The sequence below is a fragment of the Pseudomonas sp. BF-R-26 genome (assembly GCF_019947395.1).
Lineage (GTDB): Bacteria > Pseudomonadota > Gammaproteobacteria > Pseudomonadales > Pseudomonadaceae > Aquipseudomonas > Aquipseudomonas farris.
This window is the reverse complement of record NZ_JAGYGK010000021.1, coordinates 1-55,618: the sequence shown is the minus strand read 5'-3', so window position 1 is coordinate 55,618 and position 55,618 is coordinate 1. Positions and strand designations below refer to the sequence as shown.

58 protein-coding genes and 2 pseudogenes (1 of these 60 cut by a window edge) are annotated in these 55,618 nt (G+C 57.2%); 25 read left to right on the top strand and 35 right to left on the bottom strand.

The window, feature by feature from the left end:
- A protein-coding gene (locus KGB18_RS26700) for a sigma-54 interaction domain-containing protein (protein ID WP_223570767.1) crosses the window boundary here: on the bottom strand, positions 1-1,944 show its 5' portion. Its footprint begins 78 nt before the window's first position; 1,944 of the gene's 2,022 nt are visible here — the first part of the coding sequence; the start codon lies at positions 1,942-1,944; the stop codon falls past the left edge of the window.
- Positions 1,945-2,144: 200 nt separating this feature from the next.
- Between KGB18_RS26700 and KGB18_RS26695 the strand changes: the two genes are divergently transcribed.
- The 3 genes from KGB18_RS26695 (at position 2,145) to KGB18_RS26685 (ending at position 5,208) form a co-directional block, all read left to right on the top strand.
- Positions 2,145-3,167 (top strand): Gfo/Idh/MocA family oxidoreductase, encoded by a 1,023-nt coding sequence (locus KGB18_RS26695; protein WP_223570747.1) that lies wholly within the window; start codon positions 2,145-2,147, stop codon positions 3,165-3,167.
- Complete coding sequence (locus KGB18_RS26690) at positions 3,164-3,952, top strand: TIM barrel protein (protein WP_123719129.1); 789 nt, start codon at positions 3,164-3,166, stop codon at positions 3,950-3,952. The genes KGB18_RS26695 and KGB18_RS26690 overlap by 4 nt, the downstream gene beginning before the upstream one ends.
- A 329-nt stretch (positions 3,953-4,281) precedes the next feature.
- On the top strand, positions 4,282-5,208 hold the full coding sequence (locus KGB18_RS26685; RefSeq protein WP_052962983.1) for a sugar ABC transporter substrate-binding protein: 927 nt from the start codon (positions 4,282-4,284) through the stop codon (positions 5,206-5,208).
- A 155-nt stretch (positions 5,209-5,363) separates the two neighbouring features.
- Here the strand turns inward: KGB18_RS26685 and KGB18_RS26680 are convergent, their stop codons facing one another.
- On the bottom strand, positions 5,364-5,756 hold the full coding sequence (locus tag KGB18_RS26680; protein ID WP_223570746.1) for a GFA family protein: 393 nt from the start codon (positions 5,754-5,756) through the stop codon (positions 5,364-5,366).
- Positions 5,757-6,307: 551 nt separating this feature from the next.
- On the opposite strand from KGB18_RS26680, the gene KGB18_RS26675 reads away from it, so the two are divergent.
- The 3 genes from KGB18_RS26675 (at position 6,308) to KGB18_RS26665 (ending at position 8,929) form a co-directional block, all read left to right on the top strand.
- The gene (locus KGB18_RS26675; protein WP_123719127.1) at positions 6,308-6,868 is read left to right on the top strand and encodes a YSC84-related protein; all 561 of its coding nucleotides are present in this window, start codon (positions 6,308-6,310) and stop codon (positions 6,866-6,868) included.
- A gap of 234 nt (positions 6,869-7,102) precedes the next feature.
- Positions 7,103-7,621 (top strand): isochorismatase family protein, encoded by a 519-nt coding sequence (locus tag KGB18_RS26670; protein WP_223570745.1) that lies wholly within the window; start codon positions 7,103-7,105, stop codon positions 7,619-7,621.
- Positions 7,622-7,864: 243 nt separating this feature from the next.
- Positions 7,865-8,929, top strand: a complete 1,065-nt coding sequence (locus tag KGB18_RS26665) for an alpha/beta fold hydrolase (RefSeq protein ID WP_223570744.1) — start codon at positions 7,865-7,867, stop codon at positions 8,927-8,929.
- 77 nt (positions 8,930-9,006) lie between these two features.
- On the opposite strand, the gene KGB18_RS26660 is transcribed toward KGB18_RS26665, so the two are convergent.
- Together KGB18_RS26660 and KGB18_RS26655 are read right to left on the bottom strand one after the other, a co-directional pair.
- A complete protein-coding gene (locus KGB18_RS26660; RefSeq protein ID WP_223570743.1) occupies positions 9,007-9,306 on the bottom strand; it encodes a hypothetical protein in 300 nt (99 codons plus the stop codon).
- Between the two features lie 381 nt (positions 9,307-9,687).
- Positions 9,688-10,170: a cupin domain-containing protein gene (locus KGB18_RS26655; protein WP_410003830.1), complete on the bottom strand. Its 483-nt coding sequence runs from the start codon at positions 10,168-10,170 to the stop codon at positions 9,688-9,690.
- A gap of 235 nt (positions 10,171-10,405) precedes the next feature.
- Here KGB18_RS26655 and KGB18_RS26650 point away from each other — a divergent pair, with 235 nt between their 5' ends.
- Positions 10,406-10,885: a VOC family protein gene (locus KGB18_RS26650; protein WP_123719123.1), complete on the top strand. Its 480-nt coding sequence runs from the start codon at positions 10,406-10,408 to the stop codon at positions 10,883-10,885.
- Positions 10,886-11,006: 121 nt separating this feature from the next.
- On the opposite strand, the gene KGB18_RS26645 is transcribed toward KGB18_RS26650, so the two are convergent.
- Positions 11,007-11,723 carry a class I SAM-dependent methyltransferase gene (locus tag KGB18_RS26645; protein ID WP_201060185.1) on the bottom strand — a complete coding sequence of 239 codons (717 nt, stop codon included), beginning with the start codon at positions 11,721-11,723 and terminating at the stop codon, positions 11,007-11,009.
- A gap of 221 nt (positions 11,724-11,944) precedes the next feature.
- Between KGB18_RS26645 and KGB18_RS26640 the strand changes: the two genes are divergently transcribed.
- Positions 11,945-12,814, top strand: coding sequence for a GyrI-like domain-containing protein (locus KGB18_RS26640; RefSeq protein WP_223570742.1), 870 nt, complete (start codon positions 11,945-11,947; stop codon positions 12,812-12,814).
- A 377-nt stretch (positions 12,815-13,191) separates the two neighbouring features.
- Positions 13,192-14,553 carry a hypothetical protein gene (locus KGB18_RS26635; protein ID WP_123719120.1) on the top strand — a complete coding sequence of 454 codons (1,362 nt, stop codon included), beginning with the start codon at positions 13,192-13,194 and terminating at the stop codon, positions 14,551-14,553.
- Between the two features lie 94 nt (positions 14,554-14,647).
- On the opposite strand, the gene KGB18_RS26630 is transcribed toward KGB18_RS26635, so the two are convergent.
- The 4 genes from KGB18_RS26630 to KGB18_RS26615 all read right to left on the bottom strand — a co-directional run bounded on the left by KGB18_RS26630 (position 14,648) and on the right by KGB18_RS26615 (position 18,618).
- Positions 14,648-15,106 carry a metallophosphoesterase family protein gene (locus KGB18_RS26630; RefSeq protein ID WP_123719119.1) on the bottom strand — a complete coding sequence of 153 codons (459 nt, stop codon included), beginning with the start codon at positions 15,104-15,106 and terminating at the stop codon, positions 14,648-14,650.
- Positions 15,107-15,208: 102 nt separating this feature from the next.
- On the bottom strand, positions 15,209-15,697 hold the full coding sequence (locus KGB18_RS26625) for a GNAT family N-acetyltransferase (protein ID WP_123719118.1): 489 nt from the start codon (positions 15,695-15,697) through the stop codon (positions 15,209-15,211).
- A gap of 74 nt (positions 15,698-15,771) precedes the next feature.
- Positions 15,772-17,487, bottom strand: coding sequence for an amidase (locus tag KGB18_RS26620; RefSeq protein WP_223570741.1), 1,716 nt, complete (start codon positions 17,485-17,487; stop codon positions 15,772-15,774).
- A 249-nt stretch (positions 17,488-17,736) separates the two neighbouring features.
- Positions 17,737-18,618, bottom strand: coding sequence for a LysR family transcriptional regulator (locus KGB18_RS26615; protein WP_123719223.1), 882 nt, complete (start codon positions 18,616-18,618; stop codon positions 17,737-17,739).
- A 102-nt stretch (positions 18,619-18,720) separates the two neighbouring features.
- Here KGB18_RS26615 and KGB18_RS26610 point away from each other — a divergent pair, with 102 nt between their 5' ends.
- A complete protein-coding gene (locus KGB18_RS26610) occupies positions 18,721-19,791 on the top strand; it encodes an alkene reductase (RefSeq protein WP_123719116.1) in 1,071 nt (356 codons plus the stop codon).
- A gap of 172 nt (positions 19,792-19,963) precedes the next feature.
- On the opposite strand, the gene KGB18_RS26605 is transcribed toward KGB18_RS26610, so the two are convergent.
- Together KGB18_RS26605 and KGB18_RS26600 are read right to left on the bottom strand one after the other, a co-directional pair.
- A complete protein-coding gene (locus tag KGB18_RS26605; RefSeq protein ID WP_123720026.1) occupies positions 19,964-21,865 on the bottom strand; it encodes a potassium transporter Kup in 1,902 nt (633 codons plus the stop codon).
- Between the two features lie 217 nt (positions 21,866-22,082).
- Positions 22,083-22,703 carry a cell wall hydrolase gene (locus KGB18_RS26600; protein ID WP_123720025.1) on the bottom strand — a complete coding sequence of 207 codons (621 nt, stop codon included), beginning with the start codon at positions 22,701-22,703 and terminating at the stop codon, positions 22,083-22,085.
- 458 nt (positions 22,704-23,161) lie between these two features.
- On the opposite strand from KGB18_RS26600, the gene KGB18_RS26595 reads away from it, so the two are divergent.
- The gene (locus tag KGB18_RS26595) at positions 23,162-24,013 is read left to right on the top strand and encodes a CAP domain-containing protein (RefSeq protein WP_123720024.1); all 852 of its coding nucleotides are present in this window, start codon (positions 23,162-23,164) and stop codon (positions 24,011-24,013) included.
- A 35-nt stretch (positions 24,014-24,048) separates the two neighbouring features.
- Complete coding sequence (gene chrA, locus KGB18_RS26590) at positions 24,049-25,407, top strand: chromate efflux transporter (protein ID WP_123720023.1); 1,359 nt, start codon at positions 24,049-24,051, stop codon at positions 25,405-25,407.
- A 15-nt stretch (positions 25,408-25,422) separates the two neighbouring features.
- Here chrA and KGB18_RS26585 read toward each other — a convergent pair whose 3' ends face one another.
- The 5 genes from KGB18_RS26585 to KGB18_RS26565 all read right to left on the bottom strand — a co-directional run bounded on the left by KGB18_RS26585 (position 25,423) and on the right by KGB18_RS26565 (position 28,449).
- A complete protein-coding gene (locus KGB18_RS26585) occupies positions 25,423-25,821 on the bottom strand; it encodes a DUF5329 domain-containing protein (protein ID WP_123720022.1) in 399 nt (132 codons plus the stop codon).
- 71 nt (positions 25,822-25,892) lie between these two features.
- Positions 25,893-26,129 (bottom strand): hypothetical protein, encoded by a 237-nt coding sequence (locus KGB18_RS26580; protein ID WP_080772176.1) that lies wholly within the window; start codon positions 26,127-26,129, stop codon positions 25,893-25,895.
- A 124-nt stretch (positions 26,130-26,253) separates the two neighbouring features.
- On the bottom strand, positions 26,254-26,490 hold the full coding sequence (locus KGB18_RS26575; protein WP_007904583.1) for a hypothetical protein: 237 nt from the start codon (positions 26,488-26,490) through the stop codon (positions 26,254-26,256).
- A gap of 61 nt (positions 26,491-26,551) precedes the next feature.
- Complete coding sequence (locus KGB18_RS26570) at positions 26,552-27,340, bottom strand: DeoR/GlpR family DNA-binding transcription regulator (RefSeq protein WP_123720021.1); 789 nt, start codon at positions 27,338-27,340, stop codon at positions 26,552-26,554.
- Between the two features lie 215 nt (positions 27,341-27,555).
- Entirely contained in the window at positions 27,556-28,449 is an 894-nt protein-coding gene (locus KGB18_RS26565) for a LysR family transcriptional regulator (RefSeq protein WP_123720031.1), read from the bottom strand.
- Between the two features lie 85 nt (positions 28,450-28,534).
- On the opposite strand from KGB18_RS26565, the gene KGB18_RS26560 reads away from it, so the two are divergent.
- Complete coding sequence (locus KGB18_RS26560; protein WP_123720020.1) at positions 28,535-29,371, top strand: NAD(P)H-dependent oxidoreductase; 837 nt, start codon at positions 28,535-28,537, stop codon at positions 29,369-29,371.
- A gap of 831 nt (positions 29,372-30,202) precedes the next feature.
- On the opposite strand, the gene KGB18_RS26555 is transcribed toward KGB18_RS26560, so the two are convergent.
- Positions 30,203-30,406, bottom strand: coding sequence for a hypothetical protein (locus KGB18_RS26555; protein ID WP_123720019.1), 204 nt, complete (start codon positions 30,404-30,406; stop codon positions 30,203-30,205).
- 143 nt (positions 30,407-30,549) lie between these two features.
- Complete coding sequence (locus KGB18_RS26550) at positions 30,550-31,224, bottom strand: methyltransferase family protein (RefSeq protein ID WP_123720018.1); 675 nt, start codon at positions 31,222-31,224, stop codon at positions 30,550-30,552.
- Between the two features lie 117 nt (positions 31,225-31,341).
- On the opposite strand from KGB18_RS26550, the gene KGB18_RS26545 reads away from it, so the two are divergent.
- Positions 31,342-31,782: a hypothetical protein gene (locus tag KGB18_RS26545; protein WP_123720017.1), complete on the top strand. Its 441-nt coding sequence runs from the start codon at positions 31,342-31,344 to the stop codon at positions 31,780-31,782.
- Between the two features lie 32 nt (positions 31,783-31,814).
- On the opposite strand, the gene KGB18_RS26540 is transcribed toward KGB18_RS26545, so the two are convergent.
- Positions 31,815-32,237, bottom strand: a complete 423-nt coding sequence (locus tag KGB18_RS26540) for an HD domain-containing protein (protein WP_123720016.1) — start codon at positions 32,235-32,237, stop codon at positions 31,815-31,817.
- A gap of 568 nt (positions 32,238-32,805) precedes the next feature.
- On the opposite strand from KGB18_RS26540, the gene KGB18_RS26535 reads away from it, so the two are divergent.
- On the top strand, positions 32,806-33,090 hold the full coding sequence (locus tag KGB18_RS26535; protein ID WP_201060168.1) for a hypothetical protein: 285 nt from the start codon (positions 32,806-32,808) through the stop codon (positions 33,088-33,090).
- A 61-nt stretch (positions 33,091-33,151) separates the two neighbouring features.
- Here the strand turns inward: KGB18_RS26535 and KGB18_RS26530 are convergent, their stop codons facing one another.
- The 5 genes from KGB18_RS26530 to KGB18_RS26510 all read right to left on the bottom strand — a co-directional run bounded on the left by KGB18_RS26530 (position 33,152) and on the right by KGB18_RS26510 (position 37,416).
- On the bottom strand, positions 33,152-33,460 hold the full coding sequence (locus KGB18_RS26530) for an addiction module antidote protein (protein ID WP_095053372.1): 309 nt from the start codon (positions 33,458-33,460) through the stop codon (positions 33,152-33,154).
- A 2-nt stretch (positions 33,461-33,462) separates the two neighbouring features.
- Positions 33,463-33,756: a type II toxin-antitoxin system RelE/ParE family toxin gene (locus KGB18_RS26525; RefSeq protein WP_123720014.1), complete on the bottom strand. Its 294-nt coding sequence runs from the start codon at positions 33,754-33,756 to the stop codon at positions 33,463-33,465.
- 160 nt (positions 33,757-33,916) lie between these two features.
- Positions 33,917-35,677, bottom strand: coding sequence for an isocyanide synthase family protein (locus tag KGB18_RS26520; protein ID WP_223570740.1), 1,761 nt, complete (start codon positions 35,675-35,677; stop codon positions 33,917-33,919).
- A gap of 27 nt (positions 35,678-35,704) precedes the next feature.
- Entirely contained in the window at positions 35,705-36,421 is a 717-nt protein-coding gene (locus KGB18_RS26515) for an HAD family hydrolase (RefSeq protein WP_123720012.1), read from the bottom strand.
- Positions 36,421-37,416, bottom strand: coding sequence for an isocyanide synthase family protein (locus KGB18_RS26510; RefSeq protein WP_123720011.1), 996 nt, complete (start codon positions 37,414-37,416; stop codon positions 36,421-36,423). Before KGB18_RS26510 ends, KGB18_RS26515 begins: the two co-directional genes overlap by 1 nt.
- Positions 37,417-37,773: 357 nt before the next feature.
- Here KGB18_RS26510 and KGB18_RS26505 point away from each other — a divergent pair, with 357 nt between their 5' ends.
- Positions 37,774-38,274, top strand: a complete 501-nt coding sequence (locus KGB18_RS26505) for an Hcp family type VI secretion system effector (protein ID WP_223570738.1) — start codon at positions 37,774-37,776, stop codon at positions 38,272-38,274.
- On the top strand, positions 38,267-38,971 hold the full coding sequence (locus KGB18_RS26500) for a DUF4225 domain-containing protein (protein ID WP_223570737.1): 705 nt from the start codon (positions 38,267-38,269) through the stop codon (positions 38,969-38,971). Before KGB18_RS26505 ends, KGB18_RS26500 begins: the two co-directional genes overlap by 8 nt.
- 15 nt (positions 38,972-38,986) lie before the next feature.
- On the opposite strand, the gene KGB18_RS26495 is transcribed toward KGB18_RS26500, so the two are convergent.
- Together KGB18_RS26495 and KGB18_RS26490 are read right to left on the bottom strand one after the other, a co-directional pair.
- Complete coding sequence (locus tag KGB18_RS26495) at positions 38,987-39,466, bottom strand: hypothetical protein (RefSeq protein ID WP_223570736.1); 480 nt, start codon at positions 39,464-39,466, stop codon at positions 38,987-38,989.
- A gap of 147 nt (positions 39,467-39,613) precedes the next feature.
- Positions 39,614-40,174, bottom strand: a complete 561-nt coding sequence (locus KGB18_RS26490) for a TetR/AcrR family transcriptional regulator (RefSeq protein ID WP_223570735.1) — start codon at positions 40,172-40,174, stop codon at positions 39,614-39,616.
- Positions 40,175-40,300: 126 nt separating this feature from the next.
- Between KGB18_RS26490 and KGB18_RS26485 the strand changes: the two genes are divergently transcribed.
- Positions 40,301-40,978, top strand: a complete 678-nt coding sequence (locus tag KGB18_RS26485) for a DJ-1/PfpI family protein (RefSeq protein WP_223570734.1) — start codon at positions 40,301-40,303, stop codon at positions 40,976-40,978.
- 24 nt (positions 40,979-41,002) lie between these two features.
- A complete protein-coding gene (locus tag KGB18_RS26480; RefSeq protein ID WP_317850985.1) occupies positions 41,003-41,533 on the top strand; it encodes a DUF2867 domain-containing protein in 531 nt (176 codons plus the stop codon).
- Between the two features lie 95 nt (positions 41,534-41,628).
- Here the strand turns inward: KGB18_RS26480 and KGB18_RS26475 are convergent.
- From KGB18_RS26475 to KGB18_RS26450, 6 genes and pseudogenes are all read right to left on the bottom strand, one after another.
- A pseudogene (locus KGB18_RS26475) lies at positions 41,629-41,730 on the bottom strand (cupin domain-containing protein); the annotation flags it as partial.
- Positions 41,729-42,196, bottom strand: a complete 468-nt coding sequence (locus KGB18_RS26470; RefSeq protein ID WP_223570733.1) for a GNAT family N-acetyltransferase — start codon at positions 42,194-42,196, stop codon at positions 41,729-41,731. The pseudogene KGB18_RS26475 and the gene KGB18_RS26470, both read right to left, overlap by 2 nt.
- 300 nt (positions 42,197-42,496) lie before the next feature.
- Positions 42,497-43,045 (bottom strand): cupin domain-containing protein, encoded by a 549-nt coding sequence (locus KGB18_RS26465; RefSeq protein WP_008011722.1) that lies wholly within the window; start codon positions 43,043-43,045, stop codon positions 42,497-42,499.
- A 543-nt stretch (positions 43,046-43,588) separates the two neighbouring features.
- Positions 43,589-44,872 carry an NAD(P)/FAD-dependent oxidoreductase gene (locus KGB18_RS26460; protein ID WP_201060163.1) on the bottom strand — a complete coding sequence of 428 codons (1,284 nt, stop codon included), beginning with the start codon at positions 44,870-44,872 and terminating at the stop codon, positions 43,589-43,591.
- Positions 44,873-44,924: 52 nt separating this feature from the next.
- Positions 44,925-46,415, bottom strand: coding sequence for an aldehyde dehydrogenase (locus tag KGB18_RS26455; protein ID WP_201060162.1), 1,491 nt, complete (start codon positions 46,413-46,415; stop codon positions 44,925-44,927).
- Between the two features lie 233 nt (positions 46,416-46,648).
- Complete coding sequence (locus KGB18_RS26450) at positions 46,649-48,025, bottom strand: glutamine synthetase family protein (protein ID WP_050681361.1); 1,377 nt, start codon at positions 48,023-48,025, stop codon at positions 46,649-46,651.
- Positions 48,026-48,305: 280 nt separating this feature from the next.
- On the opposite strand from KGB18_RS26450, the gene KGB18_RS26445 reads away from it, so the two are divergent.
- The 5 genes from KGB18_RS26445 to KGB18_RS26425 all read left to right on the top strand — a co-directional run bounded on the left by KGB18_RS26445 (position 48,306) and on the right by KGB18_RS26425 (position 53,630).
- Positions 48,306-49,067, top strand: coding sequence for a gamma-glutamyl-gamma-aminobutyrate hydrolase family protein (locus KGB18_RS26445; RefSeq protein ID WP_123721232.1), 762 nt, complete (start codon positions 48,306-48,308; stop codon positions 49,065-49,067).
- Between the two features lie 367 nt (positions 49,068-49,434).
- Positions 49,435-50,577 (top strand): polyamine ABC transporter ATP-binding protein, encoded by a 1,143-nt coding sequence (potA, locus tag KGB18_RS26440; protein ID WP_050681360.1) that lies wholly within the window; start codon positions 49,435-49,437, stop codon positions 50,575-50,577.
- A 29-nt stretch (positions 50,578-50,606) separates the two neighbouring features.
- The gene (locus KGB18_RS26435) at positions 50,607-51,488 is read left to right on the top strand and encodes an ABC transporter permease subunit (protein WP_187326436.1); all 882 of its coding nucleotides are present in this window, start codon (positions 50,607-50,609) and stop codon (positions 51,486-51,488) included.
- A complete protein-coding gene (locus KGB18_RS26430; protein ID WP_123721229.1) occupies positions 51,485-52,369 on the top strand; it encodes an ABC transporter permease subunit in 885 nt (294 codons plus the stop codon). Before KGB18_RS26435 ends, KGB18_RS26430 begins: the two co-directional genes overlap by 4 nt.
- A gap of 163 nt (positions 52,370-52,532) precedes the next feature.
- Positions 52,533-53,630 carry a polyamine ABC transporter substrate-binding protein gene (locus KGB18_RS26425; RefSeq protein WP_223570732.1) on the top strand — a complete coding sequence of 366 codons (1,098 nt, stop codon included), beginning with the start codon at positions 52,533-52,535 and terminating at the stop codon, positions 53,628-53,630.
- 355 nt (positions 53,631-53,985) lie between these two features.
- Here KGB18_RS26425 and thpR read toward each other — a convergent pair whose 3' ends face one another.
- Positions 53,986-54,561: an RNA 2',3'-cyclic phosphodiesterase gene (thpR, locus tag KGB18_RS26420; RefSeq protein ID WP_123721228.1), complete on the bottom strand. Its 576-nt coding sequence runs from the start codon at positions 54,559-54,561 to the stop codon at positions 53,986-53,988.
- A 126-nt stretch (positions 54,562-54,687) separates the two neighbouring features.
- On the opposite strand from thpR, the gene KGB18_RS26415 reads away from it, so the two are divergent.
- Positions 54,688-54,882, top strand: coding sequence for a hypothetical protein (locus KGB18_RS26415; protein WP_030128949.1), 195 nt, complete (start codon positions 54,688-54,690; stop codon positions 54,880-54,882).
- A gap of 14 nt (positions 54,883-54,896) precedes the next feature.
- Here the strand turns inward: KGB18_RS26415 and KGB18_RS26410 are convergent, their stop codons facing one another.
- A complete protein-coding gene (locus KGB18_RS26410; RefSeq protein ID WP_052963031.1) occupies positions 54,897-55,250 on the bottom strand; it encodes a DUF1428 domain-containing protein in 354 nt (117 codons plus the stop codon).
- Between the two features lie 16 nt (positions 55,251-55,266).
- Positions 55,267-55,618, bottom strand: a pseudogene (locus KGB18_RS26405) (hypothetical protein); the annotation flags it as partial.

Genomic DNA, 55,618 nt, shown 5'->3' with positions numbered 1-55,618 from the left:
AACATTCAGTTGCCTTGCGGCCAAGCGGATGTTGCCGCGGGTATCCCTGAGGGCCGCGATGATCGCATTCATTTCATGGGTGCCAAGGTCCAGGGCAGCCAGGGGTTCGGGCACACTTCCCGGCACCGGCGGACGCAGCTTTTGCTTGATTTCAAGCGGTAGATCAGCTGGCTGGATCAGTTCGGTCACCGCCAGATTGGTCGCGCGCTCGATGGTGTTTTCCAACTCGCGAACATTACCCGGCCAGCTGTAGGCCGAAAGAATATCCAATGCCTCTGGCGAGATGCCCTGCACCGATTTGCGCAGCGAGCGGGTGCAACGATAGAGAAAATGTCGCGCCAGCAATGGAACATCTTCCCGGCGCATCCGCAGCGGCGGAACCGTCAGGTTCAGCACATTGAGCCGGTAGTAAAGATCCTCACGGAAGGCGCCATCGGCAACCGCCTGGCTCAGGTTGCGGTGGGTGGCGGCGATGATGCGTACATCCACTTGCTGCGATTTCTTCGCGCCCACGCGAGTCACCTCACTTTCTTGCAAAACGCGCAGCAGGCTGACCTGGGCATCGAAAGACATGTCACCGATTTCGTCGAGAAAAATCGTTCCGCCATCGGCCAATTCGAACTTCCCGGCAGAGCCTCCACGGGCCGATCCGGTGAAGGCGCCCTCAACATGACCAAACAGTTCGCTCTGCACCAGATCTCGCGGAATGGCCCCGCAATTGACGGCCACAAAAGGACCGCTGCAACGGTCGCTGGCGTTATGGATCGCCTGGGCGAACAGCTCCTTGCCGGTACCGCTCTCACCGAGGATCAGCGTGGTCGAATCACTGCGACTGGCAATCCGCCCCAAATGCAACGCGTCCTGTATGGCTCGCGAACTGCCTTGAATGGTCTCGAAGGTGTAGCTGGCTTGAGTGCCGATAATCCGCCGGGTAATTTCCCGGATGCGCCTGTTCTCGCGCAACGAAACAATGCGCCCACCCTGCTCCAGTGGGCACACCGACACCAGACACGCCAAGAGGCTGCGATCATGCAACTCAAACGTGCAATCCAGATCTCTTATCCCTTCATACTGCTGCCCTTCCCCGCCGCGCAGCAGAATCTCATCGGTCAGTTCGCTCTGGCCCAGACGCTGGAACGGGCTGCCCAACAGGTCCCGGCCGACGCGGAACAATTGGCGGGCATAGCGGTTGAGCGCCTTGATGCAGCCCCGCTCATCCAGCACCACAAGGCCCTCGTTGAGCACTTCGAGAACGGTTTGCTGTTCTTCCAGCAGAGCTTGCAGCGCCATCTGCCGCGAGACCGCTTCGGCCGCTGCCTGGACGGTGCCCAGCGTATGGAAATGAAACCACCCCGGCTCGGCGGTCAAGGTCAGCATGGCCAGCGTCCTGCCCTGCGCATCCCTGATCGGCGCGGCAGCACAATGCATGCGCCGCCGACGCAGGCCAATCCCGAAGTTTTCCTCGGCCAGCACATACACCAAGCGATCTTCGGCAATCGCCAGCCCGGTGCAGTTGGTGCCCTGCACCGACTCCAGCAGCCGACTGCCCACAGGCGTGAGGTCCAGGCCACAGAAATACAGGGTCGTGCCTGCGGCATCGGTCAGATTGATATGGCCCCTGGGGTTGTAAGCCAGCAATCCCTTCATGACCTCCGCCGCCGCGGCGATCAAGGCACGATTGGCCGCCAGCGTTGCAGCCAGAACGGTCGGGGCGACAAACCGGTATTCGCCATCCTCAGGATCGAGGCCGGCACTGACGCTGCGCAGCCAGGAGTCCCAGATAACCTGCCTGACCCCGGCAGGTTGATCGATGCGCCCTTTCAGGCAAGCCAGCCAAGCCTGATCCAGCTCGGCGATCGGTCCTTCGTTCAACGATGCAGGCCCGAGCGCAGTGATGTAATCGAGGTCTTGCGCGCTGAAGGCTGTTAGCTGTGGGTTCACCATCATCGATCCGCTTCTATGTTCACGTTTTAGACATGTCAGTGTAGACATGTCATGCGAATGAACACATCTTTCAATCAATATTAACTAATTCCTTAAATATCAGGTACTTATACATTGGCACAACCCTTGCTCTCTTGATTGACGCCAGCGAGGACATTCCTGCTGCGAGTCATTGAACAACAATAAAAGGGAGTCATTTCATGAGTACGTCCAAGATCATCCGCCTGGGTCTCATCGGTGCTGGCCGCATGGGCAGCTTTCACGGCCTGACTGCCGCCAGACACATTCCCGGCGCCTGCCTGGCCGCCATCGCCGACCCTACACCCGGTCAAGCCGCCCGCCTGGCCGCAGAGTTGGGTGTGCAACGGGTCTATACCGATCCACAGCAACTGCTCGATGACCCGGAAATTGATGCTGTCTTGATTGCCGCCCCCGCCCGCAGCCATGCCGAACTGGTGATCAGTGCGGCCCGCGCCGGCAAAGGCGTGTTTTGTGAAAAACCGATGGCCATCACCCTCGACGAGGCGGACCGCGCCATCGCCGCGGCCGCCGACGCACGTGTTCCGCTGCAGGTCGGCTTCAACCGCCGCTTTGCCAAAAGCTTCCGGGCTGCCCACCTGGACGTGGTCGCCGGCCGCATCGGTACGCCGCAACTGCTGCGCTCGCTGACCCGCGACCCGGCGCTGAACAACCCGGCCGCCTCGCCGCAGTGGGTGATTTTCCTCGAAACCCTGATCCATGATTTCGATACCCTGCGCTACCTCAATCCCGGTGCCGAAGCGGTTGAGGTTTTTGTCATGGCCGATGCCCTGATTGCACCGGACTACAAGGCCAAGGGCTTCCTCGACACCGCAGTGGTTACGATCCGTTTCGACAACGGCGCCATCGCGACGGCCGAGGCCAATTTCCAGGCCGTGTATGGCTACGATGTTCGAGGGGAAGTCTTCGGCAGCGCTGGCATGCTGACCATGGGCGGCCTCAATGATTCTGACCTTGTGCGCTATCTGGCCAATGGCATCCAGGCCGACACCCAACGCATGGACACCGACCTGCTGCGTGATGCCTACGTGGTCGAGCTCAATCACTTTGTCGATTGCCTGCGCACCGGCGAAAAACCACTCGCCAGCGGTGAAGATGCCCGGGCTGCACTGGCCATTGCCCGCGCGTGTATCGAGTCCTTCCAGCAGGGCAAACCTGTGCGCGTGCAAGGAGCCCATTCATGAGTTTCACACCGTTCAAACTGGCGATCAGTGCCGAGATGGTCTTCCTCGATCTGCCATTCACAGAGCGCGTCAAACGCATTCACGCGCTGGGTTTCAGCGCTGAACTCTGGGACTGGACGAAGAAAGATATTCCGGCCCTTGTCGCCACGGGCGCTGACTTCACCTCCATGACCGGCTACATCTCGGGCAACCTGACCGACCCCGAAAGCATCCAGCACCTGCTCGACAGCGCACGAGAATCGCTGGCCGTCGCCGCACAACTGAATTGCCCGAGTCTCAACCTGCATGGCACCGGTTTGGGCGACAAAGGCTTGCCGGTCAAACCCGTGGCCCACACCACCGGACGCATGTGGCTGAGCGCCTGCAAGACCCTGGAAAAAATCGCTCGCCTGGGCGAAGACGCAGGCCGGGTATTCTTGCTGGAAAACCTCAATACCGAGGTGGATCACCCCGGCACGCCCTTCGCTCGCGCCGACGATACCCTGGCGCTGATCGAGGCCGTGGGCAGCCCTCATTTGAAGATGAACCTGGACCTTTACCATGCCCAGATCGGCGAAGGAAACCTGATCGAACTGATCCAGCGCGCCGGCAGCGCCATCGGGGAAATTCAGGTCGCCGATGTCCCCGGCCGCATGGAACCCGGCACCGGCGAAATCCATTATCCGGCCATTGCCAAAGCCTTGTTCCGCATGGGATACACCGGTGTCGTCGGGCTTGAGGGCTGGGCCAGCGGCGACAGCGAAGCGGCACTTGAACGCTTTCGGCAAGCCTTCACGCTGGATTGAGGACGCTGGCGCTCTCGGCGGGTTTGATTCAGAGAGCGCCAGTCATTAATGCCGGTCAGTTAAGCAATTTCAGCTGCAACGCACTCTTTGTAGCAGCTGTCGAGCTTGCGAGGCTGCGTTCGGCTGCGAAGCAGTCGTGAATCCGGTTGATACGGTCTACCTGACGCACCGCAGCTTCTGGTTTGACGACTGCTTCGCAGCCGAACGCAGCCTCGCAAGCTCGACAGCTGCTACAGATCGCATTACGGCTTAACTGACTGGCATCGGCCAGCCCCTACGTTTTTGATCTTGATAAATTTCGACTCATAACAACAAAAGGAAAAACCATCATGCGTCGCTGCACACTTCTTTTTGCCACGCTGTTATTCCTCTTCAGCCAATGGGCTGCCGCCAGCTATCGCATCGGCGTCAGCATTGCCAGGGTTGACGACAACTTCATGACCTATGTGCGCAGCGGCCTGGAAGATGCCGCCAGGAAGGAGAACGTCCAGATCCAGTTCGAGGATGCCCAAGGCGATGTGGTTCGCCAGCTCAATCAGATTCAGGGCTTTCTCGGCCAGAAAGTGGATGCCGTCATCGTCCTGCCCGTGGACACCGCAGCCACCGCCAACATGACTCGCGCCGCCGTCGAAGCGAAAATACCGCTGGTCTACGTCAACCGCCATCCGGACGAACGCGTCCTGCCCAAAGGCGTGGTCACGGTGGCGTCCAATGACGTTGAGGCCGGGCAACTGCAAATGCGCTACCTGGCTGACAAGATGGCGGGCAAAGGCAACATCGCGATCATCATGGGCGACCTCGCGCAGAACTCCACGCACGACCGCACTGAAGGCGTCAAACAGGTGCTCAAGGACTATCCCGGGATCAAGATCGTCGAACAACAAAGTGCCGAGTGGCAGCGCAACAAAGGGATGGACCTGACCAGCAACTGGCTCCTGGCCGGCACCGGTTTTGATGCCATCGTGGCCAACAACGACGAGATGGCCATCGGCGCCGCCATGGCACTGCAGCAAGCCGGCAAAGCCAAGGGCGAGATTGCAATTGTCGGCATCGACGGCCTGCCTGACGGCCTCGCGGCCATCAAGCGCGGAATGCTCGTAGCCTCCGTCTTTCAAGACCCCAAAGCGCAAGCGACCAGCGCGCTGCAAGCGGCCATCAAGATGATCAAAGGTGAGCCGGTCGAGACGGATGTCTGGGTGCCCTTTCAGCTGATCACGCCGGAGCAGGTGGCGGTGTTTGAGCAGCATTATAAATAGGGTCAAACCGGTAGCGTGGTTGGTCAATTTTGTTCATTGAGTTATGTCGCGACACAGACATTCAAGCAGTTTGATTGCTGCCCTTGGTGACGGGCAGCAATCAGCCATCACCCGATCACGGTCTTGGTCGAGCGCCTTCGTACCGTGCGTGCGACCTACTCCTCTAAGCGACCCGTGGCGTCACGATCACGCTCGTATCGTCGCGTGAGCGGAAACGGCGGCAACCAGGATTCGCGACGGATGATCCAGCTTTCGTAGGTTGGCTTCAGTTGGTCAGGGGCATCCAGGGATCCCAGGTTCACTTCGATTTCATCGCCGGTGCGGGCGAAAACGGACGAGCCGCAGCGGGGACAGAAAAACCGCCCGGCGTAGTCGCGTGTTTCTCCCTCGATCATTACCGCATCCTGAGGGAACACTGCCGAGGCGTGAAAAAGCGCCCCATGATGCTTGCGGCAGTCGATACAATGACAAAGGCCGACCCAGTATGGGAGTCCCGACGCCTCAATTCGAACGTTGCCGCACAGGCAACCGCCGGTGAATCGGTCCATGCTGCATCTCCTCTAAAATCAAGCGGCACGACGGCGCCATTGCGTGACGCTTTAGCATTTCAACATCGAGTTGCTGCCTTTCACCCCGGAATTACGGAAGTTGTGCGCCCTATCCAGCGTATCAAAACAATCAGGCATCATTGCCCTCTCCAGCAGTCGGTCGACGCTTGCCAGCGCAGGCGGCGGAGTAAATAAAAGTGGGCGCCTTGTCAGGTGTCCGTTTTGTTTACGGTTGTCTACTGCGGCTTTTGGTAACTTGACCGAGTTCCTCAGTAAAACAGTGTTCTTTCCCATTGCCTGCGACATTCCACAGAACTAACAGTATCTACTTTCGCCATCGCAGTTTCTGACGACGAACCCGGCTGATACACAGAGGTCAAAGCAAGTGATGACGTCGCCAATGTTCAAAGGCCTCTGGCCTGCTTCATTCAAGGGCGAAGCCAGTAGCTCACACACTTAAGGGTGCGCCGGATTTCAGCAGGCTCGGATTTCTGCCGAAGGCAGGTGCTGACTGCTGCTCACATCCAATGCTCCCGTATCGGAGTACTAAAATGACTCAGTCAATGCGGTTCTTCCTCTCGATCGTCCTTGCGACAGCCTCACTGGCATCAGCCAGCTTCTTAAACACTGCAGGTGCGGCAACTGCCGAGGATCTGAATGTCGACTCTCGGCAAGCGTTACAAACTCTCTACAAGTCCACGCCATCTGCCGAAAGCATTTCGCACAACGCCAAAGCGATTCTTGTCTTCCCGAAAATCATCAAGGCGGGCCTTGTGTTTGGCGGCAGCTATGGTGAAGGCGTGTTGTTTAAGGGCAAGACAGTAGAGAATTATTACAACTCCGTAACCGGGTCCTGGGGGCTGCAAGCAGGCGCCCAGTCGTATGGCTATGCGGTTTTCCTGATGACCGACAAAGCCGTGGACTATGTGCGTAAAACCAAGGGCTGGGAAATTGGCGTAGGACCCACCGTTGTAATGGTTGATGAAGGGGTGGCGAAGAATCTGTCCAGCACGACTGTGAAGGACGATGCCTACGCGTTCATTTTCGACCAACAGGGGTTAATGGCCGGGATCAGCATCGAAGGAACCAAGATTTCCCTGATCAAGCGCTAAGACTAGTCGTTTGGCGCATGGATGCGCCCTCTTGCCAACCAGGTGCCGGGCAGATACTGTCAGCTCTATGAATCAGCCACGCATTGCCTCGACCACCACTACCACGACCGCCCGAGGCGGGTCGTGAGAGGTGTCGTGAGCCAATAACGCACGAACTTCAAAAGGCCCGCCAGCGATGGATAGGGCCTTTTCTTTTGCCCTTGTGTCGCTGGTCCAAACGCAAGGAAAAGCACTATGTATGCACTGTTGATTCTCGATATGCAGGTTGGATTGTTTCATGGCCCGGATAAACCATGGGCGGGCGAAGCGCTGCTGAACACTTTGAATAGCCTGCTGAGCAAAGCCCGGAAAGCAGGCGCGCCAGTTTTTCTTGCTCGCCACGTAGGTCCGCCTGGTTCGCCTATCGAACCTGGAAGCCCGTTGACGCAACTGGTGCAGGAACTCCTGCTACAAGGCGACGAAGTGGTCTTCGAAAAAAGCCGACCCAACGTTTTCGCCATGACTGACCTGGCCGATCGGCTAAAAGCTTGTGGATCTGAAGGCGTGGTTATTGCCGGAATGAAGACCCAGTATTGTGTCGACAGCACCTGCCGCGCTGCACGAGATCTTGGGTTCGATGCAGTGCTGATCGCCGATGGTCATACCTGCACCGACACGCCTGCGTTGAAGGCCGAAAATATCGTCGCTCATCACAATGCAACCCTGGCGGGCCCATTCTGTCGTGTCGTTCGCGCTGAGCACTGGCACTTCTAACCGGCATTGATAGATCGGCTCAAGACTGGGTCGATCTGTCTTCTGTCGGCGTCGTTTCCGGGTGTGCCGCGTGTCAGGCCCGACCGTGTATCACGGTGTGTCTGGATGAACCCCCGGTACATAAGGTTTCACCTGGCCTGCGATTCGACACAAACCAGATACGTCGCCGCGTTCAAATGCAAGCCAGGTTTGAAGGGGAGCACCCGGAACCCCTGGCCAACGGCTTGCAACGGAGACATCACCATGAAGATGGCACTGCAGAACAAAACCGGCAAAACTCGCCGCCGTCTGGTCGGCTCATCGATCCTCGCGCTCACCCTGTTCAGCGCTCTCGGTGCGGCCCACGCACAAACGACCGCAGCTGTGCCGCCAGACGCAATCAGCGCCGGCGCCACTCATGTGGCACCCTCCCCGTTCGGCCCGCTGAAGCATGTCAGCGCCGGACTGTTGAACGTGGCGTACGCCGAAACAGGCCCGGCCGATGGGCCGGTAGTCATTCTTTTGCACGGCTGGCCGTACGACATTCACAGCTATGACAAGGTCGCGCCATTGCTTGCAGCAAAGGGCTATCGAGTGCTGATGCCATATGCGCGTGGCTACGGTGATACGCATTTTCTGTCCGATAAAACCGTTCGCAATGGTCAACCGGCCGCGCTGGCAAGTGACGTCATCGACTTTATGGATGCGCTGAAGATCAAACAGGCCGTGCTTGGTGGCTATGACTGGGGTGCGCGATCGGCCGACATCGTCTCGGCGCTGTGGCCAGAACGGGTCAAGGCGCTGGTGTCGGTCAGCGGCTATCTGATCGGTAACCAGGCGGCCGGCAAGAACCCGTTGCCACCCAAGGCCGAGTTGCAATGGTGGTATCAGTTTTACTTCGCCACCGACCGCGGTCGGTCCGGGTACGAGAAAAACACCCACGACTTCGCCAAGTTGATATGGCAACTGGCGTCGCCGAAATGGGTGTTCGATGATGCCACTTTCGACCGCAGCGCCAAGGCTCTGGAGAACCCCGACCATGTCGACATCACCGTATTCAACTACCGCTGGCGCCTGGGGCTGGTTCAAGGCGAAAGCCAATATGAAGCGCTAGAGCAGAAACTGGCTACGGCGCCCTCCATTAGCGTGCCGACCATCGCCCTCGAAGGCGATGCCAACGGCGCGCCGCACCCTGCCCCCGAGGATTACGCCAAGCGCTTCACCGGTAAATACGAGTTCCGGCTGATCAGCGGCGGCATCGGCCACAACCTGCCGCAGGAAGATCCGCAGGCGTTCGCCAAGGCTGTGATTGATGCGGATCACCTTTGAATCCGGTCTGACATCCGTGCACTTCCTCCGATAAGCACCGTCACAAAAACGGCTCGTTCCATCCAACGAGCCGTTTTCTAATTTTTGCACTCCGCCAATACCACGTGGCAGGTATCCGGCGTGCCACCGGATCGGCCGGCATAACGTATGCAATTAGCCAGGGATTTTTCGCGAGCCATGTTCAAGGTGGAACCCCAAGCCAGGCCACCCTCGCCGGCGGTGGGTAGCGCTTTTGCATAGCAGCTTGAGCCTATGTTTGAGGCCGAATAGCGAGCCGTGGCAGCTTTGCCGGAACATCCCGCCGTCAGCACCAGGTTGATGGCTAGCAGGGAGAGTAGGACCCATGACGAGCATTGGCACGCTGTTGTTCCGGTCATCCCGTTTCCCCTGCAGCAAGAGGCGTGAGACATGTTTGTGCTCGCGTACTACTCAGATTAGACGGTGTTGCGCCTGCCCTTGGCTCCGTTTGGCGGACTGATTTGCGCTGGCCCTGACAATGGCGATTGTTCTCGATGCCCGGCAATTTTCGGCCATCATCGGGCACCCGGGAACGTCTCCTCACCGCCCCAAGCTCCAGGAGCGACAGTCAGTCTGGGTTGAAGAGCTCCGGTCGCTTCGGGTTGCAACCGAACTCAAGAGAACCAGCATCGATTTCATTCAATGCGTGCAGTCAGGGAATAAATCAGATTGGTCGCAGGGGCTGGCGCGTGTGCTCCCCCATGCGCCTGCGTGATGGTCGGAATATCAGATAGATAAGGTCACTTCTTCCTGGGGTCATCCGCGGGATTGAGAAAATTGATACCCCACGGGCCGGTCCCATGGATCTGCACGACAGTTTCTTCTTGGGTGAATACATACATCGGCATACCAACAGGCATGATCGTGATACCGCCCGGCGTGTAGGCCCTGGTTTTGGCGGGGTCAAATTTGTCGCCGACTCCCAGGTGAAAAGTGCCGGAAATTACGGTGACACGTTCCACTACCGGGTGAGTATGGACACCTATTTTAGAGTTGGCCGGTAGCTTGAGCCGAAAGGTAAACGGATCTGCAGTTTTCAGGTCGCCTTCAATGACTACGATTTGGGCGCCAGGCGCGACCGATGGCGCATCAGACCATTTGAGATCGGAGGGTAGAACTGATATGTGGCCCGCCATCGGTTGCTCAGCGCTCGACACGGGTAACGTCATGAATGCGGCGAGTGTGAACGCGCTTGACACCACAAAGACTCTTAATTTGTACATTTCTGCTCCTTTCGAACGGAACAAATGTTGCTCAGGGAGATCACCATTTATTAAAGCTACCTTGGGGCCATAAGCAAGGTGGCCTGTTGTTAAAGCCGCAGCCGTGAGGGACGTCGACGTACGTATCCAGCCATCTACGGCGTGCGCGCCCTCCCAAGGTACGCAAGTTGCCAAAATTGTCCGGCTGCCTACGCTACTAGAATGCACGCATCAGTCCCAATTTTGGAGAACCAAGATGATCAGCAAAAATACGATTTGTCTCTGGTACGACGGCACCGCGTTGGACGCTGCGAAGTTCTACGCCGAGACGTTCCCGGACAGCGCTGTGGGTGCTGTCCTTCGCGCGCCTGGCGACTATCCGGCGGGTAAACAGGGAGATGTCTTGACGGTCGAGTTCACGGTGATGGGCATCCCTTGTCTCGGGCTGAACGGAGGTTCGGCGTTCAAGCACAACGAGGCTTTCTCATTCCAGGTTGCAACCGACGACCAAGCCGAAACGGACCGCTTGTGGAACGCGATTGTCGGAAACGGCGGCCAGGAAAGTGCATGCGGCTGGTGCAAGGACAAGTGGGGACTGTCATGGCAGATCACACCACGCGTTCTGACAGCCGCGATAGCCAATCCTGATCGAGCGGCGGCCAAGCGCGCGTTCGACGCCATGATGGGGATGAGTAAGATCGACATCGCGGCGATCGAAGCGGCTCTGAAGCGTTAACCAGCGGTGCGTCGGGTTGGGCGCTTAGACATGTTGGATGTGGCTGGTGCTAAAGCCAAGCGCTGGACTAGAAAACTGTAACCAGCAGATATCGGCCAGAAGTAGCTTTTCGCTTCCATGTTCAGGCCGCTTTGCACGTCAACCAGGCCCCCCAGAAAAGGCTGCTGAAGAAACGTGTAGCGTCCCCAAATCCGGCGTCATGCAAAAGTTTTTGAACCGCCGCCTCGGAGGGTGGAGGATCAGCGCCTTGAAGGATTTTCCCAAGCTTGACCTTCACTTCATCCGGGCTGGCTCCATGCTGCCGCCACCGTTGCCCCCAGGCAGCAAGCAGTAACGGCTGGCTGGCATAAGCATATTGATTCCCCGCGACAATCAGCGGTGCACCCGGCTTTAGATGAGTCCCAATGGATCGTAAAATTTGTCGCTTGGCATCATCCCCATCGAGATGATGGAGTACACCGATCAAGGTGGCTGCGTCGTATGACTCGTCTGCTGCCAGGTCTTCAACATGCCCAAGATGCATGGCCGTTCTTTCAAGCAAGTTGTTTGCCCCTAACTGCTGCTTTGCTGCCTCCAGCATCGGCTCGGATGGATCAACGGCAGTGAAGCGCCAACCCGGCTCAAGCTTGGCCATAGCAATAATCTCCTGCGCCGTGCCGCCAGCGCCAACCACCAGTATTTTTGCCGAGCTTGTATTGCCAAGGCTTGCCGCCAGCATGCACGCAGCCAAGTCTTGGCAGGCGTCATATCCTGCTAGTGCAATACGGCTCTGTCGTCCGTACTCATTGGCTCGTGAGGTATCAAATTTTTCAGCAGCGTTGAGAGAGGATGATTTCAAGGCGGTTCTCCATGTCCTTAAATCAAGCTACGCCACACCCAGCAATAATAAAAATTCATTAATTTTATGTATTGCATTCCTGCAAGGAATATATAGCCCAAACAATTTGGAAGCGATCGCATTGGCCAACCCAAAACGTGCCTTGAGCAAACGCGGCTAGGCGCGTTCACGCCGCTATAGTCGACTCTATTGCCGACCGTACTTCCAGGAGCCTTTTCCCAGTGTCTGACATGCCGACCAACTTCGCTTACACAAAACGCTTCAACGCCGTACTCGCCTACATTGATGCCCATCTCGAAGGTGACCTGTCGGTGAAGACGTTGAGCCATGTGGCGAACTTTTCGGCGTTTCACTTCCATCGACAATTCACCGCGTTCGTAGGAGTGCCTGTCTCACGTTATGTGCAACTGATGCGGCTACGACGCGCGGCACATCGCCTGGCCGCCCTCGCTGATCACTCGGTACTGGACGCCGCACTTGGTGCCGGCTTTGAAAGTCCCGAGGCATTTTGCAGGGCGTTCAGGCGGGCGTTCGGTATGACGCCGAGTGCATTCAGGAAGGAACCGAACTGGCAGGTCTGGAATGCGGTATTCGCAATCCCTCACTTTTCCAGGACTATCATCATGCAAGTACGAATCGTGGAATTCCCTGAAGTCAGGGTAGCAACGCTTGAGCACTGCGGGCCAGCCGGGCTCGTCAATGAGAGCGTGCGCAAGTTCATCGAGTGGCGTATGCAGAGCGGACAGTCGCCGGTGGCATCGAGTCGCACCTTTGGCATTCCCTATGGCAACCCCGATACGACACCTCCACAAGCATTCCGCTTCGCCATTTGCGGCGAGATTCACGAGGCCGTGGCGCCGAATGAGTTCGGCGTGCACGAGATCGTCATTCCTGGCGGTCGCTGCGTCGTGGTGCGACACGCGGGGTCACCGGATCACATCAGCGAAACGATCTATCCGATTTACCGCGATTGGCTTCCCGCCAGTGGAGAGGAACTTCGTGACCAGCCGCTGTTCTTTCATTACCTGAGCGTCTATCCCGAGACACCGCAGGATCAATGGCAAGCTGATGTGTATGTTCCGCTGCAATAGCGGAGCAAGCAGCTTTTGACCCTGAGTTGATATTGACGAGTGTCCGCTCAGGGTTGTGGATTTCGGCCAGTCATGACAGGCAGGAATCGGCCTCCCAAAGCCAAAGCCTACATTCAGTCTCCTCGACCCCCTATTGATCGTGGTCTGTCATCGGCTAGTTATATTGGCGCCAAAAAAAAGAAGTCGCGCGATTACAGCTGAGGGGTTGGGCGTGAAATTTAGGCCTATGATTTATATGGACTTTTAAAAAAAGCCGGAATTGGTAACGCAGAGTTATCTAGAGACCTCTATTATTTCGTTATCGCCGAATTCGGTTTAATCACTGTTATGCGTCAGCGACAAAGCAAGCCCTAAATCAACAATTATAGGAGAGTAACATGTCGATAAAAAAAAGAACGGCCTTACTCGTGCTGGCTTTTAGCTTTTTCGGAGTTACGAGTTGTGCTGACATAAGAAATTATTCAGAAATCTCAAGCGAAAGAGACAAGAGCATTGTTCCTGACATTGACTATTATGACCTTGCATACAATGTAGATATTATTGTGCTTCCTGCAGAAATAAAAACCAAAAAAAATGTAGATATAGACAATGATTTCTCAAACGAATTACAAATTTCAAACTGGGGGAATGCTATCAAGAATGCGACCCAGAAAGAAATTCATAACAGTAATCGCTTTATCGAATTTGGAATTTACAGTGGCCGCATTGAAATAAGTGCAGAAGTATCTTCAGTGTCTATAAGCAACGCTTGGGGTGGAATTCGATCGAAATGCAATGTTGTTTACACATATAAAGATTTAGTGGCCGGAAAAATACTCTCCAAGCATGAGAGTGCCATTGAAATAATGGCACCATCCCCTGCCATACCAAAATCCAGTAATAGTTTTTCTTACAGCTTTGACCAACTTACATATGCTATTGCTCGAGAGGCGATTATTGGTCTCACTCGGCTGCCGCCTATTGCTGATATTCAGCTAACACAAAGGCAAGTGAAGTTTTATAATTCAAATATCAAAAGAAAACCCAACCAAATTATTAGCTATGTTCCGATTGATAATCTTACTCACAAAAATAAAAAAGAACTAAACTCTGCTTTTTCAAAGACTAAGAAAATACAAAAAAATAGTAATAAACTGGGGAAGAAAAATAAATCAAAGGTTAGAGTAGACACCGTCTCTGCTCCCGCTACCCCTCCCCTGAAATCTAACACTGCTAGTGATACCCCCACCGCAAACACCGTTAAATCGAGTGAAAACTCTGTCAGTCAGAACTCAAGCCAGGCTGCGACTGAAACTAAAAGGGACGATAGAAGTTTAAGAGATATTGCTAGTTCATCGGAGCGCTTGAAGGATGGTACCGTTAAAAACGACGAACCTAGTTATGACGGCAGTGGATATATAGCCACCCCAAGACTATATCAACCTCAAAGCAAGGTATCAGCAGCGCAAGAAAGAGCAATGGATGAATGGTTAAAAGAAGAAAAAGCAAAGTTACAGGGAGCGACTGGCAATGCCGATTCACGTACCGAGCATACAGCCGCGCAGGGGCTCTATCAACCTCAAATCAACGTATCAGCAGAGCAAGAAAGAGCAATGGATAAATGGTTAAAAGAGGAAAATGCAAAGTTACAGGGAGCGACTGGCAATGCCGCTTCACGTACCGGATATACAGGCGCGCCGGGACTCTATCAACCTAAAAACAAGGTAGAGGCAGCGCAAGAAAGGGTAATGGATGAATGAAGGTCTCCGATATCCATAGAAGAACTAAAAACGCTTTCGCTGCAAAGATATATGAGATGAAACTGCATGCCTTGCCAAGACCATCCAAGGAATGTCATTCCAATAGCGAGACCAGGCGCGGCTCAATCGAGCACGTAAGCACCTCGAGTAGAGCCAGCGTCACCGGTAGTTTGAAGCGCCGCCGGCCAGCGCTGCCTGGGTTGAGGTATAGCCGTTCGCCGCGCCATTCTATGCGTGGCTTATGCGAATGGCCGGTGATCACTAGCCTTATGCCTGCATCAAGCACGGCGGGGACATCGGCAATGTCATGAACCAGTAAGGTCTGCCATCCATTCAGGTCGAAACATAGGCGGTCGGCGAGATGTTCTGCCCAAGGGGCGTCCAGATCATTGTTCCCGCGTACTACGTGCAGCGGGGCAATGGATGCCAGTTGATCAAGGATTTCGAGCTTGCCAATGTCGCCGGCGTGAATTATCCGTTCACAACCCTCCAGGGCAGCAAGGGCTTCGGCGCGCAGTAAGCCATGGGTATCGGAAATCACGCCAACTTTCATGCAAAGCTCCAGACCGGACTCAGGTATGGGAACTCACCAGAACCAAAGCAGCCGACTGAATACCTGTAAGCAGCTGCATTAACCGGGCTTTCAAGGTGAGTATTATGGTCGGCCCGCTCTGCTGCGGGTCATATGGATGAGTGCTGATCTACGACTATCCGGAGAAGATCGCTCTTCGACAGCAAAAGGCAAGAAGCCCAGTTTTGGATAAAGCAGCAAGCCTGCTGTGTTTTCATTGAAACATGAGATCTGGACCTCTGTGGCGTCATAGCGATTGAACGCCAGAGCTGTCATCGTCTCCACGATGAAGGTCGCCACACCTTTACCTCGTGCCTCTTGGGCAACGACGACATTGCCGATACAGCAAACCCCACCCGTTTCAGCCCGATAAAAGTTAGCAAAGCCGACGACGCTATTCCCGGTCTCGACAACCGTCGAGTCGAATCGTTGAGTAATAGCGTTAGACAGCTGAGCTTCAGTGAGAGGGTATTGAGCTTTCGGAAACATATAAAACAGTTCCCGAGCGTCAAGGGGAAAGCTACAGATAGTTTTGATGTCATCAGCCTTCACTGGCCTGTGTTGCATTATCATCGCGCGTCCTTGAGGTCTATGTTTACCAGTTACCAAGCGGGATTGGAGCGTGTTCTGCCCCAATCCCGCCCTTCTTATTTCTGGCCACCCGACAACGGCGGGGTTCGAGGCGGGATCAGTCGCTTCGTCCCCGTCGACTCAAACGCCGAAGCCAAGCGAAGCAGCGTCGAATCGTCATAGGCACGACCAGCGAAGGTCAACCCGACGGGCATGCCGATGTCCGGCATGACGCCCATCGGCACCGTGACCGTGGGAACACCCAAGTGGCGGATGGCGAGGTTGCCGTTGGCGACCCAGACACCGTTACTCCACGCAATGTCCGCAGACTTCGGATCGACATCGGCATTCGCCGGCCCCACGTCGGCCACCGTCGGGAAGATCACTGCGTCGAGCCCCAACCGATCCATCCAGTCCTCAAGATCGATTCGACGGGTCTGCTCAAGGCCGCGTAGTCCGTCAGGCACCGTGGTGATCTGGTCCCAAGGGGTGATGCCGCGCTCGGCCATCCGCACATATTCGTCCATGCCAGCGGCAAGGTCGCCCTCACGGTTGGGCAGCGTTCCTGGGTCGTGCGGGAAAATCAGCGGCCCGTTCACATCGACCAGGCGATTGAGTTTTGGATCGCCGTTGGCCCGCAGAAAATCGTCGAACGCCCAGGCCGTCAGATCCCACAACTCATGGTGAAGGAATTCTTTGGAAACCAGGCCGCGGTTGAACACTGTCGGTGCACCAGGACGATCGCCCTCGCAATTGGAGACCAGCGGGAAATCGACCTCGATCACTTCGGCACCAAAGGCTTCGAGTGCCTTGCGAGCCTCTTCCCAGAGCCCGATAACCGAGGGACGGGTGTTGATTCTCTGGCCCGTCGGACCACCGATACCAGGCGCATCGCTGGTGCCTGCCTCGGGATCCGCGTTGATGTACATACGTGGAACGCCGAAGCGTTTTCCGGCGAGGGCATCGGTATTCGCGGCAAGCGACCCATAGGAAGCGGGACGCACCGAGGCGACACTCGGGATGGGGACCCAAGGTTGCATCCGCCACAGATCGCCTCGTGTGTCGGGATCGTCCGCCACCACCACGTCGAGCACTTCGAGCAGGTCGGTCATGGTTCTGGCAAACGGCACGACAACGTCCATGGTCGGCGTCAACGGCCAATTCCCGCGCACCGAGATCACTCCGCGCGAAGGCGTATAGGCGCACAAGCCATTGTTCGATGCCGGGCCACGTCCGCTCGACCAGGTTTCTTCGGCGAGGCCGAACGCCGCGAAACTGGCGGCGGTTGCGGTACCGGCGCCGTTCGATGAGCCCGATGCGAAGGGGGCGGTGAGATAGTCAGCGTTGTACGGGCTCTCCGCACGGCCGTAGACCCCGCGTTGCATCCCACCGTTGGCCATGGGCGGCATATTGGTCTTGCCCAGGCAAATCGCGCCAGCAGCACGAAGCCTTTCGATGGTGAACGCGTCGCGATAAGCAATCAGGTTCGCGAAGGCGGGACTTCCAGAGGCGGCGGTGAGCCCCTTCACCAGATAACTGTCTTTGGCCGTATAGGGAATGCCATCGAGCGGACCCAGCGTCTCGCCCTTGGCCCGACGGGCATCGGACGCCTGCGCTTCCTGGAGCGCATCGGGGTTGCGAACCACCACTGCGTTGAGGGCGAAGGGCGTGTCGGCACCGTCGTAGGCATCGATCCTGGCGAGATAGGCCTGGACCAACTCAACCGCCGTCGTCTGGTCCGATTCGAGCGCAGCACGCAGTTGGGCAATGGAAACCTCGGTGACCTCGATCATGCTGTTACCGCCGGCGGTTGATGGGTGACTGGATGTTGGGCTCAAGGACATCATTTATCTCAAAATGGTTTTTTGTATTGGTTCTCGTTGCACTGCATTAGCGCGGTCGATAATCCACAATACGTGCTTAACATCATTATTTCAGGGCGCTTGATGCAGGATCTGCGATCAATACGCGGCGAGTACGTCGTACCCGTGATTTTGCACAAGATTAGAGAAAGAGCCCACCCCATAAGCAGCCCGGAAACGCTACGCATCCTGAAGCCGCTCACGCAGAAACTCGATAAACCGCTGGGTTTTCGCTGGCAACAGCCGCGTCTCGGTGAGGGCGTAAACCGAGACGGGTGAAGCCTGCCACTGCGGCAAGACTCTGCGCAGTGTGCCATCGGCGATGTCTTGCGCAACGATACCTTCCCCCAATAACGCGATACCCAGATCCAGCGTCGCCAGACGTCGAATCATTCCCACGCTGTTGAGTTCGAATCGACCGCCAACCTCAACCTCCACCTCCCCTTCACTGCCGGAGAGTATCCAGCGGTCAGCGCGCGTGCCGCGCATACGCAAGCATTCGTGGCTGGTCAGGTCCGAGGGATGAATCGGATCACCGTGCAGTTCGAGATAACGGGGTGAGGCATACAGGCCGCGGCGCAAACTGGCGAGCTTACGGGCGATCAGGTTCGAACTCGCGGGCTCGCCCATGCGAATGACCACATCAACCGGTTCACTCACCAGATCGACCTGACGTGGGGTCAGATCAATCTCGAAGTTGATGCCGGGATACAACCGGGCAAACTCCGCGATCAGCGGTGCCAGGTAGATATAGGCGAAATCCACCGGCAGCGAAGCCCGGAGTACACCGCTGGGTCGGGCAAGCATTTCGCCGAGCTGCTCGTGCGCAAGGCGGGCTTCGTCGACGATGCGTTTGCAGCGATCGAAGTACAACTGCCCCGCCTCGGTCAGCTCGATTTTGCGCGTGGTGCGATGCAATAGCCTTAGCCCGATTTCCTTCTCGAGGCCACTTATCCGGCGCGACAGCGTCGAGTTCGGCATCCCCATCGCCTCCGCCGCCCGGCGAAAACTGCGCGCCTTCACGACTTCGACGAACAACGCCATGTCGTTGAGAAACTCCAATGTCATTGCTCCATCAGTGGATCAGTCAATTCAGTTTTACCCGGTTTATCCCGAATTCGGATTGATCAATGATAGCCACATCGTTTACCGAGGAGTACCGCAATGCATTCGCTTTTTTCTCAAGTCCAGATCGGTCGCCTTACACTGTCCAACCGCATGGTCATGGCACCGATGACCCGTTCACGTTCCGATGATTTCGGGGTGCCTACCGAGCTGGTGCCGACCTACTACGCGCAGCGCGCCGGTGCTGGGTTGATCATCTCTGAAGGGGTGTTCCCTGTGGCCCTGGGCAAGGGTTATGTGCGTACTCCCGGTATCGACACCGCCGAGCAAGTGGCCGCCTGGAAGCAAGTGTCCGAAGCCGTACATGCTCGCGGCGGGCGGATCTTCATGCAGCTGATGCACTGCGGTCGCATCTCGCACCCTTCGCTGCTGCCGAATGGCGCCCTGCCACAGGCCCCCTCCGCGATCAAACCCGCCGGCCAGACCTGGACAGCCTCAGGCCTTCAGGACTTCGTCACCCCACATGCGCTGAGCGTGGTCGAGATTGCCGCGGTCATCGAGGGCTACCGTCGGGCCGCACGCCTGGCCATCGAGGCCGGTTTCGACGGTGTCGAGCTGCATGCCGCTTCGGGGTATCTGCCTGAACAGTTTCTCTCGACGAGCAGCAATCAGCGCACGGATGAGTACGGTGGATCGGTTGCAAATCGTGCTCGCTTTGTACTGGAAGTGTTGACTGCCATCGCGACGGAAATTGGCAGCGATCGCGTCGGCATCAAGCTCTCCCCTGAAATGAACTTCAACGACATCGTCGATGCCAACCCGCAAGAAACTTACACCTGGCTGGTCGAGCAATTGCGCGGGTTGAATCTCGCCTATCTGCACGTAGCCCTGTTCGGCGCCAGCGTCGACTACCACGCCTTGTTCCGCTCCCTGTTCGATGGCAGCTACCTGATCGGTGGCGGGCTCGACCAAAACGCCGCCCAATCCCTTCTCGCCGAGGGCCAGGCTGACGCGGTGGTGTTTGGCAACGCATTCCTCGCCAACCCCGATCTGCCCGAGCGTTTTCGCACAGGCGCCGAGCTTAATGTGCCGGACAAAGACACGTTCTACGCACCGGGCGCTCAGGGGTATATCGATTACCCGGCCATGAGCCCGGCTCAAAGCGCCTGAGGAAACTGCGCTTCCCATGCATGCGGCTCACTGAGGCCATTCAGCGCAGAACCTGTGGGAGCGGGCTTGCTCGCGAAGAGGGAGTGTCAGTCGACATTAATGTTGCCTGATACACCGCTTTCGCGAGCAAGCCCGCTCCCACATGGATGTGCGTTTGACTGACTGTTGCCGTCTACATCTCAACCTGCGTGCCCAGCTCTATCACACGATTGAGCGGCAATTTGAAGTATTTGAGATTGCTGTTGGCGTTCTTCAGCAAAAACGCGAACAGGCTTTCGCGCCATCGAGCCATGCCGATGCGTTTGGTCGGGATGACCGTCTCTCGGCTGAGGAAGTAAGTGGTGCGCATCGGACTGAAATCCAGCTCTTTCAAATGGCAAAGGCTCAACGCCAGAGGTACGTCGGGCTCCTCGATAAAACCAAAGTGCAGACTCACTCGAAAGAACCCTTCACCATAAGCTTCGACCTCGAATCGCCGATCCGCAGCCACACGCGGGCTGTCTTCAGACACTACGGTGAGCAACACCACCTGCTCGTGCAGAACCTGGTTATGCAACAGGTTATGCAAGAGGGCATGCGGGACAGCATCAGCCCTGGCCGTCAGAAATACCGCGGTACCCTGCACACGATGGGGTGGTTGCGAGCCGATGCTGCTGATGAACAACGGCAGCGGTAGCGAGGTTTCGTCCAGTCGCTCGACAATGATCTTTCGGCCCCGTTTCCAGGTGGTCATCAAAATGAACAGGGCAATACCGGCAATCACCGGGAACGCACCGCCCTGGAAAATCTTCGGAGCATTGGCGGCGAAATACAGGCTGTCCACCAGGAGAAAACCCAACAGCATCGGAATAGCCAGCCAACGGGGTGTTTTCCACAGCAGCAATACAACGGCCGAGGACAGAATGGTGGTAATCAGCATGGTTCCCGTCACCGCCACGCCATAAGCCGCCGCCAGCGCACTGGACGATTCAAAGCCGATGACCAGCAACACAACGCCGACCATCAGCGCCCAGTTCACCATGCCGATGTAAATCTGCCCCTGCTCCTGACTGGAGGTGTGCTGGATAAACATACGAGGCACGTAACCCAGCTGAATAGCCTGGCGAGTCAGTGAGAATGCGCCGGAAATCACGGCCTGGGAGGCGATGATGGTGGCCAGTGTCGAGAGCGCGACCATCGGCAGCAACGCCCAGTCAGGTGCCAATAGATAGAACGGATTACGTACCGCTTCAGGGTTCCCGAGAATCAGCGCGCCTTGGCCAAAGTAGTTGAGTAGCAGGCCGGGGAGCACCAGGATGAACCAGGCACGAGCAATGGGTTTGCGACCGAAATGGCCCATGTCGGCATACAGTGCTTCAGCACCGGTCAATGCCAACACGACGGCGCCCAGAATGGCGACGCCAATGCCCGGATGAACCACGAAAAATTGCACCGCCCACGCAGGATTCAGCGCTTGCAGAACTTCCGGCCGTTGCAAGATGCCGTAAATGCCGAGTGTGCCCAACACCACAAACCACAGCACCATGACCGGGCCGAACAATATGCCGATACGAGCCGTGCCATGTTTCTGTATCAGGAACAGCGCTACCAGGACGACCAGGGACAGCGGCACCACCCAATGCTCAATGCCTTCGAACGCAAGCTGTAGCCCTTCAACCGCAGAGAGCACCGAGATGGCCGGGGTGATCATGCTGTCGCCGTAAAAAAGTGCCGCGCCAAACAGGCCAAGCAATACCAGCACCCTGCTCATTTTCGGATACGGCGCAGCGGCCCGACGTGCCAGTGCCGTCAAGGCCATGATGCCCCCTTCGCCCTGGTTGTCGGCACGAAGGATAAACAGCACGTACTTGATCGAGACGACCCAGATCAATGACCAGAAGATCAACGACAGAATGCCCAGTACACCGTCGTGATTGGCCTGCACTCCGTAGTGACCGGCGAACACTTCTTTGAGGGTGTAAAGAGGACTGGTGCCGATATCCCCATAAACCACGCCCACCGCGGCGACAAGCAAACCCACTCCCGAGGTTTTGGAGTGGGATTCTTCATGGGCAGGGATTGCTGTTTCGCTCATGGGTCGCTTCTCGAAAATTGAGGAAAATAGGGTTTGCGGGGGCACTGGGTAGACGTTTCGACTCGGCCGCCATGAGATCCAACGGCTTGATAAGGACGAAAAATTACAGGCATATTGATGACCAAAAAAACGCGGCAAGTATCGTTGCGAGGAAGAATATCCACCGTAAAGAATCCGTAAAATTCTACCGGCAGCACGCTCCGCCAGCGACTCGCACCTACTTCGCCGTCCCGCCACGAGGTTTATAGAACAGAAACTTCCGGGTCTCGGCCGTCCTGGTGTATTTCTTCGCCCAGGCAGGTTTCACCGTTCTGTCGTGGAAATACAAAGCACCATGGGTTCGGTCCGTGAGTTGCTTGTTGAGTGCCTTGCGCGCGATTTCCTTGGCGAGAGCATATTCGTCGTCTTCCTTTACCTGATCCGCACGTCCGTCGCACCACCACGAAAACTGGCAGGAGCCCGTTTCAGAACCTTGCTTGACCACGGCGCACACCGTATCGGGAAAACCCTCCTGGCCGAGCCGGTTCATGACCACGCTGGCGACGGCTTCCATGTTGGCAGGTGCCACACCTTTGGCTTCCCAATAGATGCTGCGTGCAAAGCAGGTGATTGCATCGTCCAGAGGGGCTGCGCCTGCCGGATCGACCGCCTGCGCTTCGGAGGGGGTGATGACCGCGGACTTGGGCACCGGAAGCTCGCTGTCCTTCTCGGCGGCTTTCTCTTCCAGGACCTGCGCCTTGTCTTCGGCCACTTCCTGTTTTTGCTCCTGCTCAGTCGCCAACACCTGGCCTCCTAGAAGGATGATTGCGAAGCAGGTGACTACCCATTTTAATCGCATTATCGATCCTTCCGATGACACTGGCTTGAGCAATGAAACGGCGATTTTGTAGCGCTGACCTGCTGTGATTGTAGTCGTCGCAAGTCATTCCAGCCGCCTGACAATAAACGCGTTTCAGTGCAAAAAGGCATTGCGTTCGCAGGGGTGAAATCGCGCATCATGGGCAAAGGGGGCGTTCTCAATTAGTTTCCCCGCCGCGCCGGGTCTGCTGTTGTGCAGGGCAAGGCGCGAGAAGCGTAGTTTGGTCATTCCAAATAAGCTTCGAGCAACGCAGCCCTGCACAACAGCAGGCCCGGCCCTTCGGGTTGTGCCTTAAAGCGGGCCAGCCTGCGTTGCAGGCCTTGGAAAGGGAACAACCATTTCCAGCGGCCTGCGCCTTGCCTGGCCCGCTTTAAGGCGACAACGCGGCGGGGAAACTAATTGAGAACGCCCCCCTAGTCCGTTCAAGGGAGAATTTCATGCGCAGCCTGTCATCCGTTTTGCATCTTGCCGTGTTGTCATTCGGGCTGGTGTTCAGCGTCGCCGCCTCGGCGACCGATGAAACGCAGCTGGTCGAGTCGATCAACGTTTACCGTAGCCAGGCGCAGCGCTGCGGCGGCCAGGCGTCTTCGGAGTTGCCGCCGCTGGCGAGCGATCCGCGCCTCGTCCTGTCCGCCAACAGCATCGGCGACTTGCAGCAGGCACTGGCCCGCGCGGCTTATCCGATGGTAAATGTGCAAGCGATCAGCCTGTCCGGCCCGCGTGATGCACCGTCCGCCATGAAGGCGATTCAGGAGAGCTTCTGCCAAGTGGTGCTGGACCCGCAATTCGTAGACATCGGCGTCAGCCGCGATGGCCGTGAGTGGCGCATCGTGCTGGCGCGTCCGCTGTTGACCGGGCGTTTGGGCGACTGGCAGGCAGAGGGACAAAAACTGCTTGAAGCGATGAACAGCGCCCGCGCTCAAACGCGCCAGTGCGGCACCCAAGCCTTTACCGCCACGACGCCGCTGGCGTGGAACGCCACACTGGGCTCCGCGGCCGAGACCCACAGCCGGGCCATGGCCAACAATAACTATTTCGATCACAAGGACCGCGATGGACGCACGCCGGGTGATCGGGCTGAATTGGCCGGTTATGCGGGCCAGCAGGTCGGCGAGAACATCGCTGCCGGGCAAGACACGGTGCGCAAAGTGGTCGATGGCTGGCTGGCCAGCCCGGGCCATTGCGCCAATCTGATGAACCCGCAATTTCGCGAGCTGGGTGCGGCCTATGCGGTGGACCCGAAAAGTGACGCGGGGATTTACTGGACGGCGATGTTTGGGACGCCGTGAAGGCTTGAATCGACAGTTGAAAAAGGAATCGTCATTTGAATAAAGCACCCTCTTCGACCGTCGAACAGGACGTGTCGAAGCCTGAGGCCATCAGCCTGCGGGAAGCGTTTCTCTTCTGGCTGAAGCTCGGCTTCATCAGTTTCGGCGGGCCGGCCGGACAGATCTCGATCATGCACCAGGAGTTGGTGGAGCGCCGACGCTGGATCTCGGAACGGCGTTTTCTGCATGCCCTCAACTACTGCATGTTGCTGCCTGGGCCGGAGGCTCAGCAGCTGGCGACCTACATCGGTTGGCTGATGCACCGCACGTGGGGCGGCCTGATTGCCGGCGCGCTGTTTGTGCTGCCTTCGCTGTTCATCCTGATCGCGTTGTCCTGGGTGTACATCGCCTTTGGCGAAGTGCCGGTGGTGGCCGGGCTTTTCTATGGGATCAAGCCGGCCGTGACCGCCATTGTGGTGCAGGCGGCTCACCGGATCGGCTCGCGGGCCCTGAAGAACAACTGGCTGTGGGGAATCGCCGCGGCTTCATTCACGGCCATCTTCGTGTTCAATGTGCCCTTCCCGTTGATTGTGCTGGGCGCCGCGATCATCGGTTATGTCGGCGGACGTCTGGCGCCTGAAAGGTTCCAGACCGGGGGCCACGGCGCTGCGAAAAAATCCTTCGGCCCGGCGTTGATCGACGACGATACCCCGACTCCCGAGCACGCCCGCTTCAGCAGTTTTAAATTGCTGCGCCTGTTGCTGGTGGGTGTTGTTTTGTGGGTATTGCCGATGGGGATTCTCACCGCGCTGTTCGGCTGGGAAGGCACCCTGACCCAGATGGCCTGGTTCTTTACCAAAGCGGCGTTGCTGACGTTCGGCGGCGCGTATGCCGTGCTGCCCTATGTGTATCAGGGCGCTGTCGGTCACTATGGCTGGCTGACACCCACGCAGATGATCGATGGCCTGGCGCTCGGCGAAACCACCCCCGGGCCGCTGATCATGGTGGTGGCCTTCGTTGGTTTTATCGGCGCCTATGTTCATCAGGTGTTCGGCCCCGATCATGTGTTCCTGGCCGGCGCCCTCGCCGCCACGCTGGTGACCTGGTTCACCTTCCTGCCTTCGTTCCTGTTTATCTTTGCTGGCGGTCCGCTGGTGGAGTCGACCCACAACGAACTCAGGCTCACCGCGCCGCTGACCGCGATTACCGCGGCGGTGGTCGGCGTGATTCTTAATCTGGCGTGTTTCTTCGGCTACCACGTGCTCTGGCCCAACGGCTTCGGCGATCCACTCGACTGGCCTTCGGCGCTGATCGCCATTGCAGCGGCCATTGCCTTGTTCCGCTTCAAGCGGGGTGTGATCGAAGTACTGATGGGGTGCGGGCTGATCGGGCTGACGGTGCATCTGCTGCGCTAGCCTATCAAGAGGGAATCAATGACTTTGCCGTTGCCTCTGTAGCTCAGTCTTCAGCCAGAGGCTGGCCGGTTGTACGCCTGCCGGACAGCGCACTTCATAGGCGCGGCCACTCATACTGCTTTGGCTGGCCGCCAGTTCGATGAAGTCTTCTGCGCTGTTGACCTTGTTCCTGTCTTCGAGGTACGTCAGCTTCTTCTGCAAATGTACCCGGGCCTCAGCGCCCGGGTATTCGCTTCCATTACGCACAAACCGGCACTCGCTGTGCTCGACAAAGTCCAGCAAGCTGTTTATTTCCTGAGTGGCTTGAGGTGGGGTTTGCGCCTGTGCATCGAGCGTTACGGCGGTCAGGCCGATACTCGACGCGATCAGCCATTGGCCGAGGCGCCGAGTGAAATGTCCAGGCAGAATTCCCATGGTTGGGCCTCGCATAACCAACGGCAGATCAGAGCGGTGGTGCCCTCCGCTCTGAAGGCTGACGGCAAGTATCAATCGTCGTCCCGGTCATCGCGGTCCCGATCGCGATAACGACGGCGATCATCACGACGGTCGTAATCCCGGTCATACCCTCGACCATCACGTTGGTCATAGCCTCGGTCATGGTCGCGACGGTATTCACGGCGGTGATCCCGATCGTACCTGTCGTCATCTTCCCAGTGAGGAAAGCAACCTCCCAACAGGAGGGTACTTGCAATGGCCAGGGTCATTATCGCGGTGCGCTTCATTTGAACGTCCTAAAAGGTCAGAGCTGCGGGGATGAGGTGACGCTTCCCGCGAAATAAATCGCAGTGCGTTCAAACCCATAGCTACGACCTTCCAGCCAATCAATGATTCAGTTATCGCCGGGCCTTACAGCGTTCTTTGGCTATTGCCGATGGTTTTGGCTTTTTCGATGGCCCAGTCCAGCGCGGCCTCCATGTCCAGCAGATGCGGCGACGGATGGTTGTCCTCAACGATGGCCGAACCGTCCGGCCAGTAGACACCGATGAACATCCCCAGCGAACCGTCTCTCAATATCTCGGCCTTAACCTTGATCGTGCATCCGTTCGATAGCGTTTCCGAGTGGATCATATGGCGCTCAGTCATGACTGCATTCCTCCCGTCGTAGCTATCAGCGTAACCCATGCAGCGCTGACCGCGATGACACTCAAGCGTCTACCTGCACCACCTCGATCCCCAGTTTTTGATAATCCTCGACATTGCCCGAGGCCACGTGACGCTCGGTGATCAGGGTATGCACGCGGTTGCAAGGCGCAACAACGAAGGGCTCCACCGCCCCCAGTTTGTCTGCGGTGGTGACGGCAATCACATGAGAAGCGCTGGCGAGCATCGCCTGCTTCACCGGCACCTCATCGAAATGCAGCGAGCTGATGCCGACTTCCGGATGAATGGCGCAGACCCCGGTGAACACCAGGTCGGCCTTGATGCCCTCGATCAGCCGCAGCGCTTCATGGCCGCCGGAAGACATAGTCACGGGGTTGAGCTGACCACCGGCGACGATAACCGTGATGCCTTTGTATTCGGCGAGGGTGATCGCGATCATTGGCGACGCGGTGATGGCCGTGATGCAGATGTCTGCGGGTAGCGAGCGTGCGATCTGCAGTGTGGTGCTGCCGGAATCGAAAATCACGATCTGGCCATCTTTGACCCGGCGTGCGGCGAGTTGGGCCAGCCGGGTTTTCACTTCATCGGTTTCGCCAACCCGGGTGAAGTAATCCTTGCCCGTGTCCTTGGGCCGCGGCAGCGCCCCGCCGTGTACCCGCTGCACCAGCCCGGCGCTGGCCAGCTCCGACAAGTCCCGGCGGATGGTGTCTTCGGACACGGCGAAATGCTGGCTCAATTCGGAGGCCATGACCTTGCCGTCGCGTTCGAGGATCAGCAGGATTTTCTGACGGCGCAGCTGCGGGAGTTCGGCGGGGGAATGCTCGGTTTGCATGGTTACGCCTGTTTTTGCGTGTTTATGCGAGATTAGCCAAACACCGGGATGAACACAACCGGCAGCAGAAGGGAAAACGGGTCAAATGGCACACGCGAAACCTGTGGGAGCGGGCTTGCCCGCGAAGGCGGTGTGTCAGGAGACATCAATGCTGGATGTGCAACCGCCATCGCGGGCAAGCCCGCTCCCACAGGATTGTGGTCAACTGATGCCCCTCACAACGCACTCACGATGAACTCGCGCAACCATTGATGCGCAGGGTCGCGATGAACACGCTCGGGCCAGAGCATCGACATCTCGTAACCCGGGACTTCAAGCGGTGGCTCGACCACCTCCAGCGCCCCCGCATCGCGAACCAGCCGCGACGGCAGCATCGCCACCATGTCTGTGCTCTCCACCACCGACCGCACAAACAGGAAATGCGGGACTGAAAGCACCACCCGGCGCGTCATGCCCACCGCCGAAAGCGCCTGGTCGGTGACACCCTGAAAACTTCCACCATCCCGTGACACGATCACGTGGTCGAGCTCGCAGAATTGCGCAAGTGTCGGCCGCTTTTTCAACTGCGGATGCCCGGCACGGCCCACCAAAACATACTGCTCGGTAAACAACGCGCGACGTCGCAACCCGAGGGGCGCGTCCTCGCTGGTGTGAAAAGCCAGATCGATTGCCCCCTGCTCCGCTTGCTTGGCGATCTGTGACGGAACCAGGTCAAACACCGCCAAACGCGTGCCCGGTGCTGCCGAACGCAGCCCGGCTAACGCAGGCAAAACGATAGTCGTCTCACCGTAGTCGGACGCCATGACATTCCACGTCTGCCGTGCCTCGGCCGGGTTGAAAGGGCTGGCGGGCGACACGGCGCGCTCCAGGGCTTCCAGGGCCTGACGCAACGGCTCGCGCAACTCATCAGCCCGAGCCGTGGGCCGCATGCCCCGTGGTCCTGGCAGCAACAGAGGATCACCGAAAATGTCCCTCAACTTGGCGAGATGAACACTCACCGACGGTTGAGACAAATTCAGGCGTTGCGCCGCACGGGTCACGTTGTGTTCCGAGAGCAAGACATCAAGGGTCAGCAGCAGATTGATGTCCAGGCGTCGCAGATTATTCATGGCAATACCTGGCATATTGGTTATTCATTTCCAATATACCGGCTAAAGTCTGATTCTGCTGGCTCCTGACACTGGAGACTCAGCCATGAAAGTTCTGCTTGTTTATGCCCATCCCGAACCCAAATCATTGAACGGTTCGCTCAAGGACTTTACTGTCAAACGCCTGGAGGCCGCCGGCCACCAGGTGCAGGTCTCCGATCTATACGCGATGGACTGGAAAGCCTCACTGGATGCCGATGACAGTCCTGGCCGGCCAGCCGAATCGCGGTTCAATCCTTCGCTGGACTCAAAGCATGCGTTTGAAGAGGGTCGACAAAGCCAGGACATCGTCCTCGAACAGGAAAAACTGCTCTGGGCCGATGCCGTCATTCTGCAGTTTCCGCTGTGGTGGTTCTCGATGCCGGCGATCCTCAAAGGCTGGGTGGAACGCGTCTATGCCTATGGGTTTGCCTATGGCGTGGGGGAACACTCCGATGCGCGCTGGGGCAACCGCTATGGGGAAGGTACGCTGGCGGGCAAACGGGCGATGCTGATCGTCACTGCAGGTGGATGGGAGTCTCATTACAGCCCTCGGGGCATCAATGGGCCCATCGATGATCTGTTATTCCCCATCCAGCACGGCGTACTGTTTTACCCCGGCTTCGACGTGCTGCCACCGTTCGTGATCTATCGGACCAGCCGCATGGATGAAGCGAGATTTTCGACGACCTGCGACGCGCTCGGCCAACGGCTTGATGACCTATGGAAGACCGCACCGATTCCTTTCCGACCGCAGAATGCTGGGGCGTATGACATTCCGCAACTCACATTGCGCGCGGAAGTTGCTTCGGATCAGTCTGGCTTTGCGGCTCACGTTGGACAGGCAGAGCGTGAGAAACCAAGCGTACATGCGCCAAACGCAAAAGCGATTGCCGTGAGTTAAGCCGTAATGCGATCTGTAGCAGCTGTCGAAGCCTGCGTCAGGCTTGTAGCAGCTGTCGAGCTCGCGAGGCTGCGTTCGGCTGCGAAGGCAGTCGTGAATCCGGTGAACTCGGTCTGCCTGATGTACCGCAATTTCTGAATTTACGACTGCTTCGCAGCCGAACGCAGCCTTCGGCAGCTGCTACAAAGAACGCGTCGGGCTGAAATAATTTAACCGGCTCGCAAACACGAAAAAGCCCGCACAAGGCGGGCTTCTGAAATCGATGTAGGTGGCCAGCGCTGGTCTCTGGCTTACAAGGTTTATCGGGCCTCTCACAGAACAGAAAATTGTTGCTTTCGGCTGTTCTGCCTCACACGGCATAAGGGCTGGATCTCAGCGCGGAGATCTTTCTAACCGTGTACCCTTGGGAGCGCGCCCCACGCTTCCTCGCTATCCCTTTGCGCATCAGTCTGCGTCTTCACCTACAGCTTCAGAATAGCAAATCGTTCGAAGGCTGGGTCGGAGTTTTTAGACCGATTCTTTTCTAGGGGAATGACTGCAGAATGGAAAAATACTAACGCCGCAAGACGGACTTGATTACGCCTTTGTGGAGCTGCCGAAGGCTGCGATCTTTTGATCTTCAGCACATGACAGTCCACGATTCGTTGAACGGAAAAATTGTGGTCTGTCCCGGTATTTCACGAGCGTCAGTTTCGAACACCACTGTCATGTTTACCACCCGAAAGGAAATCCCGGGACAGACCACGATTTCAAAAATCGTTGAATGGAAAAATCGTGTATGGCATCCAAATCCAAATGCCTACCCGATCGGCGTAGATATCGTCTTGAATCTCACTCTGCTCGCGACTGTGTGAGCGACCACATCCAGACGCTCAATACTACGAGCAATACCAAGGCGAGCACGCTTGGCCACAGGGGCATGGGATACCCATTAACGAGAACCTCGGGGCGAATAATCAGGCGCCCCAGTTGCGCCAAGGCCATCAGTGCGTAGACGGTGCCGGCCACTCGCAGCCCAATGATCCGGGATCTCATGCTGTTCTCCTCGACCTGAATATGAACGTAACAGGCGAGCAAAAGCGTTGTTTTTTGCCGGCCCAGTGTGTGAAGTCATGAAGGGGCGGCCAGCCTTGGCGCTCCTCTCCTCCCGCTCGGAAACCACTATCCAACCCTGGCCTTCACCAGAGGCCGGGGACCAATCTCCACCGGACTCGACGGGTGTAATCGTCATACCCTGCAAGCTCGGACCGCAACAGCTGGTCCTCCAATGCCGTGCGCAAGACGAGTAACGCCGACGCCAGCGCGGCGGGCACCAGTGCCCAGAACGAACCCAGCGCAAGGGCCATGCCGAAGAACAGGAACAGTGCGGCGATGTACCCGGGGTGACGCACGAAACGGTAAGGGCCACTATCGATCACGCGCTGATGCCGCTCGGCCTGGATGCGCACACCTGGTTCGAAGAACGGATTCACTGCCTGCGCCCAGCCTGTTACCGCGATGCCCGCCAGCACAGCGATGTAGCCGCCTAGCACCAACCAGGCCGGTACCGCCGACCAATGGAAACGCCCGGCATCGATCGCCGCGACCGGCAGGACTGCCGTCATCGTCGGCAATATGAGCGCCAGCAGCGCTTTGTCCCAACTTTTAGTGCCTGGCTGAATCCGGCTGCGCGCGCGAAAGATCACAGGGTTGACCCACGCCAGGACAAGGCCTGACGCGCCCAAAGCCAAAATCAGAACGATCAGCAATACCCATCCGGGCCGCCAGGCAATGGTGCCAGCCGGCAGGAAGATCAATACCAGCAGCGCAAGCGGCAGGCCGATCCCATAAGTGATGGCCGTACGGCGTGACATCGCCTTCGGTTCCTGGGGAGTTTCTGTCTTTTCCATTTTGCTTGCCATATTCGATAGGCCCGCAAATGGAGTCTAGAGTTCCCCTAACCACCGAGCGACGTGATCGAGGGAACTCCCATGCCCGCCACAGCAGAATCCCGAGCGCGCACCCGCGCATTCGCACGCGTCATTGGGCCTTGGCTGCTCATCGTGCCCGGCATCATCGCCGTGCGGGCGCCAGACATGGGGCCACTGGCGGCCGACTTCTTCGCGAGCCCGCTCACCGTGTGGTTTGCCGGCGCCCTGCTGCTGTTCGGTGGCCTGCTAATCATCGCGTTCCATCAATATTGGTCGAACGCCGCGGCGGTTGTGATTTCCCTGTCCGGTTGGTTCCTGGCTCTTCGCGGCGCTGTACTCCTGGCCGCGCCGCAACTGATTGAACGTGGCGTGGCTGTATCGGCGAGGGTGCCGTTGCTGGTGCAAGTCGGCTTCGGCGTCGCCGTGCTGATCGGTCTCTGGCTCACTTATGTCGGCTGGATTGCCAAGCCCGATGCGTCGCCGGCAAAGGGCGTTTTATAAGCATGAGCACGCAGTAAATCTGGAATTCCACTCTACGAACGCAACACCCCTATCGCCCGCCGATACTTCTCAACGCGCTCCAGATCCTCCCAGGACGGCTGGGCAATCCGCGACAAGTCGCTGTTCTCTTCCAGATCCGCCAGTTTCACCACCCGCCCGATTGGGTTCTGCGCCACGCGCTCGACAAACTCTTCGTAGGACTCGTCCGGCACCTTGGTCACCGACGCAATCGCCATCAGCACCGTTTCGCTGAAGCCTTCGTTACGCAGATCGTCGAAGCTGATGCCGCAATCCTCGACCACGTCATGCAGCACCGCGACGATGCGCTCTTCCAGCGTGTTCACCCGCAGCATGACTCTCAGTGGATGCAAGATGTAAGGCGCGCCGCCCTTGTCCACCTGCCCCTCATGCGCCGCGGCGGCGATGGCAATGGCGCGTTCCAGTGTTTGATTCATGGGATTCTCCTAGGGTTAAACGCCGTAACGGCCGCTGAAATGAATGTTGCGTTTGAAACAAACTGCAATCGTGTTCGTTTGATGAAGCCGCCGCCAGGATTTTTAAGTCTGAGAATCTTGTAGGAAACAACCGTTTGTGGCGAGGGAGCTTGCTCCCGCTGGGCTGCGAAGCAGCCCCAAACCCTGCTAGCCCGTTTCCTCAGACACATCGCAATGCCCGGTTTTGCGGTGGCTGCGCCACCGAACGGGGTCAAGCCCCCTCGCCACAGTGACCGCGTGTGGTCCTACAGCCCGGTTGCGGCTACCAAAATGGCTGCCTAGAGTGGGTCTGTCGCTGACCGCAGTTAGCGATAGGGTTTCGCAGCCCCAAGGAGAGATGGCCTTCACCGTCGAATGAAAATTCTGGCAAAATTCGCCCGCGTTTCATTTCATGGCGGTTGTGCGTGGGAGACTTTCGAGTCTGCCGGGTTTAGGTCATCTCTCGGTCTGCGAACCCGCGTACAGCTGCCACCCAATTGTTTCGCAGCGAAAAGGTGGCACCTCTATTTACTTTCTTAGAGAACTACCAATGACCACGAACAACCCGCTCCGCCACTACACCCCGATGTCCCACCACGCCACCGACCACCCCGTCCTCCTCATCGACGCCGATGCCCCGCTACGCGAACTCCACAACTGCCTCAGCGAACGCCTCAACGCCGTCCTCAAATACCTCAACCTCATGGCCTGCACCAGCCTCCCCGACTACGCCGAGCACGACATCAACACCGTCACCAACATCGCCCGGATCATGGTCCAGGATGTGAGCGATGTGTTTCGGGTGATTGAGCAGCGTGGTTTTGATACGCCGTAAAATCAAAAAGGTGACAGATCCATTTGTTTAAATAGATCTGTCACCTTTTTCGAGGTCGCGCTCAGACAATCGAGTGATTTGCCGCATGTCCCGGTTGTGCGCAGAGATCAATGCCAAGGGCATGGATGACCTTTAGAACCGTATCAAAACGTGGTTTCGCGCCTGGCGCGAAAGCCTTGTACAGGCTTTCGCGGCCCATTCCAGAATCCTTGGCAATTTGTGTCATGCCACGGGCCTTTACCACGTAGCCAATAGCACGAAGAAATTCTTCGTTGTCGCCGTCTGCCAGTACCTGAGAGAGGTACTCGCTGATGGCTTCGTCGCTGTCGAGTAGTGCCGCCATGTCGAAGGTAGTCAACGTGTGGCCCATTTTTAAACCTCCCTTGCCAATTTTTTCGCCCGTCGGATATCGGTGTTTTGCGAAGACTTGTCACCACCGGCCAGCAAAACGATGACTGCGCCATTTCTCATAGTGAAGTAAACCCGATAGCCAGCGCCGACATCCACGCGCATTTCGGAGACACCATCACCTACCGGCTTGATATCGCCTAGATTACCCGCAGAGGCACGGTCAATGCGACGAGCGATTGCAACCTTGGCCCGCAAGTCGCGAATCGAGGCATGCCATGCCACGAAGATTGTGGTTTGCTGAATAAGATAATTCATTGCTCGACTGTATCCATATGAATACAGACGGGCAGTCAGGTCATTCTCTGGTCCAGAGTATATTTTTCCCTGAATTGTGTAGGCAACATGACGAAGCGGTTAGTGATGATTCGAGACTTCTCGCAAGACCCTGTTTCCAGGGCCCGCAAAACAACAGCGATCAGTAAACCTGCACCCGCCACAACTCCCGCGACGAAGAACCCGCCGACATCGGCAGCCTTCCATGCAGCGTCCGATAGTTATCAATCAGCACCAAATCACCCTCACTCCATTGATGGGCAATCATGCAGTCCGGGTCATAAACCAGCGCATTGACCTGTTCCAGCAACGCCTGTTGAGCCTGCTCATCATGATCCTGCACAGACTGACTAAGCGTCTGCAGTGCCGAATCAGTGCCCTCTTGGTAACGCAGGATAAGTTCGCCGCTGCGGGGGTGATGATCCACCAGGCTGTACATGCGCGGCGAGCCGCCGAAATAGGTCATTTTGGTGTAGTAGGTGATGTTCACATCCTGCCATTGTCGGGCGACTTGCTGCCCGACTTTGCGCAGTACGTTTCGGCTGTCGACGATGGTGGTCTGGCCCTCGCCCGGTTGCGGCGCTGTCTTGCAATACAGCATGAATTTACTGGCGCAGAATTTCGGATTGCGCTGAACCTGTGCGTCGCTGTCGGGCAGCATGTTCAGGTCCCAGTGCAACGGCGTTTTCTCCAGCGAGTGCACCACGCCTTGGGGTTTGTCCGCGGGTTTGACCACGTGCACGGCGCCGAAGGCCCATTCGTACAGCGTGCCGAAGCGTTCGCAGCTGCGAGCAAAACTGTCTTGGTCGTCGAAGCGACAGCCCTTGAGGCAGACGAAACCGAAGGTTTCCACCAGTGCTTCGAGCAGACCGGTGGACAGTCGTTCGAAACCCAGCCCCAACGGATCCCGCACCACCAGACCAAAGAGCGGCAGTTTTTGCAGTTCGTATTCGAAGCCTTTGGCCTGCGGGTTTTCTGTTTGGTGGTAGAGCCACGGCCGCCCTTGCCAAGTGACCAGCACATGGTGGTCGAGGTCGACCTGAGCGCGTGCGCGAAGGCTCTGGCTGCCATCGATGTTGCACACCGGCACGGCATGCCAGGGGCTGTCGACACGGGTCAGCCCTTCTGCCAGGCCGAAGGTGAATTTGGGCCCGGCATTGCTGTATTGATGGACCGACAATCGAATGTCATCGCCGAAGAAACGATCCACTGCCGCATTCAATGCCTGTCCGCGAAACATCATTTGGTAGGCTTTGAAGTTGATTTGCTGCAGGTACTCGTCCTCGCTCTGCCCGTCTTCACGGCACAGACGCAGGTCGTTGTAGAGGTGGCTGCAGAGGTGGTCATGTGCCTGGCTGAGGGATTCATCGTGCCGGCTCTGCTCGATCAGATCCCCAAGGTTTTTCCAGGGCAGACGGGCCTGCTTGATCAGGCTGGCGCGAACCGACTCGGCACTTTGGGCCTGAGGGAACAGGTCTTCCATGCTGACCCACTGAATCGTATGGGTGGTGCACAGTTCACGCAGAGCCCGGTTGTAGGTCTCGCGAACCTCGTCGGCCACCCCGACGATGTCGTTGAAGGTCGTTCCGTCACTGAGGATCGAGACCACACAACCCGGTGCGTGCAACGCGGCGATGGCTTGGCCGAGCTGGTCGAGGCGCTCGATAGCGATTACTTCGCCATAATCCGGCAACACGCCGAATGTCTGGTCAGTGGCGTTCGGCGACTTGCAGGGAAAGCCTGGCAGCACCAGACGCACTGGCAGGCTCTGATCGAAGCAGTGTCCCAGGCGTAGCGCGAGATGCGCTCTGCCTTGTGCTTCGAAACAATCATCCGTGCCTTTCAGTAGATAACCCGCGAGCAAATCGCTGACAGCAGCGATCCATGCATCTCTATGTTCCATAGAACAACTTCCTTGAGAGTGTGTGTATCAATAGGATTTAACGGTATCGCCATGTTCGGTGAACGCATGCGCTGTTCCGCAGACTTGCTGCAGAATGCGCAGCAACCCGGCCGGCTGTTCGCAGCAGAAGTTCGGGGCTTGGGCCTGCAATGCTGGGGTCAGGCCATATCCCCAGGTGACCGCCGCCGAGTACATGCCTGCAGCACGGGCGGTCTTCAGATCGATCTCGGTGTCACCGACGAACAAACAGCGTTGCGGATCAACCGACAATCGCCGGGCGGCGTCCCATGCCACATCCGGCTGAGGTTTGAGCGCCCTGCCCGCGCGATGCCCCAGAATCGTCCCGAAGGTATTTTGTGGAAGCAGCGCATCGGTTACTTGCCGAGCCATGTCCTCGGTCTTGTTGGTCACGATTGCCAGCGGCACGTGTAACTGGCGACAGCCTTCAAGCAAGGCAAGCACACCGCTGAATGGCCGGGAAAATTGAACAAGGTTGTTTTGATACAGCGCCACATAGCGCTGGTGCAGGGCGACCGCATCGGCTATGCCGAACTGCGTGGCAAGCTGCTCGATCATCGCCGTGACCCCGCCGCCGATGTAACCCCGCACTGTTTGCGCCGTCTGCGCCGGGCAACCGTGTTCGAGCAACACTTGGTTCAGGCACCACGTGATGTCAGGCAAGGTGTCGACCAAGGTCCCATCCAAATCGAAGAGTACGGCTTCGACCCGCAACCGAGACGTCATCATTGAGCACTGGCGTAGTGACAAGGACGCCCCTTGCGAAACACCAGGCGGTGGTAGCGCTCATCGACATTGCTGCGTTTTTCGAGGGTGACCACACCTCGCCGCTTGATAGCCACCGAATGCCAGGGCGTACGCCACAGGTCACTGGTTGGCACCAACCGGATACCGATTTTCGTCGACACCGCCAGTTGCGGGTGAATCGACAGGCGCAGGCAATTCGGGTAGCGCGCCTGTAACAGCGCACTCCAGGCTTCACTGCGCTGGATCACCCGCTGCGAGGCCGGCTTGGCGATTTTCTTCACCGCATTAAGGCTCATGCCGGCGAATACTTTGAGCCCCGAGTAATCCTCGGAAAGAAAGCGATGGATACCGCAGTACATCAACATCATGTGCGGATCATCCTTGAAACGCTGCTGCAACAAGACCAATGATTGACCGTGCTCAATCATCATCTCCTCACGCATGGCGTCCAGACAATCAAGCGGAGGATAGGCATCCCTGAGGTCGAAATGGGCGAACGTGCCGGGATAGTGCTGTTCAGCGTAGTCCTGGATAGAGTCGGTGTAGGCCTTAACGTCTGCATCGGGAACATGCACCAAGTCAGAGAACACATAGCCATCGGAGCAGATATGAATCAGCGCTCCTGGTGCGTAGATCTCCTGGATCTCCTTGCACAGGCGATGTAACTCGTCGATTGCGTGATGTTCAGCAAGATCGGGTAGATGGCTGAGGGTTTTCTTGCGGCTGGGCGACTTGCCGGGAAAGGCTGGCAAGACCATTTCGACCTTGCGACCGCTCTCGACCGCCTGCATTACTTTCGCCAGATGGGGTTCCAGCACCTGCAACGAAAGCTCGTGATCCTGCCCCGGGGCAAGGCTACGACGTCGAAACAGGCATTCGAGGATTTGCTGGGCAATGTTCATGTGTGGGGTGTTCTGATGCTCGTGCACCAGCTGACCGCACACCTGTTGAGCAACGGTGTTTGAACCCTGCATAGACAATCCCTTGTGTGGTGAATAACGGCCATTTTTTGACCGTCAGCAGATATTCCTTACCTGCGGGCGGCTAAATTCCTACAAGTCGTTGGGGCTGTCAATCGTGGCAATCAGGAATATTGCGGTCTGCACATCCCGATGAATCTGCGACACCTTCCTCGATCACCTACCTGTTGACGCCATTCATCAGTTGTGATTAATCGCGCAGCAATGTAGGGGTTTTCCATTACTAATTTCTTTATTCGCTGTAAGAATAGTCCGAACTTTTTAGGGCGCTGAATCAAACAAAAACTCTCCTGACAGAGCAACTGTTACGCTTGGAATAGAGCGAGCAGTTGACTAAAGGGAGTGGCATATATGGCTAATCACGGTTACATGAGTATTATCGGTAAGCGGCAAGGCTTGATTTCTGCCGGGTGCTCCGGCTTGAGTTCTATCGGTAACAAATGTCAGATCGATCATGAAGACGAAATCATGATTCTGGCGTATTCGCACAACATGATTACAGGCAACGACGGCGGTGTTTCAGGTAGTCGCGGCAAGCACCTGCCCATCATGATCACCAAGAACATCGATAAATCTTCACCGTTGCTGGCCAGTGCACTTCATGAGCGCGAAGAAGTGGAATGCACGATCCATTTTTATCGAACATCCCCAGCGGGCGGCCAGGATAAATATTATTCAATACAACTCACGGGGGCGAAAATTGCACATATCAGCCTTCAAGTTCCTCATGCCATTCATATGAACGATGCACAACCACAAGAACTGGTATCCATTCGTTATCGCGACATTAGCTGGACGCACATTCAGGCCGGCACATGCGCTTATAGCACTTGGGGGAACGAGGATGAATGATGAAAGCTGTGATATTCACGACGTGACCAAAGCCGCGTCTGATCTTGTGGTGTTTGGGTGTTCTATTGGTGCTACGCAACTGTACGATAGTTTTTTGCAACTTCAATTTAGTTCGGTTGTTTCATCTTATGCTAACGAGATTATCCAAGCTATTGATGAAGGAGTTATCAGTGCATGGCAAGGGATACAAGAGATTAGAAAGGAATATGCCGAGTTATCGTCCAAGGCACTTTTTTATGCTCAAAACGGCGTTGGGATTATGGCAGGCGCCATGCAAATTGAGGCAGGTGTTTCCAAGATAGGAAAAACAAGAGGTGCCGGCATAGTAGTCAGCGCGCCATTAATCACACACGGTTTCAACAACATCTATGAAGGTGTGGGAAACATCTACAATGGCCCTGGCGTGCCAGGTATAGTTGGCCCTGTGCGAGAGTTTTATCAAGAACGCCTTGGAAGCGTTTACGATGGCAACATGGCCTACTACTCCATGGATTTGCACTTATCTATAAACGGCTTATTATCCCTTGCTCGAAAGCCCAACTCAACTCAGCTTTTTAACCACGACCCTATCAATTATGAAATAGCCTACAAACAAATGGGGAGACTCGCTTTAGCTTTCGAAACATTAGTCGACGCCATCACAATTAATACAATGATAAACGAGAGCAATATAACAATCGAAACGAATCAACCATGAGCAGGGAACGATCAATCATCGCCCACGCCGTGATTGCCCAGTATAAAAGCTCAAGAAAAACAAGATCAACGTAAAAACAAGAAATATAACTGCTACAGATAACAAATAAGGCACACCATCTAAAAACTCAATTTTCTTCACCTGCGGAATAAAAATCGTGGTCCCGACTGTAGCCCCAATGACAATTCCAACCCAAGAGCCACGCAAACCAATATACTTTTCATCCATCATCTCGCCAAGCCAAACACTCCTTAGCCTGAAAACATAAAAACGCAAGCAAAAAAAGCTGATAATTATATACATCACAATGTAAGCAGCTCGCAAACCACCACCCTCCAAGGGCACTATCTGCTTTATCCATCCGACAACTATTAGCGTATAAAGCCCCGCTGAGCCGAGGGCAAGAGAGCATATCCAAACATAATAGCGAAAATTACTAAAATTCATAAAAACATGATCCATCATGGCTACAACATTTGAAAACATTATAGCCATGCATTAGATCGATGGAAGCACTGAAACATCTACTAAATCAAAAGTTCGCCGGGGTGTTGGCGCTGATGATTTCAACCTCATCGACCCAATATGGTAGATCGCGTTAGCTAGGCGGCTTGCCTTGAAGGGAATAGCGTTCAAGCAGCCTCATGACTTGGCCCGCCACGGTGGAAGAGCCCCTTCGAAAAGTGAAAAGGCTCGATGCAGGAAACTGTTGAAGCGAGCGGCATCACGCCGCAGCCCTGCCTGTTGACCACCAATCAGGCACAGATGGGCCACCTGACCAATCACTTCTGCTTCGCCTGGCATATGGACCAAGCGGCGGCACGTCCGTATCGCGAAGTCCAGTCGTCTTGTGTCAACACGCTGCTGAAACTCGCCTACCAACGGATCGTGCAGCGACCAGGCTCGGATGGAAACTTCCCGCCCAGGTTGTTTCTCAGCGGCAATACTCAAGTAGCGTTTCAAGGTTTCGCCCGCGCTACGACCCTGCGCCGCATAAGCGAGCATGCGCTCCGTGTAGTCTTCTTCCCAAGCGGCCAGCAAGGTGCGGACAAAGTCTTCGCGATTGCGGAAATGGTGATAGAACGATCCGCGGGTCACATTCAATCGGCGCGATAGACTTTCGGCCGAAACGCCAATATGCCCTATTTGGTCGAGGGCCTCAAAACCAGCGGCGATCCAATGGTTACGAGTTAGTTTTCTCACCAGTTATTTCGCTCCATATTTAGCGCCATACAGACTGTGTATGGTGCGCAACCGATTGATACGCTGCGAACACCAGCAAAGATGGCCGTTGCGTTTTGCACGCCAGCACTTTTCATGGAGCTCGCCTTGAAGAAAATCGTTCTGGTTGCTTTCGACCAATTCACTGATATCGACCTATTCCTGATGTGGGACATTCTAGGCCGCAACACTGAGGACTGGCACGTCCGAATATTGGGTTCTAGCTCTATCGTGCGATCGGCGCACGGCCTGCCTGTTTCGGTGCACGGTCCGCTTTCCGAGGCCAATAGTGCCGACGCGGTATTGTTCGTCAGCGGCAAGGAAGGGATACCCGCTGCACTTGCCGCCCCAGATTTCCTGCCGTCGTTTGAACTTGACTCCAAACGCCAGCGAATCGGCTCCATATGCGCCGGAGCTTTCATTCTCGAACGGCTTGGGCTGCTCAGCGGCCAAGCAACTACACACCCGGATGCACGATCGAGCTTGCAAGCTCTGGGACTTGAGCCCGTGGACCAGCCTCTTGTATGCCAGGGGAACGTTGCAACCGCTGGCGGATGCCTTTCGGCGCTCTATCTGGTGGGATGGTTGGTTGAATCCTGGTTCGATGTCGACAAGCGCCGTGCGACGTTGCTCCCTGTTCTGCCAGCTGGGCAGCAAGAGCTCTATGATGCCTTGATCGGGCTCAGTATCCGACAAGGAGAAGTTGGCGCCACAGGGCGACAAGGAGCGTTATACGACAAACCATCGCAACAAGAAACGCGACATGGCATGTCGTCTAATTGGTAGTTAGAACTCAGGAGAGATCCCCCGATGCCCCGAGAATTTGAGCTCATTATGTCCGTGCCAGTCCCCTCGAGGTCCGGCATCTCCCACTTTTACAAGTCGATGAACCTAGCGGACGCTTTTGCGATTCGGCTCCCTGCGGGCACATCCAGCAATCCAGATTTGCTAGCTCGATTCATCTTTTCCCACCAGCCATCCTGGATCGGATGGCTCACGAAAGTCCGAGACACTATTGTTGCCTGTTTCGGTCTCAAGACAGCCAAACATCTGGCATCACTTGCTAATCGGATTGGAGCCTTCAAGGTCTACAGCACGAACCAGACTGAAATCGTGTTGGGTGAGGACGACAAGCACCTCGACTTCCGGATATCGATCCTATGTTCTGGAGAGGCAGAGCCAGAAGGCAGTCGCCAACTCGTTTTTTCAACCGTGGTCCAGTGCCACAACCGTCTAGGCCGGGCCTACATCTTCGTTATTGCCCCATTTCACCGCTTGGTTGTTGAGGCCAGCCTCCTCCGTGCAGCGCGCGTCGGTTGGCCTCTGGCTACCTGCCCCTAAGGCTGAGAGCCTGTGTGCCCCCTGAGGTCTAACCCTTCCATCGAAAGGCTGTTCTGGCAAGCCTGGCCAAGTCTCTCATGTCAAACGTTAGGCCTCTAAGATTCATCAATATTGCGAAACCGATGCGGCAACGTCGTCGGAAAGTAATACCCATCCCCGGCATTCAACACACTAATCTGCCCATCAACGCCAAGCCTACAAAAGCCCTTTCACCATCGGCACACAAGCCAGCTGAAGCCCGGAAGGCGAATGGTAAATAGCAGGTTTGTCACCAACGAAACCGCAGCGCCGGTAAAAGTCAGCTGCGTTCAACGTGGCGTCCAGATTGACTTCCCTCAGCCCCAAATCCCGTGCCAGGGATTCAAGGTAGTCCAAGACTCTCAAGCCAATACCACGTTGCATAAAGCTCGGGAGCACAAAGATCGCACCGATTTCGCTCCTCTCCAGATCAAGCATTCCTGTCGCCACCGGCTCCCCCTGAATACAGCCCAGATAAAAGTGTTTATCCATCAGGTCGCTATATCCGTCCTTGGCTGCTCCTGCCGTCCAGGCCAGCATTTGCTCCGTGGTATAGGCACCGATGCATTGATGCCGTATCGCTTGAAGGCGAATGTCGAACGCCGTTTGGGCATCGCTGTGCGTGGCGCGTCTAATCTCGAACATTTCATTCTCCGTTAGCCATCGGTAGACGGAGAACTAAAAAGCCCCGTCCATTTCTGGCGGGGCCTTGGGTGATTACGTCAAATTCTGTGAACGCATGACCTCATGGCCCGCCAGAGGCGGTCATGTAGGAGCACATCATGTTCATGCGGCGTGTGTAGGTCATGGGCCGATAGTGTTTTGGATGATCCGGGTTGTCAATCGTGGAGCGGAACGATTAAGAACAGTACCCGGATTTACGACTGCTTCGCAGCCGAACGCAGCCTTCGGCAGCTGCTACAGATTTGATGTTCGCTATCGGTATCAGAAGTTAGCCGGGGTGTTGGCGCTAATAATCTCCGCCTCATCCGCCCCAATATTGCGAAATCGATGCGGCAGCGTCGTCGGAAAGTAATACCCATCCCCGGCATTCAACACACTAATCTGCCCATCAACGGTGAGCTCAACCGTGCCACGGGTAACGAGCCCACACTCCTCCCCTTCAGCATGCACGATGGGTTCTTCGCCAGAACTCGCCCCAGGCGCGTACTGCTCGCGCAAAAGCCGCATCTGCCGACTCGGTACCGAAGCGCCAATCAGCAACAACCGCAGACCATGACGGCCGAGATCCGGCTGTTCATTGGCGCGGAACACGTATTGGTGTTCGCGAGGCGGTTGGTCGAAGGTGAAGAAGTCCGCCAAGGACATGGGGATGCCTTCGAGCAGTTTTTTAAGGGAGCTGACGGAGGGACTGACGCGATTCTGTTCGATCAGGGAAATGGTGGCATTGGTGACGCCGCTACGCCGTGCCAGCTCGCGCTGGGACAGTTTGTAGCTTTCGCGTACTAATTTGAGTCGTGAGCCCGTGTCCATGACAGCCTTATGCGAAGAATACTTAAGGGGTAATGGGGGTGGGTGGCGGGCGACTGGTGGCCGCGGGTTACGCCGTTTCCCGTCCCGGAACCGTGAAAGGCGGGTATTAAATCACGTTTGTTGGTGTTGCTCAGCAGGTTCGATAAACGGCAGATAAATCAAATAGGTGAATGATAGTCGTCCGCCCATTTACGAAACCCGTGGGAGCGGGCTTGCCCGCGATGGCGGTGTGTCAGCCGACATCTATGTTGACTGTGCTGTCCTCATCGCGGGCAAGCCCGCTCCCACAGTGGTCGGTGTTGTTCGCAAAATTTGTGTATGTCGCCAATTTCCTTGTGGGAGCGAGCCTGCTCGCGATGGCGGTGTTTCAGGCGACATCGATGGCGGCTGATAGGGCCTCATCGCGAGCAGGCTCGCTCCCACAGTTGGTCCGGGTTGACCACACATTTGGTGTTCGGCCTGAATCCCTGTGGGAGCGGTGCCCTGCTATGACTGGCATTAGCCGGCGGCACATTTTTGGGATGGCCGCCGGCAAGGTTCTACTTAGATGCCGAATCGATCGCGCAACGCGTAATACGCGGCGCCCATGGCGGTGAGTGGGGCCTGGAAGGTGCGGCCGCCGAGCATGGGCATGTGTGGCAGGGAGGCGAAAGCATCGAAGCGTTCGGCGTCGCCGCGGATCATTTCCGAGATCAGTTTGCCGGCCAGGTGCGAGCAGGTGACGCCGTGGCCGCTGTAGCCTTGCATGTAGTAGGCGTTTTTTTCGATGCGGCCGAATTGCGGCATGCGGGACATGGTCAGCAGGAAGTTGCCGGTCCAGCGGTAGTCGATTTTCACGTCCTTGAGTTGCGGGAAGGTTTTAAGGATTTTTGGTTTGATCAGTTGCTCGATGTCGTCGGGCTCACGGGCGCCGTAGACCACGCCGCCGCCGTACAGCAGACGGTTGTCGGCGGTGAGACGGTAGTAGTCGAGCAGGTAGTTGCAGTCTTCGACGCAGTAGTTGTTGGTGATCAGGCTGCGGGCGACTCTTTCGGACAGCGGCTCAGTGACGACGATTTGCGAACCGCAGGGCATGCTTTTGCGCGTGACGCGGTTGTCGAGGTCTTGAGGCAGGTAGGCGTTGCCGGCGATCAGCAGGTACTTGGCCCGCACCACGCCTTTGGCGGTGCGCACGGTGATCGGTTCGCCGTAGGTGATTTCCACGGCGGCGGATTGTTCGTAGATTTTGCCGCCCAGACTGATGATCGCAGCGGCTTCACCGAGGGCCAGGTTCAGCGGGTGGACGTGGCCGCCCTGCATGTCGAGCAGGCCGCCGACGTAGTTGTCGCAACCGACTTCGCGCTTGATGTCAGCCGCGTCGAGCATTCTCAGGTTTTTGTTGCCGTAACGCTCCCAGCTGCTCTTCTGCTCAGCCAGGCCGTTGAGTTGCTTTTTGTTCAGCGCTGCGAAGATGCCGCCGGGGCGGTAGTCGCATTTGATGTCGTACTCTTTGATGCGCGAGCGGATGATGTCGGCGCCTTCAAAGATCATGCTGCCGAGCACTTCGGCGGTTTTGTCGCCGTAGCGTTCTTCGATCACATCGACGTCGCGACTGTAGGAGTTGACCAGTTGACCGCCGTTGCGACCGCTGGCGCCGAAGCCGACTTTGGCGGCTTCCAGTACGGTGACGCTGTAGCCCGCTTCGCTGAGGAACAGCGCCGAGGACAGACCGGTGTAGCCGGCGCCGATCACGCAGACGTCGCAGTCCACCGCTTGTTCCAGCACCGGGAAGTCACCGGTGAAGTTGCGGGTTGCGGCGTAGTAGCTGTTTACATGTGCTTGTTTCATACATTTCTCCGAAGGCCGCCGGCGTGTACCGGCAACCACCGCTGTAAAAGTGTTAGAGCTTGATCCAGGTCGCTTTGAGTTCGGTGTATTTGTCGAACGCATGCAGCGATTTGTCCCGACCATTACCCGACTGCTTGAACCCGCCGAACGGCGCGGTCATGTCGCCGCCGTCGTACTGATTGACCCAGACACTGCCGGCGCGCAAGCCGCGAGCGAAGGTATGGGCCTTGCTCAGGTTGCTGGTCCAGACACCGGCAGCCAGACCGAAGATGCTGTCGTTGGCGATCTGCAGGGCTTCTTCAGCAGTGTCGAAGGTGATCAGCGACAGCACCGGGCCGAAGATTTCTTCCCGGGCGATGGTCATGGCGTTGGTCACGCCGTCGAAAATTGCCGGTTCCACGTACAGGCCACCGGTGCCTTCGAGGGTACGATTGCCGCCAGCGATCAGTTGCGCACCCTGGTCTTTACCGATCTGGATGTAGCGCAGCACGTTGTCCAGTTGGCGCTGATCGACGACCGCGCCGACGGTAGTTTCAGGATCGAGGGCGTGGCCCGGTTTCCAGGCTTGCAGCGCTTCCACCAGCAGCGGAATGAACTGCTCGCGAATCGAGCGCTCCACCAACAAGCGCGAACCGGCGGTGCAGACTTCGCCTTGGTTGAAGGCAATCGCGCTGACCGCCGCTTGTGCTGCCGCGCGCAAATCCGGCGCATCGGCGAACACCACGTTCGGGCTCTTCCCGCCCGCCTCCAGCCAGACGCGTTTCATGTTGCTTTGCCCGGCGTAGATCAGCAGTTGCTTGGCAATCGCGGTCGAGCCGGTGAAGGCCAGCACGTCGACGTCCATGTGCAACGCCAGCGCCTTGCCGACGGTGTGACCGAAGCCTGGCAGGACGTTAAACACGCCTTTGGGGATGCCGGCGTCGAGGGCCAACTGCGCGATGCGAATCGCCGTCAGCGGTGACTTTTCCGAAGGCTTGAGGATGAACGAGTTGCCTGCCGCCAGGGCCGGGGCGAACTTCCAGCTGGCCATGATCAGCGGGAAATTCCACGGCACGATGGCGGCGACGACGCCTGTCGGCTCGCGGGTAATGAGACCGAGTTGGTCGTGGGGTGTGGCGGCGACTTCGTCGTAGATTTTGTCGATGGCTTCGGCGCTCCAGCGGATCGCGTTGGCGGTCGCTGGGATGTCGATGCTCATGGAATCGCTGATCGGTTTGCCCATATCGAGGGTTTCGAGCAGCGCCAGTTCTTCCTGGTTTTGCAGAATCAGATCAGCGAAACGAATCAGGACGCGCTTGCGCTCGGCCGGGGGCAGTTTGGACCAGATGCCGGACTCGAAGGTGCGGCGTGCAACCTGCACGGCGGCATTGGCGTCGGCTTCGTCGGTGCTGGCGATGTTCGCCAGGAAGCGGCTGTCGACCGGGCTGATGCATTCGAAGGTATCGCCGCTGAGTGCCGGGCGGTATTGGCCGTCGATGAATGCGCGGCCTTCTAGTGTGAGGGACTGGAAGCGTTGCTCCCAGTCGCTGCGAGTGTTTGTCATGGTTGTGACTCTACGCAGAGGAATAGTTGATCGTTGGGCTGACTGCCAGTCAGTTAAAGATTTGAAATGCAATCCCTGTGGGAGCGGGCTTGCCCGCGATTGCGGTGTATCAGGCGCCATTAATGTTGGCGGTGATGACGCCATCGCGGGCAAGCCCGCTCCCACAGGGTGGGCGGTGTACACATGATCTGTGTACGCCCACCTTTCATCCTTGACTGACGGTGTTTGACCCATCAAACCGTATGCAAGTACCAGTTGTACTCAAGGTCCGAAATGGAGTTTTCGAACTCGGCCAGTTCGCTTTCCTTGCACGCGACGAACACGTCGATGTACAGCGGGTCGATGTAGCGCGCCATGACTTCGCTGTCGTCCAGCTCACGCAAAGCATCGCGCAGGTTGTTCGGCAGGCTTTGCTCGTTCTGCTCGTAGCTGTTGCCTTCCACCGGGGCGCCCGGTTCGATTTCGTTGGTCAGGCCGTGGTGAATACCGGCCAGCACCGACGCCATCAGCAGGTACGGGTTGGCATCGGCACCCGCAACGCGGTGTTCGATGCGCACGGCGTCCGCCGAACCGGTGGGCACACGCACCGCCACGGTACGGTTGTCGATGCCCCAGCTTGGCGAGTTCGGTACATAGAACTGCGCGCCGAAACGGCGGTACGAGTTGACGTTCGGGCAGAGGAACGCCATCTGCGCCGGCAGGGTCTCGAGCACACCGCCGATCGCGTGACGCAGTGCGGCGTTCTGCTCGGGATCCTCGCTGGCAAAGATGTTGTTGCCTTCTTTGTCGAGAATCGAAATGTGTACGTGCAAACCATTGCCCGCCTGGCCCGGATACGGCTTGGCCATGAAGGTGGTGTCCATCTCGTGGTCGTAGGCGATGTTCTTCACCAGACGCTTGAGCAACACCGCGTAGTCGCAGGCCTTTATAGGGTCGGAGACGTGGTGCAGGTTCACTTCGAATTGCGCCGGGGCGCTTTCCTTGACGATAGCGTCAGCGGGGATGCCCTGCTCTTTCGCGCCTTCGAGGATGTCTTGCAGGCAATCGACGTATTCGTCCAGATCATCGATCAGATACACCTGAGTCGAGTGCGGGCGTTTGCCGGACACCGGCGAGCGTGGCGACTGCGGACGACCGTTCACGTTGTCCTGGTCGATCAGATAGAACTCCAGTTCGAACGCCGCGCAAATGGTCAGGCCCATGTCATCGAACTTGCTCACCACCTGACGCAACACTTCACGCGGGTCAGCGAAGAACGGCTGGCCTTCGAGTTCGTGCATGGTCATTAACAGCTGCGCGGTCGGGCGCTTCTGCCAGGGTTCGATGCTGAGGGTATTGGGGATGGGGAAGCAGATTCGATCCGAGTCGCCGATGTCCAGACCCAGGCCGGTGCTTTCCACCGTAGAGCCGTTGATGTCCAGAGCAAACAGTGACGCCGGGAGGTTAATGCCTTTTTCGTAAACCTTATGAAGACTGGTGCGTTCGATGCGCTTGCCGCGCACCACACCGTTCATATCCGCAATCAGAAGGTCGACGTACAAAACCTCAGGATATTTCTTAAGGAATGCGTTTGCTTCGTTGAGTTGAACGGCACGCAGAGGGACCGACATGATGCACCTATTAGCTGTTAATTATTATGTTCACTACCTTGTTGCGAGCCCAGTCAACCCGAACGGCAAAGTGAAGTCAATAGCGAACACTTGGCCTCTCAACCTATATTCACGGGCCTTTATTGGGGCGATGAGTGCCAGATCAGTCTTGCACACCACGTAATTCCTGAAGATCAGACGCCTGGCGTTTAGAATTTTTTACATGAGAGTTGTTAATTAAAATCAACAAGGCTAAGCTCCGGAAAAGCTCGTTCAAGTGTGAAACTTCGAGGTGATAAAAATGGCATTCAAGCCATTGATCGGCGTTACTGCGTGCATCAAACAGATTGGCCTGCACCCCTACCACGTCAGCGGCGACAAGTATTTGCGCGCTGTCAGCGTCGCGGCTTTGGGGTTGCCCGTGGTCATTCCTTCCTTAGGCGATCTGACCGAAATCGATGACCTGCTCGCGCAGCTCGACGGTCTGTTGCTGACCGGCTCGCCATCGAATGTGGAACCCTTCCACTATCAAGGCCCGGCCAGTGCCCCCGGTACGGATCACGATCCGCAACGGGACGCTACTACCCTGCCCTTATTGCGCGCAGCTATTGCCGCCGGTGTTCCGGTGCTCGGCATCTGCCGGGGCTTTCAGGAAATGAACGTGGCGTTCGGCGGCAGCCTGCATCAGAAGGTGCACGACCTACCCGGCTACCTTGATCATCGCGAAGCGGATCACCCGGACCTGGTTGTGCAATACGCGCCTGCTCATGCGGTCAACGTGCAGCGAGGTGGCGTGTTCGAAGCGCTGGACCTGCCACAGATGTTCCAGGTCAATTCGATTCACAGCCAGGGCATCGACCAGCTCGCTCCCGGCCTGCGCGCTGAAGCTGTCGCGCCAGATGGTTTGATCGAGGCGATCTCCGTCGAGCACAGCAAGGCCTTCGCCGTCGGCGTGCAATGGCACCCGGAATGGCAGGTGCTTTCGAATCCGCCCTATTTGAGTATTTTCCAGGCGTTTGGCGAAGCGTGCCGGCAACGGGCGGCGCTGCGTAATACGCGCTGACTTCAAAAAGTATTCCACGATTTAACTGCCCCGTGAGTCTGGCGGGCGTGCCTTTGCGCGCCGGTCGCTCACGTAATAGATGAACCGCAATAAAAACAAGTACGACCAGGCAGCCAGGATGGCGGTGCCGAATAAGCCCGACTGGTACGGGTCAGTGATTCAAACGCAAACCCCTGTGGGAGCGGGCTTGCCCGCGATGACGGTGTGTCAGTCGACATTATCGTTACCTGACACACCGCTTTCGCGGGCAAGCCCGCTCCCACAGGGATCTTCGCTGAATTGACTGGCACCGTACGGCTTGGGCTTGCAATCAACTACTAAGTCAGGCCGCGTTGGCCCGACGACTGAAACCTGTTGGGAGTTTCATATGGCAAACGCCTCCAGCATCTACAGGAAGGCTCTTGAAGGTCACCAGGCACCGAAAAAGGTGTTGGTGAAAGTCGACCGCGTCACCAAGAAATTCGACGAAACCACCGCTGTGGACGATGTGTCCCTGGAGATCCATCAAGGGGAAATCTTCGCCCTGCTCGGCGGTTCCGGCTCGGGTAAATCGACGCTGCTGCGCATGCTCGCCGGCTTCGAGCGCCCGACCGAAGGGCGGATTCTGCTCGACGGTGTCGACATCACCGACATGCCGCCGTACGAACGGCCGATCAACATGATGTTCCAGTCTTACGCACTGTTCCCGCACATGACGGTGGCGCAGAACATCGCCTTCGGTCTCAAGCAGGACCGCTTGCCCGCCAGCGAAATCGACGCCCGTGTCGAAGAGATGCTGCGGCTGGTGCACATGACCCAGTACGCCAAACGCAAACCCCATCAGTTGTCCGGCGGACAGCGTCAGCGTGTGGCACTGGCGCGCTCCTTGGCCAAGCGGCCGAAGCTGTTGCTGCTCGACGAACCGATGGGCGCACTGGATAAAAAGCTGCGCTCGCAGATGCAACTGGAGTTGGTGCAAATCATCGAGCGGGTCGGCGTGACCTGCGTGATGGTGACCCACGATCAGGAAGAAGCCATGACCATGGCCGAACGCATCGCGATCATGCACTTGGGCTGGATCGCCCAGATCGGCAGCCCGGTCGACATCTATGAAGCCCCGGTCAGCCGCATGGTCTGCGAGTTCATTGGCAACGTGAACGCCTTCGACGGCACCGTGGTCGAGGATCTGGAAGGTCACGCGATCATTCACAGCCCGGATCTGCAACAGAAGATCTACGTCGGCCACGGCGTGAGTACTTCGGTGCAGGACAAGTCGATCACCTACGCCATCCGCCCGGAAAAAATGCTGGTCAGCACCCTCAAGCCCGAGACCCGCTACAACTGGTCCGAAGGCAAGGTGCATGACATCGCCTACCTCGGCGGCCACTCGGTGTTTTACGTGGAATTGCCCGGGGGCAAGATCGTCCAGTCGTTCATGGCCAACGCCGAACGCCGTGGCGCGCGCCCGACCTGGGACGATCAGGTTTACGTGTGGTGGGAAGACGACAGCGGCGTGGTACTGCGCTCATGAGAACCTTCAATCAGCAGTTCCTGCGCCTGGTGCCCAGCGGCCGCAAACTGGTCATCGGCATTCCGTTCCTGTGGTTGTGCCTGTTTTTCCTGTTGCCGTTCTTCCTGGTGATGAAGATCAGCTTCTCGGAAGCGGCGCTGGCCATTCCTCCCTACTCCGAGATTTACACCTTCGCCGAACAGAAATTTCAGCTGCTGCTGAACATCGGCAACTACTCGCTGCTGACTGAAGATGAGCTGTACATCTCAGCTTACTTCGGCTCATTGAAGGTCGCGTTTTTAAGCACGCTGATGTGCCTGGTGATCGGTTTCCCGATGGCCTACGCGATCACCAAGGCCAACAAGGAAACGCAGAACGTTTTGCTGCTGTTGATCATGATGCCGACCTGGACCGCGATCCTGATTCGCGTCTATGCGTGGATGGGCATTCTCAGCAATAACGGTTTGCTCAATGCGTTCCTGATGTGGACCGGGCTCACGTCGCATCCGATCGAGATCCTCAATACCAACACGGCGGTCTACATTGGGGTTGTTTACGCTTACTTGCCGTTCATGGTGTTGCCGCTGTACGCCAACCTGGTGAAGCACGATCAAAGCCTGCTGGAAGCCGCGTCAGACCTGGGTTCGAGCAACTTCAACAACTTCTGGAAAATCACCGTGCCGCTGGCCAAAAACGGGATCATCGCAGGTTGCATGCTGGTGTTCATTCCGGTGGTCGGTGAGTTCGTGATTCCGGAACTGTTGGGCGGCCCGGAAACGCTGATGATCGGACGCGTGCTGTGGCAGGAGTTCTTCAACAACCGCGACTGGCCGGTGGCATCCGCCCTGGCGGTGGTGATGCTGGCGATTCTGATTGTGCCGATTCTGCTGTTCAACCGCAGCCAGGCTAAAGAGATGGAGGGACGGGGATGAAACGCTTCGGATTTTCAAAGTTCATGCTGATTTTCGGTCTGTCGTTTATCTACCTGCCGATGCTGATTCTGGTGATCTACTCGTTCAACGCCTCGAAACTGGTGACGGTGTGGGGCGGCTGGTCGGTGAAGTGGTACGTCGGCCTGCTCGACAACTCGCAACTGATGGGCTCGGTGGTGCGCTCGCTGGAAATCGCCTGCTACACCGCGATTGCTGCCGTGGCGTTGGGCACCCTCGCCGCTTTCGTGCTCACCCGTGTGACGCGTTTCAAGGGTCGCACGCTGTTTGGTGGTTTGGTGACGGCGCCGTTGGTGATGCCGGAAGTGATTACCGGTCTGTCGCTGTTACTGCTGTTCGTGGCCATGGCGCAGTTGATCGGCTGGCCGCAGGAGCGTGGTTTGGTGACGATCTGGATCGCGCACACCACGTTCTGTGCAGCGTATGTGGCGGTGGTTGTATCGGCGCGTTTACGTGAGCTGGACCTGTCGATTGAAGAAGCGGCCATGGACTTGGGTGCGCGTCCGTTCAAGGTGTTCTTTCTGATCACCATCCCGATGATCGCGCCGTCGCTGGCAGCGGGCGGCATGATGTCGTTTGCCTTGTCGCTGGATGATCTGGTGTTGGCGAGTTTCGTTTCCGGGCCAGGCTCGACGACGTTGCCGATGGAAGTGTTCTCGGCGGTGCGTCTGGGCGTGAAGCCTGAGATCAATGCCGTGGCCAGTCTGATTCTGCTGGCGGTGTCGATCGTCACGTTCATGGTCTGGTACTTCAGCCGCAAGGCCGAAGCCACGCGCAAACGGGCGATCCAGGAAGCGATGGACCAGACCGCCAGCGAGTCTTGGCAGCAACCGAAAAACCAGCGAATCGAAGCGACAGCTTAGTGCTGCGGTTCAGTTAACTGTGGCGAGGGAGCTTGCTCCCGCTGGGCTGCGAAGCGGCCCCAAAAATTCTGGCAACACTTGCCTATTTTGTGAGTGCTGCGCACTCAAGCGGGAGCAAGCTCCCTCGCCACAGGTTCTATAAAAAGAAAATGGAGTTGTACCGATGAAAATGTTTGGCAGGACTCTGCTGACACTGTCCTTATTGGGCGCTATGGCTACCGGTGCCCAGGCCAATGACAAGGTATTGCGCGTCTACAACTGGTCGGATTACATCGCCCCGGACACGGTCAAGAAGTTCGAAGACGAGACCGGCATTCGCGTGACCTACGATGTGTTCGACAGTAATGAAACCCTTGAGGCACGCTTGCTGGCCGGTAAATCCGGCTACGACATTGTGGTGCCCTCCAACAGTTTCCTGGCCAAGCAGATCAAGGCTGGCGTCTATCAGCCGCTGGATAAATCGAAGCTGCCGAACTGGAAAAACCTCAACCCGGTGCTGCTGAAAAACGCCTCTGCCAGCGATCCTGACAATGGCCACGCTTTCCCGTACATGTGGGGTTCGATCGGCATCGGTTACAACCCGGCCAAGGTCAAGGAAGTGCTGGGCACTGATGCGCCGGTGAACTCTTGGGACCTGCTGTTCAAACCGGAAAACGCCGCGAAGCTCAAAGTCTGTGGCATCAGCTTTCTTGATTCACCGACGGAAATGCTTCCGGCCGCCCTGCACTATCTGGGCTACCCGGTGAACTCTCAGGACAATGCGCAGATCGCTGAAGCCGAAGCGCTGTTCATGAAGATTCGCCCATCGGTGGCTTATTTCCATTCGTCGAAGTACATCTCCGATCTGGCCAACGGCAACATCTGCGTCGCTGTCGGTTACTCCGGCGACGTGCTGCAAGCCAAGGCCCGCGCCAAGGAAGCCGGCGACAAGGTGAAGATCGAATACAGCATCCCGAAAGAAGGCGCCGGCAGCTTTTACGACATGGTTGCCATCCCACGGGATGCGGCCAACGTCGACAACGCCTACCTGTTCATGAACTTCCTGATGCGCCCGGACATCATTGCCGAAGTCACCAACAGCGTTGGCTACAGCAACGCCAATGCGGCGGCCACACCATTGGTGGATGAAGCGATTCGCGACGACCCGGGTTCGTATCCTCCACAAGCGGTGATGGCGACGCTGTATGCGATTCCTGACATGCCGATCGGTATTCAGCGGGTGATGACCCGGGGCTGGACGCGGGTGAAGCTCGGTAAGTGATTCACTCGGCATCACTGTTCAACCTGACATCGCTATCGCGAGCAGGCTCGCTCCCACAGGAGTCCGTGGTGGAGCGCAGATTTGTTGATGACGCCGTTCCCCTGTGGGAGCGAGCCTGCTCGCGATGAGGCCATCACATCCAACATCAATCTGATCGTTCCCACGCTCTGCGTGGGAATGTCTCCACGGACGCTCCGCGTTCGGCTCTGGAAGGGGACGCGGAGCGTCCCGGGCTGCATTCCCACGCAGGGCGTGGGAACGATCAGTGGCAAGGTTTCAACCATTTTCCGTTCACGCAGCGCCTTACCACCGCTGCACTCCTCTGAAGAAGAACGGCTTCACCTGGCTTCCTCGGTTAAGGTGAATTTCGGGCGCCCTCGGGCGCCTTTTTTTGTGTAGAAATCAGCGGCCATTCGGCCAGCGCCCGGTACCGACCTTTATGGGATTCGAACAAGGTGAAGCGGTCGGCGCGCAGGAAAAATTCTGGTGGCGTAGCGGATTCGGGGACTGGTGACCGGTAGTCGCGCATCAGGGTTAAATGCGGGCGAAATTCCCGACGGGTGTCTTCAAAGCCAAACGGCAACATGGCCTGCTCCAGCGCATACACCAACCGCAACAATTGCGGTTCTGCTTGCTCGGGCGCCAGCAACAAAACCCCGGAGCGACGCCAGACTTCCAGTCGATCAAGCACAACCGTCAACGGCATGCCGGGCAGCTGGACATTGGCGGCGGCCTCGCAGACGCCTGCTATCTGCGCCATCCCCACCGTGCCGAGAAACAGCAGCGTCAGATGAAAGTTTTCCGCCGGCACCGGGCGCCCGACATTGAGCTCCAGCGCGTTGCGCCATTGGGCAATGGCCCGGCGTTGTTCGGGGGCGCAGTTCAGGGCGAAGAACAGCCGTTTGAACGGCACACGGGTTTCATCGCTCATGTCTGCCACCTCAAGGCTTCGGGGACCCTTTGATTTTACAAAGGGATACCACACCAGCAAGTGCATTTCTGGCACCTCCCGGCATGCGCGTTATAGTTGAAGCAACCGAATCGACGGGAGGACGCCATGCGTCAGATCATCAGCAAAGAGCCATGGTGGGCCGTGCCACCGAAACCCGGCCAGGATGAGTCCGAGCTGGAATGGGGCTGGCTGGTTCACTACAACGAAGGCGAGCCGCGCTTCGAGTTCATCAAGGAGCGACCCTCGGACAGCGAGATTCGTAACCGCAAGAGTTGCAGGACCGCCCCGACGCCGGAGTGATCCTGCGGCTCCCGTCAGGCTTTCACGATCATATCGAAACCGCCAAAAATCATGCGCTGACCGTCAAACGGCATTGGATTGACGTCGGGTTGCATCCGCGGATCGCTCATGAGTTTCGCCATCCCGGCGTCACGGGTGGCCTTGTCCGGCCAGACGATCCAGGAAAACACCACGGTTTCGTCTTCCTTGAGTTTTACCGCCATGGGAAACGAGGTCACTTTGCCATCGGGTACGTCGTCTCCCCAGCATTCGGCGAGGCTGAGTGCGCCGCTTTCCTTGAAGATCGCGGCAGCGGATTGCGCGTGTTGCTTGAATTTTTCGCGGTTGGCGGTGGGTACTGCCGCGACGAAGCCATCAACGTAAGCCATGATCGTTCTCCTTGGGTTATGGGGTGATCCGCTGGATAGTCGAATCAGCGTGGCTCCAATCGACAGATCCCGCGTTCTGATCGACCGACGGCTCGACTCGCTGTTCAACTGACTGATCGACTGACTGATCGACTGGCTGCTCAACTGACTGCTCGACTGACTGTTCGATGGTGGCGGCCAGGCTGCCCTCGATCTGCCTGGCCATGTACAGCGTTCCAGCCATGACGCCGGTTGCGGGGTTATCCACCAGCTTCACCCATGCCTTGTCGAACGAATTGCCCAGGCTGCTGCGAATCAGTGCCTCGCTATCGGGCCGGTCGTTAGCCTGAATAATCGCGCGCACCCCCGCCACCCCCACGGAAATCAAC

Bases quoted from the DNA above. Each gene is read 5' to 3' on its own strand.
- KGB18_RS26695 (WP_223570747.1), top strand. From the start codon at position 2,145: ATGAGTACGTCCAAGATCATCCGCCTGGGTCTCATCGGTGCTGGCCGC.
- KGB18_RS26690 (WP_123719129.1), top strand. From the start codon at position 3,164: ATGAGTTTCACACCGTTCAAACTGGCGATCAGTGCCGAGATGGTCTTC.
- KGB18_RS26685 (WP_052962983.1), top strand. From the start codon at position 4,282: ATGCGTCGCTGCACACTTCTTTTTGCCACGCTGTTATTCCTCTTCAGC.
- KGB18_RS26680 (WP_223570746.1), bottom strand. From the start codon at position 5,756: ATGGACCGATTCACCGGCGGTTGCCTGTGCGGCAACGTTCGAATTGAG.
- KGB18_RS26675 (WP_123719127.1), top strand. From the start codon at position 6,308: ATGACTCAGTCAATGCGGTTCTTCCTCTCGATCGTCCTTGCGACAGCC.
- KGB18_RS26670 (WP_223570745.1), top strand. From the start codon at position 7,103: ATGTATGCACTGTTGATTCTCGATATGCAGGTTGGATTGTTTCATGGC.
- KGB18_RS26665 (WP_223570744.1), top strand. From the start codon at position 7,865: ATGAAGATGGCACTGCAGAACAAAACCGGCAAAACTCGCCGCCGTCTG.
- KGB18_RS26660 (WP_223570743.1), bottom strand. From the start codon at position 9,306: ATGACCGGAACAACAGCGTGCCAATGCTCGTCATGGGTCCTACTCTCC.
- KGB18_RS26655 (WP_410003830.1), bottom strand. From the start codon at position 10,170: ATGTACAAATTAAGAGTCTTTGTGGTGTCAAGCGCGTTCACACTCGCC.
- KGB18_RS26650 (WP_123719123.1), top strand. From the start codon at position 10,406: ATGATCAGCAAAAATACGATTTGTCTCTGGTACGACGGCACCGCGTTG.
- KGB18_RS26635 (WP_123719120.1), top strand. From the start codon at position 13,192: ATGTCGATAAAAAAAAGAACGGCCTTACTCGTGCTGGCTTTTAGCTTT.
- KGB18_RS26630 (WP_123719119.1), bottom strand. From the start codon at position 15,106: ATGAAAGTTGGCGTGATTTCCGATACCCATGGCTTACTGCGCGCCGAA.
- KGB18_RS26625 (WP_123719118.1), bottom strand. From the start codon at position 15,697: ATGATAATGCAACACAGGCCAGTGAAGGCTGATGACATCAAAACTATC.
- KGB18_RS26620 (WP_223570741.1), bottom strand. From the start codon at position 17,487: ATGATCGAGGTCACCGAGGTTTCCATTGCCCAACTGCGTGCTGCGCTC.
- KGB18_RS26610 (WP_123719116.1), top strand. From the start codon at position 18,721: ATGCATTCGCTTTTTTCTCAAGTCCAGATCGGTCGCCTTACACTGTCC.
- KGB18_RS26605 (WP_123720026.1), bottom strand. From the start codon at position 21,865: ATGAGCGAAACAGCAATCCCTGCCCATGAAGAATCCCACTCCAAAACC.
- KGB18_RS26600 (WP_123720025.1), bottom strand. From the start codon at position 22,703: ATGCGATTAAAATGGGTAGTCACCTGCTTCGCAATCATCCTTCTAGGA.
- KGB18_RS26595 (WP_123720024.1), top strand. From the start codon at position 23,162: ATGCGCAGCCTGTCATCCGTTTTGCATCTTGCCGTGTTGTCATTCGGG.
- KGB18_RS26585 (WP_123720022.1), bottom strand. From the start codon at position 25,821: ATGGGAATTCTGCCTGGACATTTCACTCGGCGCCTCGGCCAATGGCTG.
- KGB18_RS26580 (WP_080772176.1), bottom strand. From the start codon at position 26,129: ATGAAGCGCACCGCGATAATGACCCTGGCCATTGCAAGTACCCTCCTG.
- KGB18_RS26575 (WP_007904583.1), bottom strand. From the start codon at position 26,490: ATGACTGAGCGCCATATGATCCACTCGGAAACGCTATCGAACGGATGC.
- KGB18_RS26570 (WP_123720021.1), bottom strand. From the start codon at position 27,340: ATGCAAACCGAGCATTCCCCCGCCGAACTCCCGCAGCTGCGCCGTCAG.
- KGB18_RS26565 (WP_123720031.1), bottom strand. From the start codon at position 28,449: ATGAATAATCTGCGACGCCTGGACATCAATCTGCTGCTGACCCTTGAT.
- KGB18_RS26560 (WP_123720020.1), top strand. From the start codon at position 28,535: ATGAAAGTTCTGCTTGTTTATGCCCATCCCGAACCCAAATCATTGAAC.
- KGB18_RS26555 (WP_123720019.1), bottom strand. From the start codon at position 30,406: ATGAGATCCCGGATCATTGGGCTGCGAGTGGCCGGCACCGTCTACGCA.
- KGB18_RS26550 (WP_123720018.1), bottom strand. From the start codon at position 31,224: ATGTCACGCCGTACGGCCATCACTTATGGGATCGGCCTGCCGCTTGCG.
- KGB18_RS26545 (WP_123720017.1), top strand. From the start codon at position 31,342: ATGCCCGCCACAGCAGAATCCCGAGCGCGCACCCGCGCATTCGCACGC.
- KGB18_RS26540 (WP_123720016.1), bottom strand. From the start codon at position 32,237: ATGAATCAAACACTGGAACGCGCCATTGCCATCGCCGCCGCGGCGCAT.
- KGB18_RS26535 (WP_201060168.1), top strand. From the start codon at position 32,806: ATGACCACGAACAACCCGCTCCGCCACTACACCCCGATGTCCCACCAC.
- KGB18_RS26530 (WP_095053372.1), bottom strand. From the start codon at position 33,460: ATGGGCCACACGTTGACTACCTTCGACATGGCGGCACTACTCGACAGC.
- KGB18_RS26525 (WP_123720014.1), bottom strand. From the start codon at position 33,756: ATGAATTATCTTATTCAGCAAACCACAATCTTCGTGGCATGGCATGCC.
- KGB18_RS26520 (WP_223570740.1), bottom strand. From the start codon at position 35,677: ATGGAACATAGAGATGCATGGATCGCTGCTGTCAGCGATTTGCTCGCG.
- KGB18_RS26515 (WP_123720012.1), bottom strand. From the start codon at position 36,421: ATGACGTCTCGGTTGCGGGTCGAAGCCGTACTCTTCGATTTGGATGGG.
- KGB18_RS26510 (WP_123720011.1), bottom strand. From the start codon at position 37,416: ATGCAGGGTTCAAACACCGTTGCTCAACAGGTGTGCGGTCAGCTGGTG.
- KGB18_RS26505 (WP_223570738.1), top strand. From the start codon at position 37,774: ATGGCTAATCACGGTTACATGAGTATTATCGGTAAGCGGCAAGGCTTG.
- KGB18_RS26500 (WP_223570737.1), top strand. From the start codon at position 38,267: ATGAATGATGAAAGCTGTGATATTCACGACGTGACCAAAGCCGCGTCT.
- KGB18_RS26495 (WP_223570736.1), bottom strand. From the start codon at position 39,466: ATGGCTATAATGTTTTCAAATGTTGTAGCCATGATGGATCATGTTTTT.
- KGB18_RS26480 (WP_317850985.1), top strand. From the start codon at position 41,003: ATGCCCCGAGAATTTGAGCTCATTATGTCCGTGCCAGTCCCCTCGAGG.
- KGB18_RS26470 (WP_223570733.1), bottom strand. From the start codon at position 42,196: ATGTTCGAGATTAGACGCGCCACGCACAGCGATGCCCAAACGGCGTTC.
- KGB18_RS26465 (WP_008011722.1), bottom strand. From the start codon at position 43,045: ATGGACACGGGCTCACGACTCAAATTAGTACGCGAAAGCTACAAACTG.
- KGB18_RS26460 (WP_201060163.1), bottom strand. From the start codon at position 44,872: ATGAAACAAGCACATGTAAACAGCTACTACGCCGCAACCCGCAACTTC.
- KGB18_RS26455 (WP_201060162.1), bottom strand. From the start codon at position 46,415: ATGACAAACACTCGCAGCGACTGGGAGCAACGCTTCCAGTCCCTCACA.
- KGB18_RS26450 (WP_050681361.1), bottom strand. From the start codon at position 48,025: ATGTCGGTCCCTCTGCGTGCCGTTCAACTCAACGAAGCAAACGCATTC.
- KGB18_RS26445 (WP_123721232.1), top strand. From the start codon at position 48,306: ATGGCATTCAAGCCATTGATCGGCGTTACTGCGTGCATCAAACAGATT.
- potA (WP_050681360.1), top strand. From the start codon at position 49,435: ATGGCAAACGCCTCCAGCATCTACAGGAAGGCTCTTGAAGGTCACCAG.
- KGB18_RS26430 (WP_123721229.1), top strand. From the start codon at position 51,485: ATGAAACGCTTCGGATTTTCAAAGTTCATGCTGATTTTCGGTCTGTCG.
- KGB18_RS26425 (WP_223570732.1), top strand. From the start codon at position 52,533: ATGAAAATGTTTGGCAGGACTCTGCTGACACTGTCCTTATTGGGCGCT.
- thpR (WP_123721228.1), bottom strand. From the start codon at position 54,561: ATGAGCGATGAAACCCGTGTGCCGTTCAAACGGCTGTTCTTCGCCCTG.
- KGB18_RS26415 (WP_030128949.1), top strand. From the start codon at position 54,688: ATGCGTCAGATCATCAGCAAAGAGCCATGGTGGGCCGTGCCACCGAAA.
- KGB18_RS26410 (WP_052963031.1), bottom strand. From the start codon at position 55,250: ATGGCTTACGTTGATGGCTTCGTCGCGGCAGTACCCACCGCCAACCGC.